A 56,005-nucleotide genomic window follows, 5' to 3' on the forward strand; every position below is an offset into this window, starting at 1 on the left:
TTACGACGCGGCGTCGACGGTGCTGCAACAGAAGCTGATGCAGACAACCGGCGTGGGCAACGTGGTGGTGGGCGGCGCTTCGCTGCCGGCGGTGCGGGTTGAACTGAATCCAGAGCGGGTGAGCCAACTACGGCATCATCTGAGCAGATCGCAGCACGATCGGGATGCGAATGTCGATTTGCCCAAGGGATCGATGTCGCGAGCGGACAGAACTATTCGTCGCGCGAACGAATGCTGTATTCGCCGGCCGACTACGGACGGCTGATCGTCAGGCGAACCAACGGCAACATCGTGCGTGTGTCGGACCTCGGCTATGTACGGTCAGGATGTCGAGCAGTTGGAGAACTACGGCCTGTCGAACGGCAAGCCGGCCGTGTTGCTGGTCCTCTATAAGGAACCGGGCGCGAACGTGATCGACGCCGGTCGACAACGTGAAGGCGAACTGCCGGCGCTCGAAGCGGCGATCCCGTCGACCATCAAGCTGGCGATTTTCGGTTGACCGTACGAAGACGATCCGTGGCTCGCTGCTCGACGTCGAAATCACCCTGCTTGTATCCATCGTGCTCGTACGGCCGTGACGTTCGCGTTCTTCCGCAGCTGGCGCGCGACGCTCATTCCGGCGATCGTCGTACCGCGTCGCTGCTGGGTACGTTCGGGGTTCATGTATTTCCTTGCTACAGCTTGAACAACCTCTCCGCTGATGGCCTTGACCATTTCGAACCGGTTTCGTGGTCGACGACGCAATCGTTGTCGTCGAAAACCATCATGCGGCATCTGGCGCGCGGCAAGAAGCCCATCGAGGCGGCACTCGCAGGGGCGCAGGAAGTGGGCTTCACGGTGTTTTCGAGTCAGCGTTTCGCTGATCGCGGTATTCGTCCCGCTTGCTGTTCATGGGTGGCCTGATGGGCCGGCTGCTGCGTGAATTCTCGGTGTCGCTTTCCGTCGGCGATCGTGATGTCGATGCTGATTTCGCTCACCGTCACGCCGATTGCTGGCGAGCATTTTCCTGCGCGGAGGACAGCAAGCCGGGAACGGCGACGGACCATCACGAGAGCGGATTTTCTCGCCTGACGGCACGTCGTTGCGCTGGGTCATGCGGCCATCCGCTATGATGGGTGGCGTGACGGTGCTGGTGTTCGTGCCTGAACCTCTGGCTGTTCGCCCGTGGTTCCGAAAGGCTTCTTCCCGGAGGAAGACACGGGGCTGCTGCTTTGGCACGCTGCAGGCGTCGCAAAGCATCTCCTGGCACGAGATGCAGCATCAGTTCCAGATGGTCAACAAGGCGGTGCAGGAGATCCGAACGTCGCCGTTCGTGGGTGGCTTCGTGGGGGGAGCGAACGCGCTCAACAACGCACTGCTGTTCGTCACGCTCAAGCCCCTGGTGAGGCGTCGCGCGACGGGCTGATCAGGTGATCGCTCAGGTGCGGCCGACGGCTTGCCGATATGCGGGGACCACAGCTCTATCTGCAGTCGTTGCAGGACTCGCGGCGGTGGCCAACAGTAGTGCCGCGCAGTACCAGTACACTCTTACCGCGGACGACCAGGCGACACTCGATCAATGGGTGCCGAAGTTAGTCGCGCAGATGCACAAGATGCCGGCGCTGGCCGACATCAACACCGACCAGCAGGACAAGAGCATGCAGGTCGGCATCGAGTCGACCGCGACTCCGCCGCGCGAATGGGCGTGAAATTCAAAGATATCGACGAGGCGCTTTATGACGCGTTCGGCGAACGGCAGGTCTCGGCCATCTACGAGAGCGCGAATCAATATCACGTCGTGATGGAGGTGGCACCGAGTACTGACAAGTCCATCGGTACTGAAGGACATCCATGTTCCGGCGAGCCCGGCGCTCGCCACGAGCGGCGCGTCAACGACCGCCGCCGCGGGGCAAACCGGGGCAAGCGCGCTACGCCGTCGGCCGCGGCCCAGGCGAACGGTTCTGCGCTGGTGCCGCTCGCCGCGATGGCCCGGTTCTCGACCGGCCCCAGCGCCATTTCGATCAATCACCAGGCTACGTTCCCCGCCATTACCGTATCGTTCAACCTGCGCCCCGGCGCATCGATCGGACCCGTGACGCAGCAGATCAGTCAGGCCGTCGCTGCGCTCAGAATGCCGGCGAGTATCTCCGGCGCGTTTCGCCGGCACGGCAGCGGCGTTTCGTGAGTCGATGGCGAGCGAGCCGCTGCTGATCCTCGCCGCGCTGTTGTCGGTGTACGTCGTGCTCGGCATGCTGTACGAGAACCTGGTTCATCCTTTGACGATTCTCTCGACGCTGCCTTCCGCGGGCGTCGGCGCTTTGATCGCGCTGCTGCTCACTCACACGGAGCTGTCGATCATCGCGTTGATCGGCGTGCTGATGCTGATCGGCATCGTGAAGAAGAATGCGATCATGATGATCGACTTCGCGATTGCCGAAGGGCGTCGGCATGCACTGCCGCCGGAGGAGGCGATCGTGCGCGCGGGCCTGATCCGTTTCCGTCCGATCATGATGACGACGGTCGCCGCAATTTTCGGCGCGCTGCCGCTCGTGCTGGCTCGGGCTATGGGTCCGAATTCCGCAAGCCGCTTGGCATCTCGATTATCGGCGGTCTGGTGCTCAGCCAGGTCATCACGCTCTATACCACCCCTGTCATCTATCTCTGGCTCGATCGGGCGTCGCAGCGGTTGCGGCGCCGAAGGAAACACGCATGAAATCGCCCATCGGATACCTGTCGGCCGTGTCGGTCGGCATGCGCTGCTGCGCCTGTGCGCTCGGCGCGACGCTTTGGCTTTCGGGCTGCGCGGTCGGCCCGGACTATCACCAGCCGGCCGTAGCGATTCCAACGCAGTTCAAGGAAGCGGGCACACAGTGGCGACTTGCGGCGCCCAGCCCGCAGGCATCGCTCTCAAGCCGGTGGTGGGACGCCTACGACGATCCCGAGCTGTCCCGGCTCGTCGACGCAGCGCTGCAGTCGAATCAGTCGATTGCAGGCGCGGCGGCCGCCTATCGGCTCGCGCAGGCCACCGTCGCTGCAGACCGGGCGAGCCTGTTTCCGACGCTCGGTGTCGACGCGTCGGCCTCGCACAGTTCAAGCACAACGAACCAATACGCGAAGGCCGAGGCGAGTTGGGAAGTCGATCTGTGGGGCGGTGTGCGCCGGCAGATCGAGTCGGGCAAGGCAAACGCGCAGGGCGCGGATGCGACGCTTGCCGGCGAGCGATTGTCGATTGCCGCGACGCTGGCGACCGACTATTTCGACATCCGCCAGCTTGATATCGACATCGACCTGTTGCGGCAGCAGGAGGCGGTCAATGGGCGCATTCTCGCGATCACGCGCGCAGCGCTGGCACAGGGGACTGCGTCGCAAGTCGATCTGCTGTATGCGCAGGACACGCAGGAGGCGGTTGTCGCGAACCTGCAAATTTCACAGACCTCGCGCGAGCAGGACGAGCACGCAATCGCGGCGCTCACGGGTGTGCCGCCGGCTTCGTTGTCGATTGCACCGCGGCTCGACTATGTGTTTCGCGAGCCCGAGGTGCCATCCGTGCTGCCGTCTGCGTTGCTGGAAAGACGGCCTGACGTGGTCAGCGCGGAACGCACCGCTGCTGCTGCGAACGCGCTCATCGGGGTAGAGAAGGCCGCATTCTTTCCGGACCTCGATCTATCGGCACAGGGTCTCGTGCAACACAACACCTTCGCGACGCTGTTCTCATTGCCGACCCGGATGTGGTCGCTCGGTCCCTCACTTGCCGCCACGCTGTTTGACGGTGGTGCCCGCGTGGCGGCCGTGCACAAGGCGCAGGCGACCTATGACGAAGACGTCGCATCTTATCGCGAAGCCGTGCTCACGGCGTTCCAGAACGTGGAAGACAGCCTATCGTCATTGAACCATCTGCGCCAGCAGGAGCACGCGTTTGCCGACATTTACCAGCGCAACCGGCAGTTGCTGGAGAGTGTCGCCGCGCAACTGACGGCCGGAACCGCGAGCGAGCAGTCCGATTTGAATCAGCAAGTGACGCTACTGACGGCCAGACAGAACCTGAACGACACGCAGGGGGCACTGGCGAAAAGCGACGTTGGGCTGGTGAAGAACCTCGGCGGCGGCTGGACGTCGTCGAAGAGCCAGGCCCCGATCCCATGATGACGGGCGCGCCGTTGTAACGTCGTCTGCTGATCTGCGCGCTCCAGAGTCCAGTCGCGCCCACGATCGTTTTTTCAAAGTCCACGTCTCGACCTGCGTGCAAAGGCCCTGTCACGTCCACTTGTGCGGTATCGCTTCCCCGCGACGTGACTTGACATGACATGCAACACATTTCTAACAACATGTAGCGCACAGGTTCTCTACATTGGCGGCTGTGTCATGCGGGGTTCGCCGGTGGAGCGGATCCATCACATGGAGAGTGTGCAGTGAAATTTCAAATCGTTCCCGTGTCTGCTGCCAGTGCGGCAATTTCTATGGCTGTCGGCACGGCGCCTGCGGGGTCCCTGGCGATTGATACAAGCGTGGGCGTTGCGGTTCGCCCGACAACCATCGATGGATGGGCTTGAACATGCATGACCATCGCTCTGTCGCCGCCGTTTTTAAGCGAGGCCGCGCACGACGGTGGCTGGGCGCGCTCGCTGTCACCGCCAGCGCGTACCTGCCAAACTCACCGGCGTTGGCGCAGTCGTCGCCGGGCAATAGCGTGGGCATCAACGTGACCGCATTGCCCGACTATGAAGGCAGTAAGTCCTATCGTGTGCTGCCGTTGCCCACGCTGTCGCTGTCGAAGGGGGCAATGTTCGTGCAGGGGTTTATCGGCGGCATTGCCTACCCGTTGTGGCCCAGTGTTGCGGTGGGCCTGCTGATCGGTGTTCAGCCGGGCCGCAACCAGGACGATGCGGCGGTGCTCAACGGTACCGGAGATATCCCAACGTCCTTCGACTTCGGTGCGTTCGCTCGCTGGCACTATGGTCCAGCGAGCGCCGGTCTCCGCTTCCTTCAGTCCGCGCATGCCGGCTATGGCAATCGTGTCACGCTGAGCGCGTCCTATGCGCTGGTCCAGAAGCCCGTTGACCGGGTGTCCGTGTCCGCCGACGCCGTGTGGTCGAACGGACCTTCGCAGCAGACGTGGTTCGGTATCGACACCGAGCAGGCTGCGTCCAGCACGGCCGGCCTCTCGGCGTATCACCCCTCAGCTGGCTTTTCGCGAGCCGACCTCAGGATCGACTGGGATCATCGGCTGAACCAGCAGTGGTCACTGCAAAGCGCTTTCGGCGTCGGTTCCTTGCTCGGCGATGCGGCGAACAGTCCGATCGTTGAACGACGCGCGGCTGTATTTGGATCGGTGGGCGCTGCTTACCACTTCTGAGCGCTTACTTCGCGCTGCATCATCGTGAGAGGATTATCAATGAACCAGAATCTGACATCGACTCGTACCGCGCCGTTGCTTGTCTGCCTCGCTGTTGGGTTGGGCATGGCGGGGTGTGCGGTTACGCCACCGAGTGCTCCTACCGTCATGGCGGTCCCAGCGAACGGCAAGACCCTCAATCAGTTCCAGCAGGACGACTATGGTTGCCGCACGTACGCGACGCAGGTCGTGAATCCGGCGGCGGCCTCGCATCAGGCGGCAACGTCCGGACTTGCTGCTACCGCCGTGGGCACGGCTGGAGGCGCTGCGGCCGGGGCTCTGATCGGCGCCGGGGCGGGCAACGCCGGTGCCGGCGCCGCAATCGGTGCGGGTGCCGGACTGCTGCTCGGCAGCATGACGGGCTCGGCGCAGCACAATCAGACCGAAGCGTCGTTGCAGCAGCAGTACGACAACGCGTACGCCCAATGCATCACGGCAAAGGGCGATACGATCGAAACACCTCGTGCGGCAGCGGTTGTCGTGCCCGTACGCCCCATGCCGCCCCGCGCCCTAATCTATGGCGCCCCGCCACCTTACTACTACGCACCGTACTGATTTCGCTTATGTGGTCGTGGCATGGCTTGGTCTGGAATTCTGCCGGCTGAAAATCCTGGGTTGCGCTTCGTCCCTTAGCTATTCCGTGCACGTCATTCATTTTCTTAAAGGAATCTTTGATGAAACGTTTATTCATTCTTCTGGCTGCGATGTTCGCTGTGTCCTCTGCGTTCGCGCAGAGCAGCATGCAGCAGATGCTGGAAGCGCGCTTCATTGCCGCGAACGCAACTCATGACGGCAAGCTCACGAAAGAACAGGCGCAGGCAGGTATGCCGCGCGTCGCAGCCCATTTCGATGAAATCGATACTACGCATCAAGGGTATGTGACGCTTGATCAGATCGAGCAGTTTGTTGCACAGCATCAGCGGTAAGCGCTTGTAAGGCAGGCTTCAATACCCCCGGCTGGTCTAACTGTGCATATGTCGCAGCGGGTTGCCTCGTCAGGTCGAAAGATGGGCCGCTGCGCGCTCCGGTAACCCCGACGCTAGCAACCCGCCATGCGCAAGCCGATAGCTGGAACTTCTGCGCGCCTGGCGCACTGAAATCAATCCCCGCGTGGTCGTCGCACCCAGCTGTAACGCCTGAACGTATCCCTACTGCCAGTCGCTGAATCTCAATTGAAAGGAGTTTAATTAATGCTTAATGCGCGTATTCTTCGTCGTTTTGTGCTTCCTGCCGGTTTTTGCATGAGTGCCGCGGTGCTTAGCGGCTGTGTAGTCGTTCCGGTGGGTCGTCCAGTAATGGCCCGGCCACTGGTTGTAGTCCCTCGACCGCCACTGATCGTCGCTCCCGGGTACTATTGACCTGAGTCTATTCGTGTCCGCCCCATGGGCGGGCGGGATGCATAGCGGCCGTTTTGCATCCCGTCCGAAGCTCGACGCAGGGACGATGCGCGACTGCGTCCAGTTCACGGATAGCGACCAGGATATAACGGCCGCTCAAAAATCGCGTATATCTGCACGGGTCAGTTAGCCGGCGCTCGACGTATTTCAATTACCCTTGCCGTGGCGTTCGCGCCCAGCTCGCCACGTGCCCACTGTTACCGCATAGCAGTTTTGCGACTGGTCGCGCTCGAAAAGCAATCGGCGCATATTCCGCGAAAGGCGCATCAGCAGCAGGAGGGCAACCAGAGACCTCAGTTATGCGAATGGTGCGCCGCTGTGCCGGCAGCATGCTCTTCGAGGTCCGGCACGAAGACGTATCCGCAGCCGCGGACGGTCTGGATGAATCGTGGTGTCGACGGGTCAGTTTCCACGAGGCGGCGCAGACGCCAGACCTGAACGTCGATGTTGCGATCGGGGGTCTCGGACTCCGGGCCATGAAGTGACTTGAGAAGACGCTCGCGGCTGAGTGTGCACATAGGAAAATTAACGAAAATCTGCAGCAGCGCGAACTCACTGGAAGATAGCGTAAGAGACGTCTCTCCCCTGTTCAGCGTGCGCGACTGAAAGTCCAGCGTGAGCGCGCCGAATGCGTAAGGCTGCCTTCGTGGGGGAACGGCCGCATCGGGAACGGCGGCCAGGCGCCGCAGCACCGACTGAATCCGTGCTACCAGCTCACGCGGGTTAAACGGTTTGCCGAGATAGTCATCGGCGCCCAATTCAAGGCCAGCAATGCGGTCATCTTCGTTGGCGCGGGCGGTGAGCATCAGGACGGGAATGTCGTCGCCTGATGCGCGCAACCTGCGCAGTGCCGTCAAGCCATCGACGCCCGGCATCATAAGATCGAGCACTATCAGGTCTGGGCGTTCGTGTTTGAGACGGTATTCGAGCGAACGCGCGTCATATAGCACTGACACGTCGAAACCCCACCTTACCAGGTAGCGGCGAGTCGCATCACACAGTTCGGCGTCGTCGTCGATGAGAAGAATCTGAGCTGACATAGGAAGAAGATAACGTTCACAAACGAGTGATGATCGGGCCGGGACTAACCGCAATGCGAGCGCACCGCAGAAGCTGCAGCAGACGATCGATCGAAGAAATGTAGGCGAATTTCATAACGCCAGGTGTTAGCAAATCGTGTCAAGAAATGTCATCGACGGGGCCTGTTTTTCTGTCCGCAAACGCACGGGTGCACGCGCTTTCTCGCTGACCACGAACGACAGCAGTAATATGAACAGTCAGGATGGCATGCCTGGTACGTACGGTGGTGCCGGGCGGTCGTGGGCTTTCGCCAGTCAGTGTTGTGGCTAGCGCAATCGATGACATCTTTTGACATACCTTTTCAACACATCCAGTGCGGAGATTCTTGTATATTTCGTGACAACCGTAGGCGGGCAGGCCGGCGCAGCCCACTTCGGCGAGATTGTCGCCGCCCACCGTGGTACGCGACGCTGTAGCGGAGCTAAGCGGTTCGCCGCGTAGCATCGGAACCAGGAACTAAAAGACAGGCTTTATTAGAGGTGTCTGCTTAATCATATGTCAGATGATTTGCCAACCGGTCGCATCATCGTGCTTGACGATGATGTTGAAATCCGCAATATGCTGCAACGCTTTCTGACGGCACAAGGTTTCTCGGTGCGCGCGGTGAAGACAGGCATTGAGTTGGACGTATTGATCGAGCGCTACCCGTTCGACCTGTTGATTCTCGATATCATGATGCCAGACGAAGACGGGCTGTCCATCTGCCGTCGCTTGCGCGCTCGGAGAGAGACAATCCCCATCCTCATGCTAACAGCGCGTGGCGATCCCGCGGACAAGGTCGTAGGTTTGGAGATCGGCGCCGACGACTATCTCGCCAAACCGTTTCTGCCGAGCGAGCTGATAGCGCGGGTTCGGGCGATGTTACGTCGGCAGCAGTTTCAGGTGCGCGTGCAAAACGTGCGGGGCGAGATGCTGCTTGCAGGCGAGTCGCAATGCTTGCGGTTCGGCGCCTTCAGGCTGGACGTTCGGCGTAGAGAATTGATGTCGGACGAAGCGGGCATCGTCGAGGTCGGCGCAGCTGAAATGCGTCTCCTGTGTGCGCTTGCGGAGACGCCCAACCGTCCCGTAAGCCGCGCAAATCTGATAGAACGCGCGCGCGGGTCGCAATATGAGGCGAGCGCCCGCAGCGTTGACGTGCAAGTTCTTCGCTTACGACAGGTGATTGAGACAGAGGCAACCTCGCCGCGACATATCCGTACAGTGTGGGGCCTCGGCTACATGCTCGTTGCAACCCCAAGCTAAAGCGTCACCTGTTGGGCGCTCGAAAGTGACATTCAAGCCGCTGTGCGGAAAAGCCGTCGTACGTCTAGACGATGCTGCCCACGTGAATGTTGATCTTCTGGAACATGTTCGTCGGCGTCCGCAATATCGAGAGCGGACCGGCGATAAAGATCTGGCGGACGACAACCGGTAGCGGCCTGGCCGCCACACTCCTGGCTTTATAAGTCGGTTATCTGGCTGGCGGGGGCGGGAGAGGGGGCGAAGGCGGGTGCGCCCGGAATGGGCAGATGAAAAAAGCGTAATGCGTGGGTCAGTGCAGCGACATGTGAAATGACAAGAATGGGAAGCGTGGTTCAAACCACTCACTTCTTTCCCACTTCCCGAGAAACCTTATGAAACTGCTTGCTGCCGTCGCCGTTGCCGCCTTCAGCCTGCCGTTCGGCGCCAGCGCTTTTGCTCAATCCAGCCCGTCGGGATTGACGCATGCCGACGTCATCGCTCACCTGAAGCAGGCGCAGGCCGAAGGACTCGTGCCGACGCGTGACAATGACTATCCGCCGTCTGCTGCCACGATTGCACGCAACCGCGAAACCTACGCAATCCAGCACGGCACGGATGGCGCGCGCGCAGTGGCCACACGCGGCATGCCCGCCTCGCATCCCACCGGGGCATCTGAATGATGCTGTGCCGACGCAGCCCGCCGTATCGTCGCAGCAAGTGCGGCTGCGCGTCTGCTGAAGGTTTTTTCAGCCTGGATCGCTACTATCGCTATGCCGACACGTTGCCGCCGGCTCGCCGGGATCAGGACGCAAGGCGCTGTGGTACCAGCGCGGCGGGCGCCAACCAATCGCAAAGCACGTTAGCGCAATGCCGGTCCGGTACTTAGTCCGGCGAATGGCGCTGGCGCCGCGCATTCGTTAGGTCGGGAGAGGAGGGCATGAAGCCAGTCACCGTCGACATGTTGCGGGCCCATCTGATGGCCGCGTCGCTCACGGCCGTGGGTGTCGAGGTGATGGCGTGCGTCGCGCTGCTAGTGTTTCCGGTGTCGCAGACCTATTTCACCACCACGCCGTTCCGGCTGTTAGCGGGCGCGCTGATCGCCGGCGGCGTAATTGTCATCCGTCAGTTTGCGCGCGCCGCATTCCAGTTCGCGGTGCAAAGCCGCCACGCGACGCCCCACGTGTGGTCGACGCAGTGCGTTTCGCTTTCGGCGTATTGTCCGCATCGCTGGCTTGTCGTGCTTCATCTTCGCTTCATCGGCAGACCGTTTGTGGTCGAGTCGCATTGACGGACCTCGCAATGTCGGCGCGTCGTCGAGAACAGACGGACGTCAAACTGCTGAGGGTCGCCACCTCAGCAGGCGTTGCTCGACGGCCCTCAACAACTAGTCTTCAGCAAACCGGTCACCCCGGTTTCGCACCAAGGAATTTGCCCACCACGGCGCCGCCAGTGCGAAGCCGAAACTCGGATGCCGCCTCGCGGGAACGCAGCAGACCGCGGACGGGATTCACGGAGATCCCGACCTAACGGCGCAATGCGCCAAGGATCTGTGCATTCGCAATCATATAATGGTCCGCCTTCACGCACGCGACGGAACGCATTGGCGAACACGACGAAGAACACCGTCACCACCGCCCAACCCGCATTCGACGTCATGCCCAGCCCCGGCGCAACGACAAACAGCGGGCCCAGCCCCACGCGCTGGAATCGAACTAGCAATCTTGATGTAGAGGCTGAACACGTCAGAGAGCAGCTCGGTACATGTGAGCACGTTGCCGGAGACCACACCCGCCACCGAACCGATGATGAAACCAAGACGGGTCTCCTCCAGCTTGACCGATACGAGCGTCAGTAGCGCACCTTAGGATCTACCGTTGACCAACCGGATCGATAATCTGCTCGAAAATCGCAGTCGGATCGAAAATAAGAAAGGCTCGATCCACTTGAGGCACGCGGACAATTCCACCCGTCGAACGCCTTGACGAATACGCCCTGCTGCCAGCATCTCTTCGTCACGCCCAGGCAGAGCGGGAACCGGTAGTACAGCCACGCAGCTGTAGCTGATAATGTGCGGCTGAAATCAACCCCCGTTGTATGCAATCGGCGCCTCGGCCGACGGCAAAACAGAGACGGAAGCATTTCTTAATTCCCCGTTATATCCGTCGACTCTGGCGCCGACCTGCAATGCCGAAGGACCAAGGTCTTCTCCATGGCATTGACGCGCGAATCCGCGAGGGTGGGGTCAGTTGGTGCGAACGCCGCTCGCGGACACCGCTGTACGGGCGTTCGAAGGACGACCAAGGTCGTTCTCTTGCAGCCAATAGCCAAGGCCAACGAAGATCCCGCCCCCGGCCAGATTGCCTAGCGTGACATAAAGTTCGTTATGCAAAGCACCGGCAAACGTGACATTGGCCGGGTGCTGACCAATTAGCGCGAGCGCAAACACGAACATGTTTGCAACGCTGTGCTCAAAGCCGCTGGCCACAAACGCAAACACCGGCCAAAAGATCAGTCCCAGCTTTGCACCGTCATTGTCCGTGCGAGCTGCCATCCAGATCGCCAGGCAGACAAGCCAGTTGCACAGGAGGCCCTTCGCGAACAGCGGAACCCCTGACGTCGCCATCTTCGTTTCGACCGTCTTGAAAAAAATCTCTGAACCATCGGATAGCAGTACTCCCCCTCCGGCTGCGTGCAGTATCACCGCGAGCACGACAGCGCCGATCAGGTTGCCGATCCAGCATGTCACCCACACCAGGACCATGCCGCCCACGCCTGTCTCGCCCCGGAATACAGCAAGCGGCATATACATCGCCGTGCCGGTAAACAGATCGGAGCCAGCGAATACCACGATGGTGAGAGCACACGCGAAAACCCCCCCATGATCAGGTGCACATAGGCTGGATCGACATGCGAGCCAACTGAAAACATAAGAATGTCGCCGAACCCGATATAGGCGCCAGCCATTGCCGCGCCGATAAGGAAAGAGAGCGGCGAGCGGAGAACGACCGATACTTTTTTCGCACCGGCTTTCGAGAACTTATCAATACTGTCTGCGTACATCACTGCTCCGGAAAAGGATCCCCCGTATCGGCTACCCGGGGGAGTGACAAACTAGCGCACATGATAGGTCGGTATAAGCTCTTCTTCATTACCAAACCGGCCTAAAAAGTTAACATCAGCCACTTCTTGATGCTGTATTCCTGTCGGTGGCCGGCTTCTGTACTCCTTTCGGTTGCGGACGCATCGAAAGGGCGTTCGACCTATAGATCGCTTGCTTAAACGGGGAGGTGTTCTTTGAGTTACTGCCCGGTGGGGCTTACCGGCTGAAACGTGTTTCCTGAAGGCGCTGGAAAGCTCGCGCACCGCATGTTCTATGTGAGAGGGATTCCAGCCCATTCGCGTGCGGCCGCCGGAACCCATGATCGACGCGCCTTTCATCCGGAAAAGCAGGCCGGAAAGGAACCGCAACCGGTTGGTTACGCTCGCCGTCGCCTTCACGTGAATATTTTGATTGTCTGCTTGGGTCTACCCCAAAGGCACAATAGAGACTTGTGCAAACAGGACCTAATTTCAGTGGTTTACCTCCCTAGACTTTGGTTCCGGCTCCGACTGACAGTTCGGAGCCGAAACTTTGACCGGAGGTTCATCATGAAATCGCTCATCGAAGCCATTGCACTTGCCGCAGTATTCGCCGTCCCGGCTGTTTCGTTTGCTCAATCGAACGCGCCTCTTACCAGAGTCGCCGAGCAGAACGCCAATGCGCCCGGCTACGGTGGTGTTGCCGATGGCACATCGGCGTCAGGTTCACATCATCCGCTTCGTTCGATGGAACGGATGGTCCATCGAATCGATCATGAGATCCGTTCGTCGATTCGTCCGGACGGCAATGACGGCACGAAACCGATTTACTTTGGTTCTTGAATACAAGCACAAGCACGAAAGTAGGGGTGGCGCGAGAATTCGGACAGTTCGTTGGGTGGAAAGCTGGGGCGTGAGTCGGTCATAACGGCCGGCGACAAGGAACCGGAAGATGACGAGACGAAACCGACGGACACACTCAGCGGCGTTCAAGGCAAAGGCGGCACTTGCGGCGCTCAAGGGCGACAAGACGCTGGCTGAGCTGGCCCAGCAGTTTGATGTCCATCCGAACCGGATCCCGGACTGGAAGAAGCAACTGCAAGTGCACGTCGATTGACTGGATAGGCGCAGCGTTGCTATCGGTCCTGCTCGCGTCGCTGCAAATGGGCATCGAGCGGTTGCCCCCGGAGGGGCTTGCCTGGTCGACGCTGACGCTCGCCGCGATTGCAATTGGGTCTTGCGTCATGCTGTACAAGTGGGAAAAGCGCCATGCGCAGCCCATTCTGCCGATTGACCTGTTCGCCGAGCGCAATTTCGTACTGCTGCTTCTGCTGTCCTTTACCGCCGGCTTTGCGATGTTTTCGCTGCTGTTCTTTACGCCGCTGCTGCTGCAAGCGCGCTTCGGCATGACGCCGCAGGTGGCCGGCATTGCGGTTACGCCCTTATCGGTGTTCCTTGCGATCGGAAGCCTGGCGAATACGCGCATCGTCACACGTTAGCGCTCGTTGATGATGATCGTCACTGTTGGCTTTGCGCTGATCGACGCGGCAATGCTCGACAGCACAAGCCCACATGCGTTGGGCGCTGCATCAATGGGCGCGGTGGGCATCGGGCTCGGCTTCATCTTCAATAACCTCAACGTGTTTGCGCAGGAATTGAGCGGACTTCAACACTTCGACATCACGACGGCGCAGATCCAGTCGACGCGGATGGCGGGCTGCGTGCTCGGAACGGCGACGACCGGCACGCTCTTCTCGCGCAGCTTGGCGCGAGTCGTTGCGAGCACCGGCGATGCCGCGCTTGCCAGCGCTCAGGCCGTTATCGTGCATCCAATCCATATGGGCTTCGCGATCAACGTCGTGGTGGTATGTGGCGCGGTGGTCTGTACGCGGCGCATTATCGGTTCAGCCTAGCAATGCGAATGACAGAGTCGCACAGGGTCGTGTCGCAATAAGGATGGGTGTATGACTTGGCGAATCATGTTGAAAATATTCTGTGAACCTGACGTGATGACTATGGGTCCGCCAAAATGTGGATGTGTGACACCGTTCGACGCAAAGTGATACACATACGTCACAAGGGCCCGTTCGTCCCGGCGTTGTAGCACGCTCGAAATTTCTGCAGTAGGTCCGCAGCGTTGCCGCTGAGCGCCACGCGGCGCTTACGCTCGGACAGAAGGGCCGCAAGCACAGAGTCAGCTTTTTGCGACCTTCGCAGGGCGCGCCTTTTCTTCGCGGCCAGCGCGCGACGTACGCTCCCCTCTCTTCAGATCGGGGGCCGCCGTAAGGGGTGTCGTATCCGCGAGCGCAAGCCGGTATCCAGCGCCATAGCGCGCCTCGATGAACTCGTTCCCGAGCTTCTTTCGCAGGTTGCGTATGTGCACTTGGATAGTGTTACTCTGCACCTCGTCACCCCACCCGTAAACCTTCGCTTCCAGTTCAGCCGCCGAAAAGAAGCGTGTCGGCTCCGAGAGCATGATATGCACCAGCGCGTACTCCCTCGCAGCCAACGTCACGAGTTCGCCGTCGTACCACGTATGGCAGGAAGCGTCGTCAAGTGTGAGTGCGCCGTGCGACGAGACCGAACTCAGTTGTCCGGCACGCCGCCTCAGGAGCGCACGAATTCTTGCCTGCAGTTCGTCCAAATCGATGGGCTTTGCCATGCAATCGTCGGCGCCAGCATCAAATGCGGCAGTCCGCTCGGCTACAGAGCCTCGTGAGCTTATAGCCATAACGGTCGTTTTGTGGCCGGCGGCGCGATACGCCTGCAGGATAGAAAGGCTGTCTCGCTGTCCCTCAATGCCCAAGATGATGAGGTCGTAAACCCCCGTTTTGAGCGAGAGCTCGGTATCCCGCCCGCTGCACACACAGTCGACCGCGTAATTTCTCGAGCGCAAGGCTTGTCGAAGGACCTCCAAAAGCGCTTCGTCACATTCATATATCAGAACACGCATTCCTCAACCTGGGTCCGGGTCTCGATGGCCGTGTCAGGGCCTGCCAGCAATCTCGCTGCACGGTCTAACAGCATGGAATCAGGGCCATCGGAGCACGGACAGTGTACTCAAAGCCGAGCAGGCGAGCACGGAACCGGGCAGTGCCTCTCGCGTCCGAACAGCTCCCAGCGGCCGCACCGACGTCGACTTACCTTTTGAAAGGGTGGCGGCCGTTCCGTGACCCGCCTCCAACCGTCCCGCACGAACGGTCAACGGGCAGCATGGACGCCATTGGCATCATGACAACGCCGCCACGCATAGCTGGTGGCCCACCGCCCGATAACTTACTGCAGAGCTTGCCCTGTTGTACTTGTCCTGCGTGCAGATATTCCACCTAGCAGTCCGACGCGACTCGGGCAGTCACTCGGCCCCTCCCCGCTAACACACGCCAACTCGCTCTGCCTTATCCCGATTGCCCAACTTCCCAGGCCCATGCGGCGAAACGACGCACGGGGTTTCGTCCTCATCCTCAAGCGGATAGACAAATCCAGCCTTCATGCACGCGCCAGCGAATGCAATGAACCAACCGCCAATGCTTTCCAGTGCCCGCCCCAGTGCCGTGTGCCTCGACTGCTTCCAGAAACGGCGTTGTCAGGGTAACCAGAGATGCAGGTAGAGTCAGAGGACGAAGAACTCGAAGCCTCTCTATCACCGCAATCGCTTTCCGGGCGTCGTCATCAGTTGCGCAGTGCGCTGGTATTGAGGTTCCAGTTAAGCCTGCGCGAAAAATCATCCCACGCTTCAGCTTCATTTCGTAATTCCAATAACCGAAGTCATTCACCGATTTCCGGACCGCCTCGACCGCGCGATTCTGACCTTTCACGCAATGGGGTAATCGTCCAAATCGTGCGAAATCTGGCGGTAGTCGCGCGGAGCGCCGCTCGCAGTGAGGATCGCCGGCTTTCGGGCTTTCGCATAATCAGCGTCTTCGCAAGCCGTTGATCAATATGGATTTTTAGATGCAGACCGCCAGAATTTGCAAGAAAAGTACGACAACCCCACATCGGTTCGTCCGCCAAGCCGGGTTATCGCGACTTCGCTGTGGCGGCCGCATGACGCACGAATCGTGCGATTCACGATCGCGTGTCGTTCGACGTCAATCCAACCTCGAGGGCGCAGCTCGAACGGCTGGTTCGTGATGGGCACATCGTAAGCCTCCTTCACGCCGGTGCGCGCCTGCACCAGGCGGGCTGCAACGGGTGTATCACCATGGGACAGGCGCCAGCCACGAAAGGGATATCGCTACGCACGGTGCCGCGCAACTTTCCGGGTCGCTCCGGAACTCGCGAGGACCAGGCGTGTCCGGTCAGCCCGGAGACAGCTACCGTCTCGGCTCTCAGCGGCGTGATCACCGATCCACGCACGCTCGACATGCCGTATCCGGAGATTGCCGACCCTGACAACCCGCCCGTCAACCGGGACATGTTCCTGCCTCCGTTGCCTTACGAGCGCGCTCGACGAGAACTTCGACATCGCCCGGATCGACGCCGGCGGCTGACCGGACGGAAAAGACGATCGATTTTCGCCTCAGCGCCAGGCGCGATGTGGCGGCAGCAAAGGCATTCTTCGCGAAGGCGATCGGAACTCAGGGGCGCGCTCCTGGAACGATCACTCTTGACGGCTACGCGGGCATCTCATCGGGCGGTCCGCGAGATGAAGACTGACGGGTCGCTACCCAGGCGAACGAAATTGCGATCCTCGAAGTACCTGAACAACCGGATCGAACAGGATTACCGTCACATCAAATCGCGGGTGAACGTGATGCTCGGGTTCAAGCGGTTCCGGAACGCGGTCGTGACCCTCTCTGGCATCGAGCTGATGCATCGCATTCGCAAAGGCGAGTTTGATCTCACCGGCGTGCACCTCAAAGATACCGCTTCGCCCTCGATCTGGACGGCGGTTCTTTCAGCTCGTTGAGATCCCTGAAAAATGGGCGATTTCTCGCCCACCTGCCGAATTTTCACCACAACCGCGTCAAGCACTGCCGATTGCATTCGGCAGTGGTCGGCTGAAGAGTCATTCGCTTGCACCCGCGCTCAGACATCCGGGTGTCGGTCGATCGGGCGCACTTGTCGCTGTTCCAGCCGTAACTTTTCGATACAACTCCCTACGGTCTTGAGAGGTGGCTCCGGAAATTCGGACAGTTCATTGAGTGGAAAAGCTGGGGCGTGAGTCGGTCATAATGGCCGGCGACAAGGAACCAGAAGATGACGAAACGAAACCGACGGACACACTCACCGGCATTCAAGGCAAAGGTGGCACTAGCGGCGCTCAAGGGCGACAAGACGCTGGCAGAGTTGGCCCAGCAATTTGATGTCCATCCGAACCAGATCACGGACTGGAAGAAGCAGTTGCAGGAGCGGGTTGCCGATGTGTTCGACGCGGGCAACGCGCCCCCAGCTGCACCGCCAATCGACGTGAGGGTGTTGCACGCGAAGATCGGACAGTTGACGTTGGAGAATGATTTTTTAGAAAGCGCGCTCAGCAAGGCGGGACTGCTGGGCGTAAAGCGATGATCGATCGTGATCACGCCCTGCCGGTGACGCAGCAGGCCCGGCTGTTAGGCATAAGCCGCTCGAGTGCCTATTATCAGCCGCGTGAGGTCAGCGAAGCGGATCTGAAATTGATGCGCCGGATTGACGAGCTTCACCTCGACCATCCATTTGCCGGGGCGCGAATGTTGGCACGTCTACTGCGTCGCGAAAGTATCACAGTCGGACGCAGGCACGTTGGCACCTTGATGAAGCGCATGGGCGTCGAGGCGTTGTATCGCAAGCCAAACACGAGCCGCAAGCATGCAGCCCACAGGATCTGGCCGTACCTGCTGCGCAACCGGAAAATCGATCGGGCCAATCAGGTCTGGGCGCTCGATACGAGCTATATCCCGATGGCGCGGGGCTTCGTCTATCTGACGGCCGTCGTGGACTGGGCGAGCCGCCGGGTGTTGGCGCACCGGGTGGCGATCACACTAGAGAGCTGCCATGCTGTCGAGGCGCTGGAGGAAGCGTTTGCGAAATACGGGCCGCCTGAGATCGTCAACACGGATCAAGGAAGCCAGTTCACCGCAACCGAATTCACCGACGCGGTTCTCGGCCGGAAGGTTCTCCTGTCGATGGACGGAAAAGGCGCCTGGCGTGACAACGTGTTCGTCGAACGGGTGTGGCGCAGCGTCAAATATGAAGAGGTTTATTTGAAAGCGTACGACTCGGTAGGCCACGCGCGTCGCTCAATCGGCAATTACCTGAACTGGTATAACCAGAATCGGCCTCATTCGAGGCTGGCCGATCAGACGCCGGATGAAGCATACTTCGCCACGCTGCCAGCGATAAAATCGGCAGCTTGATTGCCCCAACAATTCCACTTAAAAATCTCGGGACCCTGTCCGAACAAGCGGCGCCACCTCTTTGCGCGCCAATGTCGAACAAAGACCTTTCCTCTTCTCTCTAACTAATAGGAGGTGAGAGTCGCGGTCAGACTGTTCGCGCTATTGGCTCTCGGGGCGGGCCTCGCGGGCCGCGGAGCCGGCTTTTTGAGCTGCCTGCAAGATTACCCGGCTTTGCTGGGTGATCCGTGTCGGCCTTGTGTTTGCGCGGAGGTTTGATCAATCCCGCCGTGTCCCGCTTTGATGCTGCGCCTGCAGCATCCCGGCCGGAACAGGCGTCGAACCGCACGTATTGAGCGCCTCCAATATTGGACTATGGAGAGGACAATGACTATGATCAGATGGACGCTGACGGTTGGCCTGGTATGCGGATGCGGCCTGGCCGGTACGGGCAATGCGGAAACAAACAACCAGGCTTTAAAGCTGCTGCAGTTGCAAACCTTAAATCGTATCGCATCGGATAGCGCGCCGACGAAGAAGAACGCTTCGGGCGACAACAGTGCGCGCCAGGATCGTGGGGCGGACCGTCCAGGGGTCCAACCGCAGCCAGACAATCGAGGCGCTCCCGGCAACGTGCCGGCGCGAAGGCCGTAACTTTCGTTGGTGTTACTTCAGAATGGCCATGCGTGGCACCGTCGCCCCCACAACCGTGTGCCGGTTCGCGGGACCATTTCGGGAATGGATCGGCCGGGTACAGCGTTTGCTGCTGGTAGCGCATTCTGCCCATGCTCCCGAGGTTGGCATTCGTCGCCAAGCCGACGGGTGAGGTGGCATGGAGGCAAGCGCCACAGCGCAGCGGACAGCCAGTAGCTGCACAGTCACCGGGACCATCACGCGTAGTAACACCTGTCAGCTTATGCAAGGCGCTAGCCTCCTACCATCCGCGGATGTTCATCCAGTGACGGGGCTTTGCTGCCAGGAATGTACGTTACGGATGCTGTGCGTTTTCGCATAGATCATTGATGCTTCCATCGTTAAATCTTATGGAAAACTGAAGCACGACACTTACCACCTGGGAAAACGATAAGGACCGCTGTTTAACGAAATGCCTAAGCTATAGCAGCGTCCATTATTTCTTCCGGCGCGCGCTTGAGGTAGGTCCATTCCAACGACGATGATGGGAGGTGTACGATGCCGAGATGCATGTGGACGAATGCATTGGCGACTTCTGCGGCTATCGCGATTGCAGGTTGTGGTGGTGGGGATCATCTCAACACTAGCGGACCGCATTACGTATCGGACATCGCCGTCCCAAACGTCACGGCAGGCGTCAACTTCTCATTCGATATCGGCGCCGTTTCGGGTAGCCGATACTATTTCACCGACAGGAATAACGCGTCTCTGGATCAAATCGACATATCGTCGAAGAGCTTCCTCAAGGCCATCCACGGAAGCGGCCCTCTCGCGTTTACGGGGCTTGGCCCCGGGCCGAATTCGCAGGCCGGTCCGGACGGCGCGACCCCTGTCGGCAACCTCATCTACGTGGGCGACGTGAACTCCGTGAAGGTGGTCGATCCCGCTGCTGGCGTGGTGACAAGCAAAATCACGGTTAGCACGACGGGCGTGCGCGCGGATGAAGGTTGTCTTGATCCCACGCACGGCATCTTTATGATCTCGAGCCCGGAAGAGACGCCCCCGTTCGCCACATTCGTCAACACGGCCACGCAGACCGCCGTCGCCAAAGTGACGTTCACCGACAGCGCAGACAAGCCCACCGCGGGCCTCGAAGCCTGCCGGTACGATGCCGCCAGCGACAACTTCTATGTGAACGTCGACGGAAGCACGGCGAATCCCCATGGCGAACTGGTGAAATTGCCAGGGGCGTCCATTCGCGCGATACCGAACGGTGGCACGCAGAACTACACGACCCTTGCGGGCGTCGCGCTGTACTCCGAAGGCAATTGTGATCCTACCGGGCTGGCACTCGGACCCGGAAACGATATCGCGGTTGGATGCAGGGAAGGGACGACTGGCGCGCCCTTGCTCATGCAGATCCTTGATCGTTCGAACGGCGCGCTTCTGGCGTCCCTGAACGCAGGCGGCGGCGATCAACTCGAATATGATGCGCCCACCAATCGCTACTACAACGCGGCGAGCCGGTGGACGTCTTCTGGCAGTGCGTCGACGAACGGTGCCTGCTCGGCGGCATCTCCATGCACGCCTGTGTTGACTATCGTCGACGCGGGCAACCGCAGTGTCGTTACTCGCCTGAACGCGGGCAATAACGCGCATTCGGTTGCGGTCGACCCGGCGAGCGGGCTCATCTTCGTTCCGTACTCTTCAGCGACATCGCCGGCGGGGTGTCCGAGTTGCGCGGCAAACGGGTTCGTCAACGGCGGGGTGTCGGTATTCGCTGCTAACTGAGGCGCGGCGCAACTTGAGGCTTCACTTGCGTGACATCTTGAGGTGCATGTAATAGTAAGCTGGAAGGCGGCGTGCCGACCTGGAGGTACGTGTCGCCGCCCAACCAGTCCGATCAGCACTCGGTTGACGAGCGCCGAAATTGCACCAATGGCCATTTGCGACCGAAGGTGCGTCATGTAGTTGACACCTATTGGAGCTGGCTGAACAGGGCAGGTTGGACTGATTTGCGGAACTTGCGTGAATGTTGTACGTGACGGTCCGGTGACCGAATGCAGTAGCCGAGCGCAGCCGTTTCTTCAATTCATGGCTGCGACGGTTCGCGCCAGATACCCATCAGGCTCAAGCGATTGGCGTAAATCGGTTGCTCGGTACCTACGGCGACCTTTTCAAATGTGAGGGACTTCCCCAACCTGAGGCGACGTTGTAGTCGCACGGGCGCTGATAATCATATAGCCGGCCCCCTCCGTTCGACTCGAACGGCTGGCGCAGAGGCGGAGGTACGAACACCGACGTGACGCACAGGAGGCCGGCATGAACAAGTTTAGTGGAATCGACCTGCACTCGAACAACAGTGCGGTCGCGGTCAGCGATGAAACGGACCGGGTTGTCTACCAGCGGCGGTTACCGAACGATGCGCTCCGGATTCGGGTTGCTCTGGCACCGTACCGGCCCGAACTGGTCGGGGTGGTCATCGAAGCGACGTTCAACTGGGTACTGGCTGGTGGATGAGTTAATGGAGGACGGCCATCAGCTCCATCTGGCGAACCCAGCGGCAATCAGACAGTACGAGGGCCTGAAATACAGCGGCGACTTCACCGACGCAGCCCATCTGGCGCAACTCCTGCGTCTGGGGCTATTGCCAGAAGGCTACATTTATCCAGCAGAAGAGCGGCCAGTACGGGACCTCTTGCGCAAACGAATGCAACTGGTGCGCTGCCGGACCGCACAGATACTCTCAATCGAAACCTGTTTTCCCGACAGACAGGTCAGCGGATGACCGGAGAAGTGATCAAGCATCTGAGCGACGAGCAGGTAAATGCGCTCGGTTTTGCGCCTGATGTGACGCTCGCCATGCAGGCCAATCTGGCGGTGATGCGCACGCTACAGGAGGAAATCGCCATCTTGCAGAAGCGACTCATGGAGCGTGTACAACTGCTATCATCTCCTCCAGATTGCGCAAGCTCAGCGGGTAGGCCACGTACCAACGCACGCACACCAACATTATCTCGAGCGGATAGTGCAACCGCTTCAGCACTTTGGCTACCACCGGACTCAGCGCTTTCATTGTCGCTAACATCATTATGTAAGGTCCCGCAGCATACCAGCCTCCGCTATGCAACAGAACCGCCAGCATCCGCAAGCGAATACCCCATGCCGGGCCTACCTGGCTCCTACGCCCGCCGCCGGCACAATGTTGAGCCGCGGCGCGCTTTTTACTTCGGGGTTCTTCTTTCGCGGGTGGGGCACGGGTTGGGTTTGAGGACCTTGTGGCGGCCCAAGTTTTTTCTCGGGCGATCTACAAACAGCGCGGCTTATGCCGATAACACTCCAACGCGACCCTCCTGCGTTGTGCAGAACTTTAGCACCGCTGTCATCATGCAAGACGATCGAACATTGCACAAAAAATGCAGTTCTAAAACGCGCGCTTTAGCCGAATTCTGCTCCCTACGGAATAGCTGTTTGAACGCGGACTTTTAATGCGTGCGATTGCGGAACCTCTCGATGTCCTAACTGTCCACGTAGGATGTCACCCTTTTTTTAGGGGGTTTCAAATGGCTGCCTCGCAATCAGGGGCGATGCCCCTCTCCGATGAGGAAGCACGGCGCCAGTTGCGCCGTGCTGTCATCGCCAGCACGATTGGTACGACGATCGAATGGTATGACTTCTTCCTGTACAGCACGGTCACCGGTCTGGTATTCGCGAAGCTGTATTTTCCCGAATCGGACCCGCTCGTCGGCACACTACAGGCTTTTCTGATCTATGCCGTCGGCTTTATAGCGCGGCCGATCGGCGCGGCCATTTTTGGCCACTACGGCGACCGCATCGGACGCAAGGCCACATTGATCGTGACGCTGTTGCTGATGGGAGTCGCCACTTTTGCCGTGGCCTTTGTCCCGACCTATGCGGCGATCGGCATCTGGGGCGCCGTCATACTCACGGTGCTGCGCTTCATCCAGGGTGTGGGCGTCGGAGGCGAGTGGGGAGGCTCGGTCCTGATGTCGATGGAATGGGCACGCACCAACGCGCATCGCGGCTTCGTCGCGTCCTGGCCGCAGTTCGGGGTCCCGGCGGGTCTGTTCCTCGCGAACCTTGCGGTGCTGGCCATGAGCCAAATGTTCAGCAGCGCATTTTTGACATGGGGCTGGCGGGTGCCTTTCTTCCTCAGTATCGTACTGGTCGCGATCGGCCTTTACATCCGCTTGAATATTCTTGAGACGCCAATCTTCGCGAAGCTCCTGGCTGAGCGCAGGATCGAGAAGACACCGATGCTCGAAGTATTACGCCGCCAGCCGAAAGACATTCTTCTCTCGGCCTTTGCGCGCATGGCCGAACAGGCGCCTTTCTATATTTTCACGGCCTTCGTATTCACATACGGCGTCACGACACTGGGCACCACGCGCGACCTGTTACTGACGGCGGTGTTGGCGGCTTCCGTGCTGGAATTCGGCACGATCCCGTTCTTCGGCCATCTGTCCGATCGGATCGGACGGCGACGCATGTACATGATCGGGGCCGCTGCTGTCGGCGTATTCGGCTTTATCTATTTTGCAATGGTCGACACCAGGAATCCGATGTGGATCTTCGCGGCCATTGTGCTCTCGCTGGTACCGCATTCGATGATGTACGGTCCGCAAGCCGCCTTGATCGCGGAGTCGTTTACGGGGCGGTTGCGTTACAGCGGCGCATCGCTCGGCTACCAGTTGGCTTCCGTCATTGCCGGCGGCCCTGCACCGCTGATTGCCACCGCGCTTTTCGCTTACTTCCATTCGGGCTATGCAATCGCGGTCTACATCCTCGCATGCGCGGTGCTCAGCCTGTTCGCCGCTTCGCGACTGGGCGATTACACGAACAAGGACATTTCACAGGAATACGACGACCCGCGACCGATGGGCGACAGCCGACATGCTACCCCGCACGCGTGATCAGGCAAGCCGGCGATATCGAGCAGTACATTGGCGCCTGCGCGGCTTTCGCTGCCGGGTAACTGCGCAACTGGTCGGTAACGATCCTGCGCGGCACCGGGTTCGAACGCAGCAACAAGCCAGAAAGAAACGCTGCCAACATGCCTTGCTTAGGCCATGCACCGCGTCGAAGCCGGTGAAGTCAACAAGCCGGCCAGAATCGAAGGGCCTCCTTGAAAAGCCGAGCAGCGCAGACCATTGCCGCGCTGACAATCCTGCAATCCACGAAAAGGCATGAAGTGTGTGATTCGCACATTTGAGGAACGCAGCGATCACTCTCTCAGGTATCGAATTGGTACATCGTATTCGCAAAAGCCAATTCAGCCTCGCGAATCCTCGGTTTTCCCCACGCCACACTGCAGGGCCTCCTTGGTACCTTGTTCGCACCGCTGGCTGTGGTCGCTTGCGGCGAAGCATTGGTCACCTGAGTCGCAGAACTGGTGCGCTGGTACAACCACGAACACCGCCACAGTGCGATCCGTTTCGTGACACCGGCCCAGCGTCATGCAAATCTTGATCAAAACATTCTCGAGCGCCGCGAGATGCTCTACGAGGGGCTGCCCGCGGGCGTCATCCGCTCCGGTGGAAAGGCGCCACGCGGGACTGGTAGCGCATTCATGTGGTTCATCTGAATCCCGATCGGGCTGACCCAAACATCGCGGCCTCGCAACTCCGAAATTAGGAGTTAAAAGCAGCCTGAATTGCAATCGTCGAGGCGACAACTACCTTGAAAACTTCCGACACTGTCCATGCGCTTCTTGCCATGTAGTCGATCGGCTATGTTGAATCCACTCATCTCCATGACCACGCCAAGCTTACTTTCGATCCGTTGCGACTCGTGAGAACGTGGAGGTTAGCGCGTCGGATGTTCTGCACCTCAGCGCTGTCGCTCAAAGCCAGCGGTTGCTGTTGGGGTGTTTTAGGAGACGTCTTGTATTTCGAAGGCGAAGCTTTGAGCGGCGCGTGAGGCTTAGTCTCTCCGGCCATTTCGCTTCGACTGTTCTTGACCGCTCTGGGTGACACGCCAGTTGCTTTCTTTGGCATTTGCGCTTCCTCGGACAAACTATCTTTAAGAAAGAAACGATTGCTGATCGACGTTCAGGGCAGAAGCCCGCGTGGTTGCTTCAGGCACGTTTGATTCGTCGTCCGTTTGAATGAAGATTGCTTGAACGCCAGCTTGTCGCACTGGAGCGACTTGCGGGCTGGGCAGTACGCCCTCGCATCATGGAGGACGGGGAGTCTCTTCTCCCTAACCTTGCTTTTATCAATTGATGAGAGAAAACCGTCGGGTGCCTCTCAGGATTTTCCACCGGCCGACTCGCAGGCGGTACTGCCTCAACGCAGCGCTTCCAGGCGACGTTGGCAACGTTTGTCGTCTCCACCGCGTCGATAGCTCCGGATGGCCTTTGTGCGGTCCGGGGCAACGCTCCTGTCTTCTGCGCCCCACACGCCTTCCCAGAAAAGACCGAGATTGTGTGCCGAGGCTTTATGTCCCAGTTCAATGGCCTGCTCGTAAAGCGAGCGCGCGCGGCTCACGTCCACCTGCATGCCTCTTCCGAGGCGCGCGCTATCGGCCAGCGCGGCGGCGGCCATGCCGCGCAGACGACCTTCGGCGGTCTCATCCTTCATCACATCCTCGAGAATCGCGTTACCTCTTCCCAGGTCCGGCTCCGCTCCAGTCGGGGTGACCAGAGAAATGGCCATTGCCAGTCGCCAGGCTGGATGTCGGTTCGCCCCAAGGCGCTCGAGTAACCAGCGTCCCAGATCGGGTGCGCGGTTTAACGTGCTGGTGAGCAGCGCATTAGCGATGGCAGCGAGCGACTCCGGTGACAGGAATCCAGTCTTGTTTGCCGCAATGACATGACGGGAGAACTTTTCGACATCAAGTGTCGGGTCGGCGCGGCGCAACTGATGCCATTCACGCTCGATCGTCCCAACCCAGCTTTCTATTTGCACGGTGAGCAATCCGTTGGTGAAGTATGCACCTTATTCTAGCTCACCTTTTGTCGATTGCAACCTGCGGATCAGATAGAGATTGCACGAAGACCCTGGCAGTGCGATTTTTCTACATAAGTGGTACCGCGATGAGGACCGATGGCTGCAGCGCGGTGCCCGTCATCGGAAGAGCGCGTTGAAAATACCTGGGCAGTCAACGGGTGGTTGACTACAACGTGAAGGTCCGCGTGAAGTCGGTCAACACGGGCGTCGACATTTTGAGTGTGAAGGTGTCGATGAGCCCGTTCGACGAAATCGCCGTTGGAGAGGCGGTACATCTGAAGGAAGCCGGCGCGGCGACGGAGGCGGCCGCCGTGTCGGCGGGCGGTCGCCCAATGTCAGGAAACGCTGCGCACGGCGCTGGCGATCGGCGCGTACCGCGCGATTCTGATCGAATCGAATGAAGGCCTGCAGTCGCGAAGCTGCTGAAGGCGCTGGTTGACGAGGAGCAACCGCAACCGGTGAACCTCCGCAAGCAGGCCATCGACGACGATTCGAACCAGACGGCGGGAACGTTGTCGCTGAAGTTGCCCGCTATGCCGCAGTCCGGACGATAATATTGACTTCATCGCAATGGTGGCTGTTTTATCCCATCCATAAATTGGACGGTCTCGTAGTCACGCACGAGTTTTTCGAAACCGCGGACGACGTCGGCCTCCATCGCGTGAAAACCTTTTTCGCCTTGAAAGTTGCATCTGAAGGCTTGATTGAACCGGTTGTTCAAGTAGGAACTGACTGCCCCAATCTTTTCGGGACTCCCTGAGTTCGTGAAGAGAACTGACCTGGGTGAAGCAGCGTCATAGAAAAGGTTGTGCGGCCACTTGGGTACAAAGTTCGCGGGCCTCTCGTCGGTAATCCACATGGAACCGATAAGCTTAAGTTTCCCCTTCATGCCCTTGGGCGTTATGAACGTCCACACCTTGCGCGGCAGCCGCTCCTGAAGTTCAGCCAGCTTGTGAGTATCGGCGCCAAGTGTACCTATCCGCCCTTCGCTTACGTCCGATACGAAGTCTTTCCAGTAGTAGAAGATGTCCAAATCTACTCCGTTCTCAAATTGACGATTTCGGGTCAAACGTCGGGACGGTCGACTGGAGGCCGACGCTTGGCAATTCAGTTCCCAAAGGCGCCTCTAACCTTTGACCGGCGTAGCGGACCTGCAGACGGTGGAAGCGGCTCGCGACACCTGGTACCTCTACCGCTTGCACCGTATCCGGTCGAAGCCATCCGGGCGTACCTGAAGGAACATGAGATTGCACAACCGGTGCCCTACGCATCTTCCCGAAGTCAATGACTTCGCGCACCGACGGCTGAAGCCGATGCAGCGTCGCCCGAGTGCGCGGCGACACCCATTAGAGCGAGCCGGTGTCAAGCAAACAGGCGAAGTCAGGCTTGCAGCATCAGGGTGGGGTGATAGCGCCACACCTTCAGGTCGGCGCTCAGCAGGGGCATCCCCTCGTGCAGCGCCTGGGCGATCATGAGGCGGTCGAACGGATCCGCGTGATCCGCATGGAAAGGAAGCATCGAGACTGCCTCCGTATGTTCACCCGTGATCGGCAGTTCCACGAAACCGGACAGGCGGAACGCCGAGCGGGCATCGCGCGGATGCACGCGCAGGTTGCCTTTCGCATGCTTGATGGCAATCTCCCAGATCGCGGCTGCGCTGACCAGCAACGTATTGGCCGGATCCTCGATCAGGCTGGCGGCCTGCGGTGACAGCTGTGGCGCACCTTCGGCGGCCCACAGCGCGATATGCGTATCGAGCAGCACTTTCACCGAGTGAGTCCCTGCTGCGCGCTTGCCTCGAAGTCGGCGGCGATCGCGTCATCAGCGGCGTTGAACGCCTCGACGGTGGCGGGCACGGCCAGGCCGGCCAGCAGATGCCGCGCGGCGCCGATGCGCCGCGGCGCCGCGAACGGCAGCAGCCGCGCGACGGGCGTCCCGTTTCGGGCGATGATGACCTCGTTTTCCTGGCCGACCTCCAGCCGCTCGACTAGGCTTGATAGTTTCGACTTGGCGTCGTGCATGTTGATCGTGAGCATGGCACCACCTACGTATTAGCTAATCAATGTTAGCTAGTATGCAGGCATGGGCCGCCAAAGGCAAGCACCAGCATTACGGACAGGTCGCAGCATCGCATGGTTCACCAGGCATAATTTGACATAATTAAAGTGATCACTTTTCGTGAACGTTTTAGTTCAGATTGTGAATTTTTGGGTAGTCCCACATAGCATCTCCGGCTCGATGAACGAGCGTTCGTCTTTGACGATCGGATGGCCGGTTACGGGCGGAGCCGACGCCTGTACGTCCGAGCGACGACGCATGTGAACAGCGGTTCGCTGCCTCACAAGTCAGTGAGCCGTCCAGTTGCAGCGTACTTCAGCCGGACGTCAGGGACTCGCGCAAAGGGCGTCAGAAGTCAAATTTCGCCGCTAGTTGGCACCTTTGCACCAACGCCTAAAGCCCAAATCTGACGGTTTTCGCCGTTAGCGTACGCAAACGGCCGAATCTTGACGGCAACCCCGTATTGCCGGGTACTGCCGTTCGGCGAGCAGGGCGGGGCAGTGCGCTTGCGAAATTATACCCATATAGATATAATTTCATGCATGGAGAAAAAGCCAAAAACGCTGCACTGGGTCGGATCCGCCAAGAAGGATTTGATGGCGATGCCCGAGGCCGTCAAGGACACATTTGGATATGCGCTGCATCTGGCGCAGGCAGGATCAAAACACGCGGCCGCGAAGCCGCTATCGGGCTTTGGATCGGCGGGCGTGATCGAGGTTGTGGAATCGGCCGAAGGCGGCACATACCGCGCGGTGTACACGGTGAAGTTGGCGGGAAGCGTCTATGTGCTGCATTGTTTCCAGAAGAAGTCCGCGCACGGCATCGCAACGCCGAAGCCGGACATGGACGTCATTCGGAGCCGATTGAAGGCGGCCGAGGATCATGCGAAAGGAGTCGCAAAATGATCGAGATCGAAGAAAGCAGCGGTAATGTGTATGCCGATTTAGGCGTGCCTGATGCTGACGAAATGCTGGTAAAGGCGCAACTCGCAACGAAGATTGCGGAAATCATCAAGGCTCGGAAATGGACGCAGATGCGGGCCGCCGAAGTACTCGGAATGACGCAGCCGAAACTATCGAACATGCTGCGTGGTCAGTTTCGCGGAATCAGCGAGGCAAAGATGCTTGAGTGCCTTGCGAAGCTCGGACGCAACGTGCAAATCGTCGTCGGGCCAGCACGCCGCTCCACGAAAGCCGGACGCGTCGAAGTCGTATTCGAGTCGCATGCGTGACCCGCAGGCGCGGGCTGGGTGCGCGCGCCGACCAGGTGAGGTTTGGCGATGCTCTCCGGGATCCACCCGGCTACGTTGCGCTTCATGCGCGGCATCTAGCGCGAGTGGTACTGTCCACGTCCGGAGCGCACGCTCACCGACTGGCTAGCTGACATGCGCCACGCCGCGCTGCCCGGCGAGGGCATCCGGATCGATCGGATGCTTGCGGAGTCGATCACGGCTCTGGAATACATCGTTATTGCGCGCGGCGGCCGGTTGCCGCCTGAGTTGATGCAACGGTAAGTCGTTCGGGTGTAGTTACCTGACCCTGCGCGGTTCGCCCTGTACAAGCTCATCGTCAGCACGCTTCGGCCCTCACGTTGCGACCCCGGCCTGGATCTGTCGGAACGCCCACGTGACTTTCCCGCAAATCCGGGGCGTTAGACATTTTGGGTTTCAGTGCAACAAGCCGAGGTAATCCGACGGTGCAAATGGTCGTTGATGCTCCTGAAAGAGCTCACCGTATCGAGGAGCCTTTATCTTCCAATACGCAACTAACTGTCTGTTCCAGCTGCGCAAACGTCAAACCCAAAACCGCCTGCAGGGTTGGTCCCGATGAGGTCTGGTCTGGCACTCAATTCCCACTGGCGATCGTCGTTCAAGGGCGCCGGTGCAGCTGGATCGTTCGTCCGTCGACGATTACGCAGCAGTGACTTCTGGTAGATTGTTGCGCGGCGCAGTACAAATAAAGAAGACCGCGAACGATTCTGTCGAGGCACGTTAAGGAAGTTTCTGATCACGCAGCCGCCGTCTCGCCGGATGGACGCGCCGAGGTTTTCACGCTGTCGGTTTGCGGCCGCAAGGTCGAAGGCGCCGTTGCACGTGACGCACTCGAGCAGCACTTCTGGCTACCGCGTGGCGCTGACGCGGCGCGCACACTCAGGACCTTTGAAAACGGTCGCAGCCGCATCGTGGCGCTCGCACAAAGAAAGCTGCTTGCGCGGCCCCACGAGTCGCTGTGGCTGGGCCTCAACGACTTCCTCACCCGGTAGCCGGAAGTTAAGTGACGAAGGCTCCCGCGTCCCGGATGCGGCATCTGGACGACACATAAAAAAGCACGATCGTTCAAATGTTGATATATTTCGTATTCCTACATATTGTAGATTGAAGTGGTGCCAGCCTCGGAGCTCGTGACAGGTAGCGCGTCTGCATGGAAGCGACTGACGCGATGGAGCGGGCAACGAAGGATCTTTTTCGTGTACGGAAGTCAAGCGGGAGTGACCTCATCGATCGCGTCGATCATGGATGTCCTGTCGCTTTCCCGGTCACGCGGCGGAAGACGCTTGACGCCAGTCGTGCGCTGCTCGTCCCCGAAGCCCGGCAGGCGCTCCCAGTCTCTGTCAAAATAGCAGCATTGGTTCCACCAGTTCCCGTGCACACCATTGCGGGTTCGTCGGGCTGCATGTCGCCGCCAACAGCGACGTACATTGCCGAAGACGGCAACCGGAATCTATCCTCCCTGCGATCGCGGGAAGAACCGTTACTGCAGGCACGACATGGCACACGAGCGTTGCGAACAATGCGGCAACCAGACGCCACCCTGGGACACCATACACTGCGGATCTGGCGATGGCCGCTATGAGTTGCTCTGCACTCTGTGCTTCAATGCCAGGATTGCCGAGTCCACTGGATTCACCGATTTCGAGAACGTCCGCCTTGACCCCATCCGGATGATCGACTGCCACGGGGAGCCGCACCAGTTCCATTTCCGGCTTCGGCTTTTGGGCAACCGGATGGCACTGGATGCGTTTGAGCTTCGGGGAGAACTTCGCGCGGGCTACCGGTTCCAGTTGATCGGCGAAGCTGACGAAGATGTGTTCGTGTTGCTCGGGCGCCTCGTTGAGAAGGTGCGTCGCGCGCTGTCGGTCAGGCACATCGATTTTCATGAGCGCCGGATCATTGACAGTACGGTGCGCGGGCATATCGAATGGGATGAGACGCAGGCGGGGCGCTTGCCACTCGTGGTGATCGACGGCAAGGAGGTCTCGTGGGAGGATCTTGGGCAAATGCTCATGAGCATGGAAGGATGGCAGTTCCGGCTCGATATCGCTGACCCGAGCGAAGAGCTTTGAGTCGCGTTGCAGACGCGGCGAAACGGGCGACAAACCCTATCCCCGGACCGGTTTGCCGACCTGACATGTACAACCTGCTGGGTGCAGCCATGGTCGCAGTCAAGCACGATGATCTTTCTTTGGCCTTTGACTTCGTCAGCTACGCGGCGCCAACGGAGCATAACGCGTATGTCTCGCTCGATACAGGCAAGATCTATTGGACTTCTGATTCCAGCGACGCGCTCGACGAGGAGATTCCTGACGACCTTGAAACTTCCGATCGCTACCTTGCGATACCGCACAGGAACGAGCTCGATCTCGGAAGACGTCTCGCCTTGCGCTTTGTCGCACAGGAGTTGCCTGCGCGTTATGACCAGGTCGAAGGACTATTCCGGCGGCAAGGAGCTTATGCGCGTTTCAAGGATTTGCTGGACCGTGAGGGCGTTCTCGAGCGCTGGTATTCGTTTGAAACCGATGCTGTCGAAAGCGCGCTGAGGCAATGGTGTGCCGAAAACGGGCTTGAGCTTCTTGAGATGTGACGGATGCTGCTGGCTCTCGCAACGCCAGGTGTGCTGCTTCCGGAGATCAAACGCAGACGCGTGCTCGCACTGCTCGGTGAGCGCACGCCCATCCGGGAACAGGAAACCATCGGCTCGATCCTGATGGAAGATGCCGCGCTAGCGCCGCCGGTCGACGCAATCCTGTGCCGGAAGAATGTCACGGCGATCTGGGCAGTTCGCCGCGGCACTCGAGGCGGGACATCGACCTGCGATCCGGATGAGTCCGGCCGAGATTCTCGCATACGCTGACGGCGCGGACCGCTTGCTGGCCGGCCAGCGGGCATTCCGCCCGGCGGCGGAGCGATGCGCAGGCGTTTGCGCGCAGCGCATTTGGTCAGGACCTGCTGCCGGTTGTGCGCATCGTCGACGAACTCGGTACTGGCTATCTGCAAGCCTTGGCGCCGCGCCCGGCGACGGAAGGCGCCGCAAACTATGGGATCTCAACCGTACACCGTGCCAAGGGGCTCGAATGGAAGCGGGTCAAGGTGGCGAACGATTTTCGCCTGCGCGGTGCCGACGGCCGCCCGATGCCGGACGAGGATGAGCTTCGGCTGCTCTACGTGGCCGTGACTCGCGCGCAGCATGCACTCGATATCTCCGCATGGCGCGACGAGCGCACCGGCTTTTTAGTCTCCTGCACCAGGCCCGGCCGGCATAGCGGATGAAATCCAGCGTCGACCCAGTTCCGGCACCGCGGCGATGTTCACGCAGACCACGCCCACCTGCCGCCCGCGGCACGCGACAGAAACCGGGGCTCACATGGACGTCCGGAACCGGGGTAGAACGGCATTGCAGGGCTGGATGCCCATGAATTCAAGGAGATCTAATACGATGGCAGCACCGAGTTTTGTCTATACGATCTCCTGTGTCGCGAAGATGCTCGGAGAGCCGGTGGATTGGCTGGACGAACTGGCGACTCTGAACCTGGAGCCAGAGGACGGGTGTCTCGGGATCATCGACGATCTGGACGTCCCCGCCGAGCAGTTGGTCTCCGTAACCGCCTTCACGGATGCTGGAATCGAGGCACTCAAGGAGCTGGTTGCTGAAGCAAAGCGGCAGTCTGGCGGGACGGGCAGCGCAGGTAGATAGGCGCGGTTCAGGACCACGCATGCACGCCCTGGCAGACCAGGGCGTCATCGCCGTCCCCACGATCGGGCAATCGTCCAGTCATCCGGGCTGATCACTGCCGCTGTGCATTGGGCAAATCGGGCCGGAGTTCCGCCTCGATCTGATCGATTGATGGCAGACCGCTTTCCAGCGATTCAGGCACATGGCGCAAAAGCTGATATTCGGCAACGCCCATTGGGTTGGCCACGCCGCGCAGCGCATATTCCGCCACGAGCCGGTTCTTTTCCTTGCACAGCAGCAGGCCAATTGTCGGCTGGTCCTCGCCCGCCTTGACCTGCGCGTCGATCGCGGACAGGTAGAAGTTCAACTGGCCTGCATATTCGGGCTTGAACGGTGTTGTTTTCAGTTCGACGACGACGTAGCAACGCAGCTTGAGATGGTAGAAAAGCAGATCGACAAAAAACTCGTCGCCGCCTACCTCCAGCCGGTACTGGCGTCCCACGAATGCGAAGCCGGCGCCCAGTTCGAGCAGGAAGCGGGTGATGTGTTGGGTGAGCGCGCGCTCGATGTCGCGCTCCTGGGCGTTCTCGGCCAGACCGAGGAAGTCAAGGATATACGGATCCTTAAGCGCGTCGCGCGCGAGATCGGACTGCGGTGGCGGCAACCGGTCGGCGAAATTCGTGACTGCGTTGCCGGCACGCCCATGGGCGGCCGTCTCGATCTGCATGGTCAGCACGCTGCGCGACCAGCCGTGCTCGAGCGACTTTTCCGCATACCACAACCGTTGGGCGTCGTCGTTGAGCTTGTCCAGCAGTGTCACGACGTGCGACCACGGTAATTGTGCAACGGGCTGTTGCACAAATTCCGGCTGCGGGAAGGCTTGTGCCAGCGCGCGCATGTACTTGAGGTTGCGAGGCGAGAATCCGCGCATGTCGGGAAACGCTGCCTTGAGGTCGCGCGCGAGCCGGTCGACAACGCCGGCCCCCCAGCCTTGTCGCTGCTGCCTGTCGAGAATGTCGCGGCCAATCTGCCAGTACAGTGTGACCAGTTCGCGATTCGCGCTGGCCACGGCGCGCTGCCGCGCGCGCTCGACGCGCTGCTTGAGTTCGGCAAACCAGTGGTGATAATCCTCAGCCCATGCGGGCGTACCCAGATCTTTGTTCATGCGCTTTGGTAGTCGGGGCACCGGTTGTCGCGCCCGGAAGGAAATTATCGTGGGGGAACCGGCAGTCGACAAGCGGAGCCAGCGTGGAGTCGCCGCGATGATACCATCGCACCCCGTTAAAAATGTTGATAAATTATGTTATGTCAAGTTAGCGGGCGCTCAGTCAAAGTTCTCTCGAAACCTCACCTGCCTCCAGTACGGACCGCCCTCGCGCCAGCTTCGGCCTCGAAAACTGAGCTGAAACTTGGCCATCTCACTGCGGGCGTGGCTCCGAACGTGTCGTGTGAGGCAGTGCGCGTGATAAATCACGACTACGAGCTCCATGGGACGGATTGCGGGAGGATAAAGATTCAACTAAACTAAGTTTGATAAACTAAGTTCATATGGTGCTGCCATGCATATCTACAACATCCACGAGGCCAAGACCAATCTGTCGCGGCTGATCGAGGAAACCGTCAACGGCGGCGAGCCGTTCGTCATAGCCAAGGCCGGCAAGCCATTGGTCAAGGTAATGCGCGTGGATGCCGAAGCCTCAAAGCCGCTGCGGCGCATCGGGTTCCTTAAAGGGCAGATCAAAGTACCGGCAGATTTTGACACTATGGCAGCGGACGAGATCTGCGAGATGTTTCAGGGCAAGACAACGTGAGGCTGTTGCTCGATACTCATCTGTTGCTCTGGGCTGCGGCTGACGACCCTGCCTTGTCGAACGAAGCGCGCGCTGCCATCGAGGACGCCGACAACACCCTCTGCTTCAGCGTCGCCAGCATCTGGGAAGTTGTCATCAAAAGCGCACTGGGCCGAGAGGACTTTCAGCTCGATGCACGTGTTCTTCGCAGGCACCTGCTTGATGCTGGTTATGAAGAGCTGTCGATTGAAGCACAGCATGCACTCGAAGTCGGAGCCCTCCCGCCTCTTCACAAGGACCCCTTCGACCGGCTCCTCGTCGGTCAAGCGATAGCAGAAGGAATTGTGTTGCTGACCCACGATGAGCAGATAAAGCGGTACGATTTCGCGCCGGTACGGTACGTCTAGATCTTTTTCCGCATCTGTAGGCCCTCTTCGTCCGCTGCCGGCGCAAACCCAACATCGAGAAACTCGAGGACGAACGGGTCGCGAATCGCTTCCTCCGGCGTCATGATGTCACCCGGCTGGACACCGGCGGCTTTCCTGAGCAGCGCCGCCTTGTTGCGCGACAGCGCCAGCCGCTCGTAGAAGTGGCTGCCGATCTGGCGGTCGAGCTGGCGCACCGACCAGCCTTCGCGCAACGCTTCCGTCTCGTAAAAGGCACGGCGGCCGCCGTCTTCACGGAAAGCAGGCGCACATACGCGGACCATGGCAACGTAAAACGGGTGGCTCGCGCCATGTAATCCGGCGCCGTTGCCGTGGCGTCGACGACGTCTTTCGCCGGCAGCGATTTTCCAGACGGCGTCTGGACATTTTCGGGGGCGGCCGATTTTCCAGACACTGTCTTGAAAACCTCTGTCTCGGGCCAGGCGCCATAAAAGGCGCGCATGCTGGCCAGATTCGCCTTGCCGAACCCGCCTCCGAAACGGCGCGTCAGGTCGTCCGCGAGCCGGGCGATCAGCGCCTGTCCGTAGCCAGCACGCGCCTGCCCGCCCTGCTCACGGGCGACGATCCGCCGCCCGATCTCCCAGTAGGCGGCGGTCATCACGGCATTGACGTTGCGTGCCGCCGTGCCTCGCGCCGATTCGACGACACTGACCACCTCCTTGTGCAGCCCGGCGTAGCCGCCAGGCGCGACTGCCACCTTCGTCATGACGCGTTGACGGCATCCTTGAGCGCCTTGCCCGCCGTGAACTTGACGGTCTTCGCCGCGGGGATCTGGATCTCGGCGCCGGTCGCCGGATTGCGGCCGACCCGTGCGGCGCGCGCACCCGCGGAAAACGAGCCGAAGCCGATCAGCTGGACGGTATCGCCCTTCGTCACCGCGCCGGTGATCGCAGCGATCACTGCGTCGATCATCTCGCCGGTCGCGGTCCTGCTTTCATCGGTTAGCGCCGCGACCGCATCCACCAGTTCCTGTTTGTTCATTGTTGATTCCTCGTCGTGGTTGGGATGTCGCCACCCTGCCCGATCGGCCTGCCTTCACGCAATCACGACCAGAGGGCGGTCCGGTTCTGCAGCAACCGGATCAACTCAACGTATATTGACTTCGCAATGCGCCGTCAGGGTCGGTCGGAAGCGCCACGGCACGGCAGATCAATCACGAATTTATCGCTCGTCAACGGGCGACGACCGGGAAGCGGCATGAAGACAAATCGCCACATCTGATAACCGGCGTCATCGCGACCAATCAGGATGTCGCCGCAGATCGCCACCCGATTCATCAGAAATACAGATTATCGCAACGGGCGATTGTTCAGGTGCTTGACCAATATGGATTTTTAGGACCGAACCGCCAGTTTTGCAGGGAAAGTACGACTACCCTGACAAATGGTGAGTCGCTTTCACAACAGGTGCGCAAGGGCACATAGAAGCTGCCCCGATGTTGGTAGTCTTTCCTGCACCAGACGCCGGAGGCATCGTGGTGAAGGCGCCGGTATGTCGTTGACCTGAGACCAGTAGAAGAACATGCAAAAAAAAAACAGGAGGGCTTCACCATGCTGAGGTGGATCACAAACTGGGCTTCACATCACGCTCCTACCCCGAGAAACGGTCGGAACGGGCGCTAAACGAGTTGCGTATGGAGCTGTTCCAGGCCGAGCAGCGTGTCCTCGATGCGCAGATGCATGCGGATTATTACCGCTCACGCATCGCATTTTGCGAAGCAGTTTTTAAACAAGGCATCGAACAGGTGTCCGATCAGCGCAAGCGCCAGGAAGACGCTGTTCATGAACTGCGCCCGGGACTCAGGCTCACGGCAACGCAATAGCAGGTGCGCAGTCAAAGTTCAATGCATCCACCGGTTATCAGATGTTGGAAGCCGGCGTCCGGCAGTTTACTGCGTGGGGCAATACTGGCGAGGGCCGCCACGTTCTCATTGCGATCGTCCGCTATCGCGCCGCCCATTCACCGACGAAACGCGCGACGCTGCAAACGGCCGGTATCGCCCGCCGCTTGATGCAAGGTGGCGAGTTGCATCAGGAGGCTGCGCCATCGTGACGGCGCGTGACGGGCGAACCCATTTTACTGACGAACCGTTCGATGTCCTCAAGCTGGTATCGCGCTGGGCGAGCTGCACCCGGTAGTTCATGGGATGCCAGAGCGCTTCTTTCGCTAGGTGAGCGCGCACCTGCTCGGGCGTGGGCGCGCGCGGGAGCCGCGCGCAGCGCTTCGGTCGCAGGCACCACCTTGTCACGCAGCCACACCTCAATGGCCCTGTCGCGGGCCGCCAGGGGACGTAGCCCATCGCGGATCACTTCGCTTTCAGAAGCGTATTCGCCGCTGGCGACCCTTGTGCGAATGAGTTCGGCCAGCTCAATGGGCAGCGTAATGCCGAACCGCTGTGTGGTGCGCATGGTGCTCTCCGGGCTAACAGGATTTAATCCTGCTCCGCCGACGGGGGTGCCGGCAAGGCGCGCCGGGCTTACGCAGATGACCTGTGATGGCTGCGCGCGACGGGTCGGTGCACAGCTTCGCGGTTCTTCCGGCGCCGATCCGCTTCGAAGGAAAACCGGATGTGTCCGTCATGGGCGCCTGTTATCCGCTTGCCAGGGCCAGCATCGAACCGGTGCACCGCTTCGTCCCTCCTTCCCAAGCTCTTGCTGCGCCGAATCCAGGCCGGCCTGCGAGCGATCCGTCACAGAACGCGCGGGCGTGTCATGCGCTCACAGAATTGGAAGACACAGTCCGGTTGCGCTTACCGGTTACTCCGGTAAGAAGTTGCGCGGCGTGTTATCGCGTTGCGCTGCTCGCAAGCCGGGATTGGATTAGCTTTGAAGGCCTTGCTTCAACACATAAACAACCACAAAAGACAGACAGCCCCAGACGAGAAAACGCCTTTCGTCTGAACCAAGAGTCCGCGCCAACTTCGGAGCAAGGAAGCTGCCGCCCCGAATGTGCGCGCCATTTGCATGCTCCCTGTGTATGCGGGATTTCATATCCATGCTCCCTGTAAGCGAACCTTCGCGGCGCCTGAATCTTGTTTGCTACAGTCTGTGCGGAGCTGCGTACTTAGCCTTTTCGAGCGCGAACCGGACCGTCATGCCCCCTTGGTCTCTAGCCGTGTAGCGCCTCGTGCTCGCGCTGCTTTCGATGCTCGTGGCGAATATCAGTGCCCCGAACAACGTAGACGACAGACTCGGCAATGTTGGTCGCATGGTCGCCGATACGTTCGATGGCCTTCGCGATAAACAGGTACTCGAGCCCCGTCGAGATTGTCCGTGGGTCTTCCATCATGTATGTCACCAGATTGCGCACGAATGCCCGGAACTCCTTATCGACGGCTTCGTCCTCCCGAACAATCTGTGCAGCTCCAACCGCATCCATTCGCGCAAATGCATCCAGCGCTTTGTGCAGAATCTTTAAGGCCATTTCACCGGAGATTTTGATTTCAGCGATGTTGAACGCTCGGGGAGCACCATGCCTGTGAATTCGGCGCATGCGTTTTACCAACTTTCGAGCTTCGTCGCCCGCGCGCTCCAGGTTGGTAATGCACTTTGAAGTGGCCAGCAGGAATCGCAGATCACGCGCGGCGGGCTGTCGACGCGCAATGATATGGCTGACTTCCTCATCGATTGCGATTTCCATCGCATTGAGCTGATGTTCACCCTCAAGGACGGTTGCCACCAGCGCCCCATCGAATTCGTTCAGAACCGCCAGCGCAAGCGCGGTTTGAGATTCCACGAGCCCACCCATTTCGAGCAGTCTCGATGAAAGAAGGTTGAGGTCCGCCTCAAAACTGCTGGAAAGGTGCTTTTCTGACATGTTGACTTCTCCGCGCAACGCCCGGGACGCAGTTATGAGTGCCGCTGCGTCCATTTCACCAGAAACCATTCCGTTGTCCCGGCCCCAGAGCGCCCCTGCAATCAGAGCCCACATCGTCACGACCTAGAAAACCGTATATACCGTATCATCGTACGCTTCGCGTTCGATGTTCACAACAACAAATGTTGCGGGTCGCCGGGAGTACCGAAACCGGGGTGCATACGGAAATATCAATGGGCACTCCATTCTCTTCGCGCTCTGATGTGCGTAGCCATGGCGGCATTCGCGGAGCGGAGCAGAGTTCGGTTTTCCAGTGGTCGCGCCTTCGTATCTGGATACGGACACTTGCACGAAATTCCGCCAGCTGTCACGGAGTGACAGGTACCGGTACCGTTGCGATGGTTATCGCCGCTGCACCTGGTTTCGGCCCGCCCGTTTCGCTGCGTATCGTGCGCGGTCCGCTCGCGACAGTGCGCCGCGCGCATCGTCAGAAGGCAGGACCTCGCACACCCCGGCAGAAAACGCGTAGCGAATTCTCCGTCCCGCGCTTGTCCAGACTGTACGTCCAGACATCTCACGTCGCACTCGCTCGATGGCGGCCGACGCTTCGTCCAGCGATGCACCTGGAAGAACCATGAGAAGCTCGTCGCCGCCAATGCGGCCAACAATATCCGACCCGCGCACAGCACCAAGGATGGTCTGCGCAAAGTCTGCAAAATATCATCGCCCACGAGATGGCCGTGATGGTCGTTGATGTGCTTGTAACGGTCAAGGTCAAGTAGTGCAATGGAAAGTGGCGTCGCCGTCCGAATCGACGCTGGGATTGCGGCGTCGAAGAGCGCGAGGGCGTAGCGTCGGTTGGCGAGTCGGGTTAGCGCATCGCTACGCGCCTCAGCCTGGGCTGCATCTCTCGCGCGTTTCAACTCCTCCTCGCTCTGCTTCAGCTCGGAGATATCCGAGCCGATTACGGTGACCCAGCCAGCGTCTCCTGACGAAGCACGGTGGAACCATGTTGTCCCGTTCGACGCGGGCCCAGCGCAGTCACCGAAAATGTCATCCGGCCGTTCTTTTGTCTAAGGGATAACCAAAAGAAGAGTCATGAAAAGTGTGCGCGCGACCTGGACTGCCCGATGCATGGAACGCAATCGCGGACGAAGATGTCGCTGCGTGACGGAATCATCTTTCGCTCGCAGGAACGGGCACGCCGATCATTTCCATCACAGCGAGCGACGAAATCGCTGCGCGCCAAACGGTGTTGACCGCAGGCGCAAGCGCCCACTTCCTAAAGTCCTATGACGGGATGCGCTGGTCAGAGCCGTGCAGGGTGCGCAGGGCGTGACAACGCACCGGGGCGCGTCGCCCGAGGCGCACACCGGGCAATGAGAAAGGCGGCGCCCCTGAAGCAATGGCGTGCTGTCGAAGGGGGCTCTGGTGCAAACAGTGCGCGTGCGAATCGGTTAAGATGTGGGACTGACAAACTGACAGCCGACGATGGGCAAACTCAAGAGCCTGGACGAACTGTTCGCAGGCCGTCACTTTGACCGTGAAGTGATCATTCTGTGTGTTCGCTGGTATTTGCGCTACAAGCTTAGCCTGCGCGATCTGGTCGAAATGATGGCGGAACGAGGTCTGCCGCTGGCGCACACGACGATCCTGCGCTGGGTGCGGCGGTATGCACCGGAGTTCGTTAAACGGTGGAACCGCTTTGGCAGGCCCACTGGCCAGTCGTGCCGCGTCGACGAGACTTACCTCAAACTGCGCGGCAAGTGGGTCTATCTTTATCGGGCGGTGGATCGGGCAGGCCAGACGGTAGACCTCATGCTCAGCGCCAGGCGCGGCGTGAAGGCGGCAACAGCCTTTTTCAAAAAGGCAATCAAGCATCGGGGGCAGCCACCGAAGACCATCACGCTCGATGGTTATGCGGCCTCGCATCGCGCCGTGCGCGAAATGCAGGTCGATTGCTTGCTGCCTGAGGACACGAAGGTCCGATCCTCGAAATATCTTAATAATCTGGTCGAGCAGGACCACCGCAATATCAAGTCCCGGACGAAAGTCAGCTCGGTTTCAAACGTTTCAGGAACGCAGCGATCACTCTCTCAGGTATCGAATTGGTACATCGTATTCGCAAAGTCCAATTCAGCCTCGCGAAGCTCGACCTCAAAGATACCGCTGCGCCCGCAGTTTGGAAGGCCGTGCTGTTTGCTTGATGTGGTCTCTGTTCTACAGAAATATCGTCCAGACCGTCTATTTGCACCAGAGCCCAACAAGGTACTCAAGAGAGCACTCTTCCTCTCCGCCTTTGCCGCCTTGCGGGACCCGGTTTCGAGGGACTACTACGCCCGCAAGGTCCAGCAGGGCAAGCGCCACAATCAGGCGCTCATCGCTCTTGCCAGACGACGCTGTGATGTACTGTTTGCCATGCGGCGCGACGGCACCCTTTACCAACCCAGCTTGTGTGAAAACGCATACTGATCGCCTAAACTGAAGTAACGCCTTCAGATCGGGCGGCCACATGAAGCGATTCGTTGAAGGCGAAGACCGTAAGCAGGCTGTCCTGCTACCCGAGTATCTCGAAGACTATGTCTCCGAGGACAATCCGGTGCGCGTAGTCGACGTCTTTGTCGATGAGCTTGATCTCCATGATCTCGGCTTCGACGGAACCGCGCCCGCAGTAACGGGGCGGCCCTCGTATCATCCATCTGTACTGCTAAAGATTTATATCTACGGTTATCTGAATCGAATTCAGTCCAGTCGGCGTCTGGAGCGTGAGACTCAACGCAATATTGAGCTTATGTGGCTAACGGGCCGCCTTTCGCCGGACTTCAAGACCATCGCCGACTTCCGCCGCAGCAACGGCAAGGCAATTCGCAATGTCTGCAGCCAGTTCATCGTGCTATGCCGTAACCTGGACCTCTTCTCAAAGTCGATAGTGGCCATCGACGGCAGCAAGTTCAAAGCCGTCAACAATCGCGATCGCAACTTTACGAGCGCGAAGGTCAAGGCTCGCCTGCAGCAGATCGATGAGAGCATCGCCCGATATCTTTCCGCGATGGAGACTGCAGACCGGACTCAATCCGATGTTGCCGAGGCGAAGACGAGTCGGATCAGCGACAAGATCAGCAAGCTCAGGCAGCAGATGCAGGACCTCAAGGCGATGGAGCAGCGATTGCGCGAGTCGCCAGATGGACAGGTTTCCCTAACCGATCCAGACGCGCGCTCAATGGCTACCAGCGGTCGGGGAACGGGAATGGTTGGCTATAACGTTCAGACGGCCGTTGATGACACGCATCATCTGATCGTCGCACACGAGGTCACCAACGTTGGCAACGATCGCAGCCAGCTGACGAATATGGCCGGCCAGGCACGGCGGGCACCGGCATCAAGGATCTGACTGTCGTTGCCGACAGGGGCTACTTCAGGAGCGAAGAAGTCCTGCAATGCTATGAGGCGGGCATTACGACCTTCGTTCCTAAACCGTTGACTTCGGGCAAGAACGCTGACGGCTATTTCGGCAAGCAGGATTTTATCTACATTGCCAGGGATGACGAGTATCTTTGCCCGGCCCGGCAGCAGCTCAACTGGCGCTTCACAAACATCGAGCATGGCATGACGCTGCATTGCTATTCGAGCTCGGCCTGTTCTACCTGCGCCATCAGAAAACAATGCACATCAGGCAAGCAGGCTCGCCGGATAAAGCGCTGGGAACATGAGGCCGTCGTCGAAGCGATGCAGCAACGGCTCGACCATAAGCCGGAAATGATGCGCGTACGCCGTCAGACCGTCGAGCACCCGTTTGGCACGCTGAAATTCTGGATGGGAGCAGCACACTTCCTTATGAAAACACGCGAGCATGTCAGCACCGAGATGAGCCTTCATGTCCTCGCATACAACCTGAGGCGCGTCATGGCGATCCTCGGCGCGGAGGCGATGATGCAAAAGATGCGAGCGTGAGGATAGGCTCGCACCACGGCGGTCGCGCCGGCGCGCATTACGGCGCCTGGGCACCCCTTCCTCTCACAAAGAGCTCAAAGCGCCAATAACCACCAAACGGGCCAAATTGGGCCGTTGACGCCTGCGGATGATCGCGTGAAATCGTCATTGCGCCCGCGTTGCGTTTTTACACGACCTGAACCCAAATCCGCCCCTAATGCTTGACGAAATACATAGGGGTACCCCTCGAGCTTTCCCCATAACGCCGTCAAGTAGGCGCGCGACGCTGAGCGTTGCGTCCCGTCGCTCAACCCCGTGTCGGCGATCACGGGCACGCCCCCTCACCGCGCTTAATGGTCATAAGCCGTTTATTGCAGCGCAAATCGATGCCGCCCCGCCTTTTCGCCACGGGTGTCCGATCCAACAAACGATCTCCCGAAAACACTCACCTATCGTCACGGCAAGGCCACGTGCCGGAGTTCCGGCGTATGGGCGCTGACGCAATCGTCATAGTCCTTGCTCCGCATCCAACAGGAAGCGTGGCAAGCCAGTAAGCCGCGCCTCGGCTAACCCGGCCTCGGCGGGACGTCATTGACCGCGCTGCGTGGCCGATTTGTCGCCAAATGAAGGGGTACATAGCCACAAATTATGTACCCCTTCACTTTTGGTGTCCAAACCGGTACATTTTGTTCCGCGTCACCGGGAACGCCCGCCAGCAGAGGCCATCAGGCGCTTGCAGGCGGTCTCGCTGGCCCCGGTACTGACGCGAGCACGTCCGACGAAGGAAAAGTAAGAGCGTCTTCGAACCAAAAGTTGTAGCGGCCACCGCCAAAGCGGCGACCGCTCGCCCGGTTGGACGCCAAACCACCACGCCAGCGGTTGAGGGAGCGCCCCATTTCGCCACCGTGCTGAAACACAGCGTGTCCGCGCCGTCTCGATTGACCGGTGAAGTTTGGCCTGCAACGTCTCACGCGACGGCAGCGCGGGTGGATACCGGAGCGGGCGCTGGACGGCACACCGGATGCAACTTCCGTGTCGCCGCCAATTCCCACCGCAGCGCGGAGACAATCTTCACGTCGTTTCAGAGAAGGCGCTTCTAGTTTCAAAACCAGCCACGCGGGCAGGCTCGCGGGAGAGCCCGATTCACACTGCTAGCGCTGGATTCTCCTGCGTCTGGCGCAAGTCGTTTTATCCGCTCGTTAGGTCCAGCATCGAACCGGTACACCTCTTCGCCCCGCAGCGACACACATAGTCGGCGGCCAACTCGGGAGTTATCGCCTCTCCAACGGTCAGTCCATAGGCGATAAAGAGCTCGTCGCCCGCCTTCACGTTTCTGATCGTTTCGATGAAAACGCGCGCCCGCCCGTCCTCGACCGCTTCGCAGTTCGGCCGGCACGAATGGTTCAGCCAGCGGGCGCCATTGCCTCCGACGCTGCCGTCAATCACGCGACCGTCAGCCAGTCCGAAGATGAACGTGTGGCCCGGCCTGCCGGATCGCCGATGCCGGGCTGATGCCTGCCGCCACGACGTGACCTCCCCGCGATATTCGAAGATCCGCTGGCCGACGGGAATCGCCCTTAGCGCGAAGACGCCGCGGCCATGTACCGATGATTTCCTGACTGTCACGCGCCGCACTTCTCACTCCGGGTCTATGTTGGAGGGTGGGAGCATATCGACCAGCCGCTTGCGCGGCAACCGGTACCGACGCCTCAGAACAGGCTGATCTGCCGGGAGTCTCGCGGCGGAGGTCGGGACACGTCGGTCCGGCCGCTTTGCCGATGTACATTGCTCCTTTTCCCGATTCGCTGTAGCCGCGCCAGCAGCAGGCATTCGCCTGCGCCATCGCTCAAGCGCAACTCGAACACGCCAGTTTCGCCAGATGGGCATGGCGCCGTCGCGCGGAGCGACAGGCGCAGACCGCGCCGTTTCGCGCGGCCCATCATCGGCGTGCGGCTCCTGCCTGGCCAGCAATCCGAAACGAAACGCGTCACTGTCCCGGGCAGGGACTCATGCGCGACGCCCTGTGGAAGCGTCCGTCCCGTGAGCAGATAGATATCAGCCATGCAGCCCATTTCCCTATGCCTGGCTGGGCTGGCGGTCGGTACGACCCGGGACGAACGGGTCGAACGTGATGTCTTTCGGACTGGAGCCGGGACAGCGGACTGCCTGTCCGCCCGCGCACGCGTTTCCGCTTCCCGCAGCGTCGTCACCTCCGTCTGCAGCCGGGCATTCTCAGCCTGAACCGCTGCCAGGCGCCCCTGCAGTACGCCCGTCTGGTGACGCGCGTCACCCAGCTGTGCCCGCATGGTTTCAGATGCGCGGCGCTGGTCGTCATCCTTCCTGTCCGCGCGACGCGCGGCTTCGCCGGCGGCCGCGCCGAGATCGGCGGGCAGGTCGGGATGGTCAATGCACACCCGGCTTTTCTCGCGCAGTTCGGCCCAGAACTCGCCGAGCACTTGGGTCGGCGTGCTCATGCTGCCCCGCTTCACCAGCTGGTAAAGACGGTTCGCGGTCGGCGGAATGCCGTGGCGAAAGAACAGCAGCGCGCAGACCTCGCGGTACAGCTCGCGCGGCTTCAGACTCAGCAGCATTTCACCGACGTATTTCATCGATATACCGGCGTGACGCCGCGCGCATTCCAACTTGCCCACCGGAACGTCGGTAGCTGATTCATCTGGCGAAGTTGCGAGCAAAACAATGACCGCGGGACTTCCGCGCTCGCGATTTAACAGAGCGACAAGAGTTTCTCGAAGTAGATAGTGCCTCCGGGAGCTGATCAGAACAAGAATTCGTGGACAATAATTCCGACACGTTGACCTTGCCCCCCGTTGACGAATCCCGTAGCTCGGGGAATTATGCGGATTCGCTTTGCTGAGCCGCGAACTTGTCAGTAATCGATGGTGATCCGGTTGTCGACCCGCATCACACCGGGGGCAAGCCATGCGACCCGCTCGGCCTCCTCGCGCTCGGCCCATGAGCGGACCGTGCCGCGCAGGACGACCTCATTGCCTTCGGCCTCCACCGTGATGTGCTGAGCGTCGACTTCCGCGTTGCGCTTGAACGCGTCCTCGATCTTGCGCTTGAGGTCCTCGGGCTTGACCTTCGGCTTGATCTCGATCTCGTTCGTCAGGCCGGTTACGCCACTTGCCCGCAGCGCCGTGTCGGCCGCGCGGCGACGCTGGTAGTCCCATTCGACTTCGCCCTTCAGCGTCACGTGTCCGTCCCTGACGACCGCCTTGATGGTGTCCGCCGCATAAGGCAGCTCGGCCTTCAGTTGGGCAATGATCTCGCGCACGATCTCCGGATCGGGCGGCTTGCTGATCAGAGGCAACCGCACCTCCACATCGTTTGCGACCCCCCTCACGCCCCGCACACGCGTCGCGTCCTCTTCGGCCTTGCGCCTTTGCCGGAAGCTGCGCGCGAAACCGGACAATGTGACCGCACCGTCCTTGACCGCAACCCCGATATCTGATGGATCGATGTCCGGGTCCCACTGCAGTTCGAACTCCACGTCTCGCTTGATGTCTTCGTCGGTTCTCATCGCCGCTCCTCGTCGGTTTGTTGATGGACTAACGTGCGCCCGCAGGGCCACGCCCAGCGCTACACGCATCCGTCCACGATAGGGCAACCCTAGGGCGTGCCGGGCCGATTTTCTTCCGTACGCCTGCGCAGCTTTTGCGGCATGCTGCCGTACGTTTGTTCTGAAAACCGCGCGCAGCCGTGCAGAGATTCGACACGTCTTGCAGGAATGAGGAAGATGTCCAACCGGCAAGAACCTAGTCTTGATGTCGTCGTCATTGCGTCAATGGCCCCGTCAACGTCCCAAGCTGCGCGGCGGTGGGAGGCGCCACAGCTGCTTTGCGGTGAGGTCGACCGGCTCGCGCGTGGCGCTGAGCATGAATTGAACCGTCTTGCCGCGGATGGGCCTGGGCTTATTTCCCAAGGAAAAGGAGCAAATCGATGAGCGATCTAGTTGTTGTAAGCTTCAAAGGCGAAGAGACGGCCGACCAGGTGCTGACCAAACTCCAGCAGATGCAAAGGGAACACCTGATCGACCTTGAGGATGCCTGCATCGTGGTCCGTAGCGCGAAGGGCAACGTACATCTCAAGCAAGCCGTCGATCTAGTCAAGATCGGCGCGCTCAGCGGCGCGGCCTGGGGTGGTCTGTTTGGTGCGCTGGTTGGGCTGATGTTGCTCAATCCGCTCGTCGGGCTGGCAACAGGCATGGCCGTCGGCGCTGGCACGGGCGCGTTGTCGGGCGCGCTCTCGGACTATGGAATCGATGACGACTTCATGCGTTCGACGGGCCGGAACATTGAGCCGGGCTCGTCGGCGCTCTTCATCCTCGTGCGTCGCGTGAATTTCGACAAGGTCCTGCCAGAGCTGAAGCCTTTCGGCGGAAAGGTATTAAAGACGTCTCTCACGAACGATCAGGAGGAACGCCTGAGGAAGGCCCTAGAGAGCCTGAACAGCAGTGGCACGACAGCATGAGCATCCCTGCGCTGCGTCAGTGTTGTGGTCTTGAATTCTGTTGAAGTTTGCGTTTTGGCCGGATCGACACCCCGACAATCTAGGCGGATTATTCCGTGTGGACGTCGATCACATCGACGCGCAGTTCGACATTTGAGACTGCTCACGCCTAAACATCCGAAGACTGATGCGACCGCATCTGAAGGTGCACGCGGGACAAACGGCCGGGCAAGGTCTCTTTCGGCACGTGAGCGACGAAGGTAGCGCAAGGGACTTTTCATCCGTTGGTCACCGCTTCGAATCCGGTACCGCGCGTCCGGTGGAGGACGGTATGCAAGCAGCAAGCACCACTACTGCGGCGCTTGCAGTGGTCGTCCTGTCAGGCCTCGTCTACGTGAATTGCCCGCAGATAAAAAATCGCTATGCGCGCCGAGGGCGTGGCGCTCGACTTAACCGTCTGCGCTGCGGCTAGGATCTAGGTCGCTGGTAAAACAGGGTTCCAACGCAGGCCCGACCTTCGCGAGCAGATTGTTAGGCACGATGCGGTCGAGCACGCGAGACCCGTGGTGTCGAGCATCTCCTGCTTCACGCACGAGCCGATCTCTCGCCAACCCGCAGATCAGTGACGTCGATCTGGATGTCGTCGATGCCGCCATTTTCGATCTGCGTGATGAAGGTGACGACCTCCGCATCCAATGACAGTGATTGCATGCGGGCAACGCCGGTGCGATAGCGAGATTCCGCTGTTTCCCTTATGGAGCGCAACATGAAAAAGGAAAGTCGCGTCGACATCCGGAAGTCGAAAGTCGAGGCGCAGGAAGCGCCGATGACTCTGGACGAACAACTCGACGAAGCGCTCGGAGAGACTTTTCCTGCCAGCGATCCAATCGCCGTTCACCCCGAGCCCGAACAACCCGCGAAGAAGTAAACTCAGTTGACGTCGGTACTGGAAAGCAACAGAGCAAGCTCCTCGACGCGCTGCAAACAGCGTTTCCTGCGTGTAGATTTGTTCGAGGCGCCCGGATAAGACGGAAAGTGTTGCCACCAAAACTTGGAATATACCGCGATCACAGGCGAGGCTGGTTCAGCTGCAGAGTAACTGTCGCGCGCCTCTCATCTAGATCGTCCCGCCATAGGCGGCGACGCCGCGCACTTCGGACTCCACGCTACCTACATCCATCGCCCCGCCAGGTTCGCGACTGCGACCTGCTACGCGCGCAGGGTGACGCGGCCGCCGGTTGCGTCGAGCACTCAAACGCGCGCAGCGGCGCGGACATTCCGTCGCTTGTGGCTGGACGATTGTGAGTCCGAAGCGCCTGATCTGGACGACGTCATTCGCTTCAATGAAGCGATCGATCAGGCATTCGCTGAATCGGTCACCTTCTTCAGTACATAGATGGATCAGAACCGCAACCTCCTGCTTGGCATGCTGGGCCACGACCTGCGCACCCCCCTACAGGCGATCCAGGCAACTGCGTCGTATCTTGCCGCACTCAATGCTGGGGAACGGATATCCGGGGCCGCCGCTCGTCTGATTCGAAGCGGAGCCCGGATGCAGGCGTTGCTTGATGACCTGACTGATTTCAACCGTACCAAACTGGGCTTGGGCATCAATGTGAAGCCCACAAATATCGATCTGGCGGAGGTGCTTGCCGACGAATTGGACGGGTTGCGTGCAATTCACCCTGACCGGCAAATTGACTTGCACGTGAATGGTGATTCGCAGGGGCGCTGGGACGGGCAGCGTCTGCAGCAATAGCTTGGAAATCTGGTAACCAATGCCATCAAGTATGGGGCGCAGAGCACTCCCGTAAGCGTGACGGTGCTCGGCGGCATAACACATGTCCGTATCGAAGTCAGCAATTGCGGGCCTGCCATCAACGGAGCAATGCTGGCATGCATGTTCGACCCCCTGACGCGCGAGACCAGCCGACAAGCTGCAACCGAGGAGGCGGGTAGCCTGGGATTGGGTCTGTATATCGCGAGCGAAATCGCCAAAGCCCATCACGGTACGATTGAAACGCGGTCCGATGAGACGGAGACCTTGTTTTCAGTATCGCTCCCGCGCGCGGACGAATCCCTCTTGACACCCCGTCGCAAGGGAGCAGAGTGACGGCTTCAGCGTCGGTCGTCCCAGACAGATCCATCGTGAAAAGCAGTCGTTCACATGTCGAAGCCCAATGACGCCTTGGGGTCGAAGCCGAAGTTCGCCGCCGTTGGCGGTGCGGCTTGCGACGAACTTCCGGGTTCGGCCAAACCGCGTCGGGCCCGACAGGGGAAGTTAGCGAAAGGCAACGGTGCTGCGGGCAACCTGGAAACCGAAGGAAGCCGGAAGTAAAGCGCTGGTCCGACGAACAGAATCTCGAAACCCTGATTACCCCTCCGGCCTCGTCAGGCGGCGGCCGCGACCGTCACCGCATCGCCGACCGAACAGACGCCGTCGCTCAGCACCTCAAGATAAATGCCGAGATCGGCATGGCCGAAATGCTGCATGATCGCTTTCGGCAGATTGGCGTCGCGTGTGGCGGTCTCCGGGTTGACGTTGATGGCGGCACAGCGCCGCGTCGGTAGGGCCCCGCGAAAACGTACCCCGCCAATCTCGACTTCGCGACCGAGCCAGTTGAGCTCCGCCCAGGCAGGCACGCCGTCGAGATAGATGTTGGCGCGGAAGCGCAGGGGGTGCACGGAAGTCCCGGTCGCCTCCTCAAGCGCCCGCACGGAGGCCAGGTTGATCACCGAGATCGCTTTCATCATGACCGGCGAGACCACGCCGACATCCGTGAATTTGTGGTCTGCGGCCGAGACCAGGCGGGGGCGGCCTTCAGTCGCTTCGCCCAGATAAGCCGCCATGAAATCCTCGATCGCCTCGCGGCCCGCAGCATTCGTCGTCGCCGCCTCAAGCACAAGCTCACCGCGATAGCGAATGGTCAGCGTGCCGGTCTCTGGATCCAGCCGTGTCGCCAGCGCGGCAAGCTTTTCATTCTTGCGCAGCATCAGGAAATAGCCCTTGTCGAGCGGCTCGGGGGCTTCCGGATCAAAACGCGTCGTGCCGAGCGCCAGCGCGAATGCGCGGTCGAAGGACAGTCCTTGCCCGTGGCTGACGGCCATTTCCGTCAAGGGCTCGGGAGAGAGACCCTTGATTGGATAGCGATAGAGATTGATAATTTTCGCCATTATTCCTGTTCCATCACTGATTTTCGCCATCATTCCCGCAGTGCTTAACATAGCACCTGGTGAGGGTGACAAGCCACCAGGAACCGGGGTTGGATTGACAAGCGGCTCGCTCAATATGCGCAGAACAGTCCTTTGTGAGCATGGACAGGCGGGGACACAAATCGGTGACGTCTAGTTGCGTTCGAGCGGCGGGGCAGAACGGTCGCTCTGGAGCGCAGTGGCGGCATTCACAGAAACTAATGGGGACGGGAAGGGACCGACTCCCGCCGAGCGTCGTCGGAAGAATCCGGGAAGCGGCCATTCAATTCAAGATGGTGAACGTTGCTTGATCGGCCATAGCCGACGCGCACTATTCAGCCGCCGTGCGGCTGCAGTACGCCACGTTGCCGTCGTTCGCAATGAAATGCTGCCGAACGTCGACTTCCGGGAACGGCAACGGGTCTCAGCGACCCGACAGAGTCATTTGCGCCTTATCGCTGAACGTTGGTTTTCAGGCAAATAGTCGACGGATATCGCTCCAGGCGATGCGTCAGCGCAGGACGTCGGAACGTGTGGTGCGCGTCGGCTCTGGAAGAAAATTGCGGTACGGCTCCTCATGTAGCCGAATTGTTACCGGTCTACACTACACCGCGACAATTTCGGTAACACTTGCGGGCTTGTATCTGCCGGTCGGGTGTGGGCGCGGCTTCTGCTTCCCTCCCTGTGCCGGCCGGTGTACGCTGAAGTTACCTTGCACCCTCCACGCGCTGACGCCACCCGATTCTTCCTCATTTCCTGGTCTTTTCTCCAATGCCTACTACCCCGTCCTCGGAGTCTGCTCCGCAGCAATCCGGCACCGCGCCTACACCGTCCGCTTCGCCGGTTTTCCCCGTGGTAGGCATCGGCGCGTCGGCGGGCGGCATTCAGGCGCTTCTCCGGCTCTTCGAGCAGATGCCCGCAGACAGCGGTATGGCATTCGTGATCGTATTGCACCTTTCCCCGAAATACGAAAGCCGCGCTGACCAGGTACTACAGCGGGTAACCTCGATGCCTGTCATGCAGGTTCGCGAGCCCACGCACATCGAGAAGAACAGCGTCTATCTGATCTCGCCATCCAATGACCTGTCCATGTTTGACGGCTACCTTCGCGTGACGCCAGCGGAGCGCTCTTCAGGCAGGCCGGTGGCCATCGACCGGTTTTTCCGGAGTCTTGCAGACGCCCATGGCAGCCGGGCCGTCAGCGTAATCCTCTCCGGCACAGGGAGTGACGGTACGGCCGGAATCGGCCGGATCAAGGAATGTGGCGGCGTCACCCTCGCTCAAAATCCGGACGATGCCGAGTACGGCGAGATGCCGCAAAACGCGATCGCGACGGGGCTCATCGATCTGTCGCTGCCAGTCGTGGATCTTCCGCAAAAACTGATTGAACTGTGGAGCAATGCACGGGTGATCCGACTGCCGGCGGTCGAGGGAGAGCCTCCGATAGCAGCAGTGCCTACAAGCGAAAACGCTGCAGCAACGGCCGACAGCGCGTTGCAGGATATCCTGAAGGGACTGCGGATCCACACCGGCCACGACTTCCGGCACTACAAGCGCGCAACGGTATTGCGACGCATCGAACGACGCCTGCAGGTCAACACGCTTCCCGATCTGCCGTCGTACCTCCTGTTTCTGGAACGACATCCTGATGAAAACCAGGCGTTGCTTCGAGACCTGTTGATCGGGGTAACGAATTTCTTTCGCGATCGGGAAGCATTCGAAGCACTGGAACGGGAGGTGATACCCGGCGTATTTGAGGGCAAAGATGATGGAGACCAGGTTCGCGCCTGGGTCGCCGGTTGCTCGACCGGTGAAGAGGCGTATTCGCTTGCCATGCTGTTATGCGAACGGTTGGGCGAAGAGCATACCCAGCCAGGCATTCAGATATTCGCCACGGATATCGACGAACGTGCCATCGAGTCGGCGCGATCCGGCCGATACCTTGAGTCTATCCTGACCGATGTACCGCCCTCCCGGCTTCGGCAGTTTTTCACCCATACCCGCGGCTTCTACCTTGTCAGCAAGGCGCTCAGGGAGAAGGTCCTCTTTGCGGCGCACAACATCCTGCGCGACCCGCCCTTTTCGCAGCTCGATCTCATAACGTGCCGCAACCTGCTCATCTATCTTGATCGCGATGTTCAGCGACAGGTGCTGCAGACTTTCCATTTCGCTTTGCGGACAGGTGGATACCTTTTCCTTGGCAGCTCCGAGTCCGCTGAGATTGCGGGAGACCTGTTTGCACCGGTCGACAAGAAAAATCGCATTTACCGCGCCAAACCCGCCGCGCACCGAGCTTCAGTCCCGCCCCCGTTGGCAACTGCCGGCAAAATCCTTCACGCCTCGCCGATTGAGGCTGCGCGCCCTTTGCCCAGGCCTGCGAGTTTTTCGTTTGCACCGTTGCATCAGCGCGTGATCCAGCACTATTCGCCGCCGAGCATCCTGGTCGACCGCGACGCTGAAATCCTGCACATGTCCGAACATGTCGGGCGCTTTTTGCGGTACGTCGGCGGCGAGCCATCGCATAACCTCCTCACGGTCGTGAATCCTGATCTGCGGCTCGAACTTCGAACCGCACTCTATCAGGCGCTACAGCATGGCAAAAGCATTGAAGTCAAACGGGTGCGGTTCTCACGGGGCGAGGCCTTTTCCTATGTCAATCTTTCTGTCCATCCTTTCCACGACGACATGGCAGGCGGCGACGTTCTCGCCATCTTCTTCAGCGAATCTGACGACGCGGATACAGAGAGCGGCGCGAACGACCCGCACCGCCGCGGGCAGGACCGGGTTGTCGCACAGCTCGAAACAGAACTGATTCGTACGAAAGAACTCCTGCAGTCCAGCATCGAACAATCCAATCTGTCGACCCAGGAACTGAAGGCCTCGAACGAGGAATTGCAGGCCATCAACGAGGAGATGCGCTCGGCCACTGAAGAACTCGAAACCGGCAAGGAAGAGCTCCAATCGGTCAATGAAGAACTGGTCACCGTCAATGCCGAGCTTCAGACGAAGGTCGAAGACGAGGCCAGGGCACATGACGATCTTCAGAATCTGATTGCGTCCAGCGGCATTGCAACGGTCTTTGTCGACCGGGACATGCGCATCAAGCGCTTTACCGCGCCCGCGGTCAGTATTTTCAACCTGATCGAGACCGATATCGGCCGGCCGTTGCTGGACCTCCGGCACCGCCTGAATTATCCGCAACTTGCCGAAGATGCGGCCGCTGCATTCGATACGCTCAAGCTGACAGAGCGCGAAATCAGCACGAACGATGGACAGTGGTTTATTGTGCGACTGCTGCCGTACCGGACACTTGACGATCGCATTGAGGGTGCGGTCCTGACCCTGATCGATATCACGGCGCGGCGACGCGCGGAAGAGGTGGCGCGAACCAGCGAAGAGCGATTGAAGTTTGCCGCACTCACTACTAACGACTACGCGATCATCGTTCAGGACCTGGACGGCGTGATCGTCAGCTGGAACAGGGGCGCGCAGAACGTGTTCGGTTATGACGAGGCAGAAGCTATCGGAAAGCCGATTGATCTGATCTTCTCGCCGGAAGATCGGGAACAGGGCGTGCCACTGGCCGAGAGGGAAAAGGCCAGAAGTGCAGGTCGCGCCGACGATGAAAGGTGGCATGTGCGCAAGGACGGCAGGCGGATCTATTGCAGCGGCGTCGTGACCGCGATCGATACGGAAGCCTTCAGGGGCTACGCCAAAATCGCGCGAGATCTTACGGGCCGGAAAAGTGCTGAAAGCCGCCAGGCTAATCAGCTCGAGCTCGAACGGCGGGTCCGGACCCGCGCGGTTTCGGCGAACCGGCAAAAGGATGAATTCTTTGCGGTGCTATCGCATGAACTGAAGAACCCTCTGAACCTGATACACGTACAGGCGGAAATGCTGATGCGCGCGCCGCAACTGCGTGAAAGTCCACTCGTTCAGGAAGCAACCGATGTGATTCTCCGCTCGGTAGTTGGGCAGGCAAAGATCATTGACGATCTGCTGGACCTGTCGCGGGCGCGAACCGGAAAACTTGCGCTGCATCTGGTGCCCGTTGACATTTCGGCGATCCTGCGTACGGTGATCGACGCCAGTGCAGCGGACGCGGCCGCTGGTGGCATTGCTTTATCCGTGTCGGGCGTTGACGGCCCGGTTCGGATACAGGCCGACCCGGTCCGTCTGGAGCAGATCTTCTGGAACATCATCCGTAACGCTCTGAAGTTCTCCCCGGCGGGCGCTCGAGTCGACGTAACCCTCTTTTCCGACAATGGATTTGTGTGTGTGCAAGTCGAAGATACCGGCCAGGGGATCGCCCCTGATTTCCTTCCCCGCGTCTTCGACATGTTTAGCCAGGCCAAAACCGGAGCCACCCGCGAGCACGGAGGCCTGGGCATCGGGCTTTCGCTGGTAAAGCAACTCGTAGAAATGCATGGCGGAAAGATGGAGGCGAGATCCGATGGCCTCGGGAAGGGTGCAACATTCTCCGTAAGACTGCCAGAAGTTGCGACTCCGCTGTCCTCGGAGGGTCGCCGTGTGAACGTGGATGGGAGCATCCTGAAGGGTTTGCGCGTGCTGCTGGTTGACGATTCGGCCGAGACGCTAGACGCTTTCCGCACACTGCTTGAAATGGAGGGCGCCAAAGTGCGTTCCGAACTCAGCGGGAAGGCGGCACTCGCGGCAGCAGCTGAGGCTCCATTCGATCTCATTCTCTCGGATGTCGGAATGCCAGAAATGAGTGGCTATGAACTGATTGCGGAACTTCGAAAGTTACCCCCGACAGCGACCACTCCGGCAATCGCATTGACCGGATTTGGCCGCAAACAAGACGTGACAGAAGCACTGGAGGCGGGCTTTGATGCACATGTCGGCAAGCCGGTATCGCTGGCTGCCCTGCTTGTCGCGATCGACCAGGCCCGTTCGGCTCGCGACGACGGGTAGGACCGTCCGGGCTGGCCACAACAGCAGCAAGACGCCCACGTCGAGCGGCAAACTTTTGTCGAACCGGGTGACCGGGCTCCGCCAGAGTGCCGTTGAACGGATAGTCGACTTGATGGGATGACAGAGACCTTGAAGCGCCATTCGCAGTGTGCACGTGCGCGCAGAAGGCTGGTTTCATCACAAGAGCCGCCTTTCGTCGGAACCGGGCGACCGTCCCCTTGGGCCGGACCCGGCCGATGCGCCTGCCCCGCTGCGCTACCAAACACACGTGCCCCGAACGAAAGCCCACCATCCGGCTCAGTGCAGCTTATTTTTAGCTAGCGCAGGGGTGCTAGCGCTGGAGTGGTTGACGAC

General features: G+C 59.8%; 54 protein-coding genes and 13 pseudogenes. 45 read left to right on the forward strand and 22 right to left on the reverse strand.

Features of this window, described 5'->3' with window-relative positions; all coding sequences use genetic code 11:
* The 11 genes and pseudogenes from B0G80_RS45955 to B0G80_RS22475 form a co-directional block, all read left to right on the forward strand.
* Nucleotides 1-265 (forward strand): hypothetical protein (locus B0G80_RS45955; protein WP_181920029.1); only part of this gene is annotated, 265 nt, incomplete at its 5' end.
* Between the two features lie 48 nt (nt 266-313).
* Nucleotides 314-499, forward strand: coding sequence for a hypothetical protein (locus B0G80_RS22445; RefSeq protein WP_116119841.1), 186 nt, complete (start codon nt 314-316; stop codon nt 497-499).
* A 182-nt stretch (nt 500-681) separates the two neighbouring features.
* A complete protein-coding gene (locus tag B0G80_RS45330) occupies nt 682-903 on the forward strand; it encodes a hypothetical protein (protein WP_147309890.1) in 222 nt (73 codons plus the stop codon).
* 85 nt (nt 904-988) lie between these two features.
* On the forward strand, nt 989-1,405 hold the full coding sequence (locus B0G80_RS45335) for a hypothetical protein (RefSeq protein WP_220377480.1): 417 nt from the start codon (nt 989-991) through the stop codon (nt 1,403-1,405).
* 85 nt (nt 1,406-1,490) lie between these two features.
* Nucleotides 1,491-1,688 (forward strand): hypothetical protein, encoded by a 198-nt coding sequence (locus tag B0G80_RS47000; RefSeq protein WP_258878980.1) that lies wholly within the window; start codon nt 1,491-1,493, stop codon nt 1,686-1,688.
* Nucleotides 1,679-2,164 carry an efflux RND transporter permease subunit gene (locus B0G80_RS48105; protein ID WP_408968069.1) on the forward strand — a complete coding sequence of 162 codons (486 nt, stop codon included), beginning with the start codon at nt 1,679-1,681 and terminating at the stop codon, nt 2,162-2,164. The genes B0G80_RS47000 and B0G80_RS48105 overlap by 10 nt, the downstream gene beginning before the upstream one ends.
* 4 nt (nt 2,165-2,168) lie before the next feature.
* A pseudogene (locus B0G80_RS48110) lies at nt 2,169-2,692 on the forward strand (efflux RND transporter permease subunit).
* Nucleotides 2,689-4,122 carry an efflux transporter outer membrane subunit gene (locus B0G80_RS22460; RefSeq protein WP_116119845.1) on the forward strand — a complete coding sequence of 478 codons (1,434 nt, stop codon included), beginning with the start codon at nt 2,689-2,691 and terminating at the stop codon, nt 4,120-4,122. The pseudogene B0G80_RS48110 and the gene B0G80_RS22460 overlap by 4 nt, the downstream one beginning before the upstream one ends.
* Before the next feature lie 409 nt (nt 4,123-4,531).
* Nucleotides 4,532-5,332 carry a MipA/OmpV family protein gene (locus B0G80_RS22465; protein WP_181920031.1) on the forward strand — a complete coding sequence of 267 codons (801 nt, stop codon included), beginning with the start codon at nt 4,532-4,534 and terminating at the stop codon, nt 5,330-5,332.
* Nucleotides 5,333-5,371: 39 nt separating this feature from the next.
* Nucleotides 5,372-5,926 carry a glycine zipper domain-containing protein gene (locus B0G80_RS22470; RefSeq protein WP_258878981.1) on the forward strand — a complete coding sequence of 185 codons (555 nt, stop codon included), beginning with the start codon at nt 5,372-5,374 and terminating at the stop codon, nt 5,924-5,926.
* A 119-nt stretch (nt 5,927-6,045) separates the two neighbouring features.
* Nucleotides 6,046-6,297, forward strand: a complete 252-nt coding sequence (locus B0G80_RS22475) for an EF-hand domain-containing protein (protein ID WP_116119851.1) — start codon at nt 6,046-6,048, stop codon at nt 6,295-6,297.
* 764 nt (nt 6,298-7,061) lie between these two features.
* On the opposite strand, the gene B0G80_RS22480 is transcribed toward B0G80_RS22475, so the two are convergent.
* Nucleotides 7,062-7,808, reverse strand: a complete 747-nt coding sequence (locus B0G80_RS22480; protein ID WP_116119852.1) for a response regulator — start codon at nt 7,806-7,808, stop codon at nt 7,062-7,064.
* A 535-nt stretch (nt 7,809-8,343) separates the two neighbouring features.
* Here B0G80_RS22480 and B0G80_RS22485 point away from each other — a divergent pair.
* From B0G80_RS22485 to B0G80_RS22495, 3 genes are all read left to right on the forward strand, one after another.
* Complete coding sequence (locus tag B0G80_RS22485; RefSeq protein ID WP_116119854.1) at nt 8,344-9,090, forward strand: response regulator; 747 nt, start codon at nt 8,344-8,346, stop codon at nt 9,088-9,090.
* Nucleotides 9,091-9,461: 371 nt separating this feature from the next.
* Entirely contained in the window at nt 9,462-9,749 is a 288-nt protein-coding gene (locus B0G80_RS22490; RefSeq protein ID WP_116119856.1) for a DUF4148 domain-containing protein, read from the forward strand.
* Nucleotides 9,750-10,006: 257 nt separating this feature from the next.
* Nucleotides 10,007-10,357 (forward strand): hypothetical protein, encoded by a 351-nt coding sequence (locus tag B0G80_RS22495; protein ID WP_116119858.1) that lies wholly within the window; start codon nt 10,007-10,009, stop codon nt 10,355-10,357.
* Nucleotides 10,358-10,475: 118 nt separating this feature from the next.
* Here the strand turns inward: B0G80_RS22495 and B0G80_RS47005 are convergent.
* Together B0G80_RS47005 and B0G80_RS22505 are read right to left on the reverse strand one after the other, a co-directional pair.
* Nucleotides 10,476-11,032 (reverse strand): annotated as a pseudogene (locus B0G80_RS47005) (ABC transporter permease); the annotation flags it as partial.
* A 279-nt stretch (nt 11,033-11,311) separates the two neighbouring features.
* A complete protein-coding gene (locus B0G80_RS22505) occupies nt 11,312-11,917 on the reverse strand; it encodes a formate/nitrite transporter family protein (protein WP_220377481.1) in 606 nt (201 codons plus the stop codon).
* Nucleotides 11,918-12,717: 800 nt separating this feature from the next.
* Here B0G80_RS22505 and B0G80_RS22510 point away from each other — a divergent pair.
* The 4 genes and pseudogenes from B0G80_RS22510 (at nt 12,718) to B0G80_RS22525 (ending at nt 14,060) form a co-directional block, all read left to right on the forward strand.
* Nucleotides 12,718-12,990: a DUF4148 domain-containing protein gene (locus tag B0G80_RS22510; protein ID WP_116119860.1), complete on the forward strand. Its 273-nt coding sequence runs from the start codon at nt 12,718-12,720 to the stop codon at nt 12,988-12,990.
* A 109-nt stretch (nt 12,991-13,099) separates the two neighbouring features.
* Nucleotides 13,100-13,246, forward strand: a pseudogene (locus B0G80_RS22515) (transposase); the annotation flags it as partial.
* Nucleotides 13,247-13,280: 34 nt separating this feature from the next.
* Nucleotides 13,281-13,646: a hypothetical protein gene (locus B0G80_RS22520; RefSeq protein ID WP_116119862.1), complete on the forward strand. Its 366-nt coding sequence runs from the start codon at nt 13,281-13,283 to the stop codon at nt 13,644-13,646.
* Nucleotides 13,647-13,655: 9 nt separating this feature from the next.
* The gene (locus B0G80_RS22525) at nt 13,656-14,060 is read left to right on the forward strand and encodes a hypothetical protein (RefSeq protein WP_116119864.1); all 405 of its coding nucleotides are present in this window, start codon (nt 13,656-13,658) and stop codon (nt 14,058-14,060) included.
* A 281-nt stretch (nt 14,061-14,341) separates the two neighbouring features.
* Here B0G80_RS22525 and B0G80_RS22530 read toward each other — a convergent pair whose 3' ends face one another.
* On the reverse strand, nt 14,342-15,100 hold the full coding sequence (locus B0G80_RS22530; protein WP_116119866.1) for a response regulator transcription factor: 759 nt from the start codon (nt 15,098-15,100) through the stop codon (nt 14,342-14,344).
* Nucleotides 15,101-16,210: 1,110 nt separating this feature from the next.
* Between B0G80_RS22530 and B0G80_RS46425 the strand changes: the two are divergent.
* The 7 genes and pseudogenes from B0G80_RS46425 to B0G80_RS22565 all read left to right on the forward strand — a co-directional run.
* A pseudogene (locus tag B0G80_RS46425) lies at nt 16,211-16,471 on the forward strand (aconitase family protein); the annotation flags it as partial.
* Nucleotides 16,472-16,683: 212 nt separating this feature from the next.
* On the forward strand, nt 16,684-16,803 hold the full coding sequence (locus B0G80_RS48115) for a hypothetical protein (protein ID WP_408968075.1): 120 nt from the start codon (nt 16,684-16,686) through the stop codon (nt 16,801-16,803).
* Complete coding sequence (locus B0G80_RS48120) at nt 16,793-17,056, forward strand: DDE-type integrase/transposase/recombinase (protein ID WP_408968077.1); 264 nt, start codon at nt 16,793-16,795, stop codon at nt 17,054-17,056. The genes B0G80_RS48115 and B0G80_RS48120 overlap by 11 nt, the downstream gene beginning before the upstream one ends.
* 290 nt (nt 17,057-17,346) lie before the next feature.
* Nucleotides 17,347-18,482, forward strand: a protein-coding gene (locus tag B0G80_RS22545) for an IS3 family transposase (RefSeq protein WP_408967691.1) whose coding sequence is annotated in 2 segments (ribosomal slippage) — nt 17,347-17,611 and nt 17,611-18,482 — 1,137 coding nt in all. Because the reading frame shifts where the segments join, the coding sequence is not laid out codon by codon here.
* A 1,170-nt stretch (nt 18,483-19,652) separates the two neighbouring features.
* Entirely contained in the window at nt 19,653-20,885 is a 1,233-nt protein-coding gene (locus B0G80_RS22555; protein WP_116119870.1) for a hypothetical protein, read from the forward strand.
* A gap of 531 nt (nt 20,886-21,416) precedes the next feature.
* Entirely contained in the window at nt 21,417-21,614 is a 198-nt protein-coding gene (locus tag B0G80_RS22560) for a hypothetical protein (protein WP_116119872.1), read from the forward strand.
* A gap of 4 nt (nt 21,615-21,618) precedes the next feature.
* Nucleotides 21,619-21,882: a hypothetical protein gene (locus B0G80_RS22565; RefSeq protein WP_147309892.1), complete on the forward strand. Its 264-nt coding sequence runs from the start codon at nt 21,619-21,621 to the stop codon at nt 21,880-21,882.
* 156 nt (nt 21,883-22,038) lie between these two features.
* Here B0G80_RS22565 and B0G80_RS22570 read toward each other — a convergent pair.
* Nucleotides 22,039-22,170, reverse strand: a pseudogene (locus tag B0G80_RS22570) (IS6 family transposase); the annotation flags it as partial.
* Nucleotides 22,171-22,657: 487 nt separating this feature from the next.
* On the opposite strand from B0G80_RS22570, the gene B0G80_RS22575 reads away from it, so the two are divergent.
* Nucleotides 22,658-24,028 (forward strand): MFS transporter, encoded by a 1,371-nt coding sequence (locus tag B0G80_RS22575; protein ID WP_116119876.1) that lies wholly within the window; start codon nt 22,658-22,660, stop codon nt 24,026-24,028.
* 43 nt (nt 24,029-24,071) lie between these two features.
* On the opposite strand, the pseudogene B0G80_RS48125 reads toward B0G80_RS22575, so the two are convergent.
* The 3 genes and pseudogenes from B0G80_RS48125 to B0G80_RS22580 form a co-directional block, all read right to left on the reverse strand.
* A pseudogene (locus tag B0G80_RS48125) lies at nt 24,072-24,143 on the reverse strand (IS6 family transposase); the annotation flags it as partial.
* Between the two features lie 663 nt (nt 24,144-24,806).
* Nucleotides 24,807-25,226: pseudogene (locus B0G80_RS47010) on the reverse strand (hypothetical protein); the annotation flags it as partial.
* 176 nt (nt 25,227-25,402) lie between these two features.
* Nucleotides 25,403-26,023, reverse strand: a complete 621-nt coding sequence (locus B0G80_RS22580; protein ID WP_116119878.1) for a sel1 repeat family protein — start codon at nt 26,021-26,023, stop codon at nt 25,403-25,405.
* 227 nt (nt 26,024-26,250) lie between these two features.
* Between B0G80_RS22580 and B0G80_RS22585 the strand changes: the two are divergent.
* A pseudogene (locus B0G80_RS22585) lies at nt 26,251-26,610 on the forward strand (electron transfer flavoprotein subunit beta/FixA family protein); the annotation flags it as partial.
* Nucleotides 26,611-26,627: 17 nt separating this feature from the next.
* Here the strand turns inward: B0G80_RS22585 and B0G80_RS22590 are convergent.
* From B0G80_RS22590 to B0G80_RS22600, 3 genes are all read right to left on the reverse strand, one after another.
* Nucleotides 26,628-27,098 (reverse strand): hypothetical protein, encoded by a 471-nt coding sequence (locus B0G80_RS22590; RefSeq protein WP_116119880.1) that lies wholly within the window; start codon nt 27,096-27,098, stop codon nt 26,628-26,630.
* Nucleotides 27,099-27,445: 347 nt separating this feature from the next.
* Nucleotides 27,446-27,835: a type II toxin-antitoxin system VapC family toxin gene (locus B0G80_RS22595; RefSeq protein WP_116119882.1), complete on the reverse strand. Its 390-nt coding sequence runs from the start codon at nt 27,833-27,835 to the stop codon at nt 27,446-27,448.
* On the reverse strand, nt 27,832-28,101 hold the full coding sequence (locus B0G80_RS22600; RefSeq protein WP_116119884.1) for a type II toxin-antitoxin system Phd/YefM family antitoxin: 270 nt from the start codon (nt 28,099-28,101) through the stop codon (nt 27,832-27,834). Before B0G80_RS22600 ends, B0G80_RS22595 begins: the two co-directional genes overlap by 4 nt.
* A gap of 564 nt (nt 28,102-28,665) precedes the next feature.
* On the opposite strand from B0G80_RS22600, the gene B0G80_RS22605 reads away from it, so the two are divergent.
* The 9 genes from B0G80_RS22605 to B0G80_RS22635 all read left to right on the forward strand — a co-directional run bounded on the left by B0G80_RS22605 (nt 28,666) and on the right by B0G80_RS22635 (nt 33,093).
* Complete coding sequence (locus tag B0G80_RS22605) at nt 28,666-29,028, forward strand: type II toxin-antitoxin system RelE/ParE family toxin (RefSeq protein ID WP_116119886.1); 363 nt, start codon at nt 28,666-28,668, stop codon at nt 29,026-29,028.
* Entirely contained in the window at nt 29,025-29,354 is a 330-nt protein-coding gene (locus B0G80_RS22610) for a helix-turn-helix domain-containing protein (protein ID WP_116119888.1), read from the forward strand. Before B0G80_RS22605 ends, B0G80_RS22610 begins: the two co-directional genes overlap by 4 nt.
* Nucleotides 29,355-29,507: 153 nt before the next feature.
* A complete protein-coding gene (locus tag B0G80_RS47015; RefSeq protein ID WP_258878982.1) occupies nt 29,508-29,636 on the forward strand; it encodes a hypothetical protein in 129 nt (42 codons plus the stop codon).
* Between the two features lie 464 nt (nt 29,637-30,100).
* Nucleotides 30,101-30,385, forward strand: coding sequence for a DUF1488 family protein (locus B0G80_RS22615; protein WP_116119889.1), 285 nt, complete (start codon nt 30,101-30,103; stop codon nt 30,383-30,385).
* A gap of 504 nt (nt 30,386-30,889) precedes the next feature.
* Nucleotides 30,890-31,465 (forward strand): hypothetical protein, encoded by a 576-nt coding sequence (locus tag B0G80_RS22620; protein ID WP_116119891.1) that lies wholly within the window; start codon nt 30,890-30,892, stop codon nt 31,463-31,465.
* Between the two features lie 65 nt (nt 31,466-31,530).
* On the forward strand, nt 31,531-31,983 hold the full coding sequence (locus tag B0G80_RS22625; protein ID WP_258878983.1) for a hypothetical protein: 453 nt from the start codon (nt 31,531-31,533) through the stop codon (nt 31,981-31,983).
* Nucleotides 31,984-31,986: 3 nt separating this feature from the next.
* Entirely contained in the window at nt 31,987-32,253 is a 267-nt protein-coding gene (locus tag B0G80_RS47020) for a hypothetical protein (RefSeq protein WP_258878984.1), read from the forward strand.
* Between the two features lie 104 nt (nt 32,254-32,357).
* Nucleotides 32,358-32,669 (forward strand): ATP-binding domain-containing protein, encoded by a 312-nt coding sequence (locus tag B0G80_RS47025; protein ID WP_258878985.1) that lies wholly within the window; start codon nt 32,358-32,360, stop codon nt 32,667-32,669.
* 166 nt (nt 32,670-32,835) lie between these two features.
* Nucleotides 32,836-33,093 (forward strand): hypothetical protein, encoded by a 258-nt coding sequence (locus B0G80_RS22635; RefSeq protein WP_116119893.1) that lies wholly within the window; start codon nt 32,836-32,838, stop codon nt 33,091-33,093.
* A gap of 91 nt (nt 33,094-33,184) precedes the next feature.
* Here B0G80_RS22635 and B0G80_RS22640 read toward each other — a convergent pair whose 3' ends face one another.
* Complete coding sequence (locus tag B0G80_RS22640; RefSeq protein WP_116119895.1) at nt 33,185-34,237, reverse strand: YhcG family protein; 1,053 nt, start codon at nt 34,235-34,237, stop codon at nt 33,185-33,187.
* A 394-nt stretch (nt 34,238-34,631) separates the two neighbouring features.
* Between B0G80_RS22640 and B0G80_RS22645 the strand changes: the two genes are divergently transcribed.
* Nucleotides 34,632-34,883 carry a type II toxin-antitoxin system Phd/YefM family antitoxin gene (locus B0G80_RS22645; protein WP_116119897.1) on the forward strand — a complete coding sequence of 84 codons (252 nt, stop codon included), beginning with the start codon at nt 34,632-34,634 and terminating at the stop codon, nt 34,881-34,883.
* Nucleotides 34,880-35,269 carry a type II toxin-antitoxin system VapC family toxin gene (locus tag B0G80_RS22650; RefSeq protein WP_116119899.1) on the forward strand — a complete coding sequence of 130 codons (390 nt, stop codon included), beginning with the start codon at nt 34,880-34,882 and terminating at the stop codon, nt 35,267-35,269. Before B0G80_RS22645 ends, B0G80_RS22650 begins: the two co-directional genes overlap by 4 nt.
* A 100-nt stretch (nt 35,270-35,369) precedes the next feature.
* On the opposite strand, the gene B0G80_RS22655 is transcribed toward B0G80_RS22650, so the two are convergent.
* The gene (locus tag B0G80_RS22655; protein WP_309568774.1) at nt 35,370-36,014 is read right to left on the reverse strand and encodes a DUF1016 N-terminal domain-containing protein; all 645 of its coding nucleotides are present in this window, start codon (nt 36,012-36,014) and stop codon (nt 35,370-35,372) included.
* Nucleotides 36,011-36,304 (reverse strand): annotated as a pseudogene (locus tag B0G80_RS22660) (HU family DNA-binding protein); the annotation flags it as partial. The gene B0G80_RS22655 and the pseudogene B0G80_RS22660, both read right to left, overlap by 4 nt.
* A 637-nt stretch (nt 36,305-36,941) precedes the next feature.
* Here B0G80_RS22660 and B0G80_RS22665 point away from each other — a divergent pair.
* A complete protein-coding gene (locus B0G80_RS22665; protein WP_258878986.1) occupies nt 36,942-37,130 on the forward strand; it encodes a hypothetical protein in 189 nt (62 codons plus the stop codon).
* 208 nt (nt 37,131-37,338) lie between these two features.
* Here the strand turns inward: B0G80_RS22665 and B0G80_RS48130 are convergent, their stop codons facing one another.
* The 3 genes and pseudogenes from B0G80_RS48130 to B0G80_RS48135 form a co-directional block, all read right to left on the reverse strand.
* A complete protein-coding gene (locus B0G80_RS48130) occupies nt 37,339-37,716 on the reverse strand; it encodes a type II toxin-antitoxin system ParD family antitoxin (protein WP_408968085.1) in 378 nt (125 codons plus the stop codon).
* A 700-nt stretch (nt 37,717-38,416) separates the two neighbouring features.
* A complete protein-coding gene (gene phoU, locus B0G80_RS22680) occupies nt 38,417-39,124 on the reverse strand; it encodes a phosphate signaling complex protein PhoU (RefSeq protein WP_116123663.1) in 708 nt (235 codons plus the stop codon).
* A gap of 402 nt (nt 39,125-39,526) precedes the next feature.
* Nucleotides 39,527-40,047 (reverse strand): annotated as a pseudogene (locus B0G80_RS48135) (GGDEF domain-containing protein).
* Between the two features lie 568 nt (nt 40,048-40,615).
* Here B0G80_RS48135 and B0G80_RS22690 point away from each other — a divergent pair.
* Nucleotides 40,616-41,596, forward strand: coding sequence for an IS6 family transposase (locus tag B0G80_RS22690; protein WP_258878987.1), 981 nt, complete (start codon nt 40,616-40,618; stop codon nt 41,594-41,596).
* A 40-nt stretch (nt 41,597-41,636) separates the two neighbouring features.
* Nucleotides 41,637-43,075: pseudogene (locus tag B0G80_RS22700) on the forward strand (IS1182 family transposase).
* Nucleotides 43,076-44,242: 1,167 nt separating this feature from the next.
* On the opposite strand, the gene B0G80_RS22705 reads toward B0G80_RS22700, so the two are convergent.
* From B0G80_RS22705 to B0G80_RS22725, 3 genes and pseudogenes are all read right to left on the reverse strand, one after another.
* Nucleotides 44,243-44,689 carry an SET domain-containing protein gene (locus tag B0G80_RS22705; protein WP_116119906.1) on the reverse strand — a complete coding sequence of 149 codons (447 nt, stop codon included), beginning with the start codon at nt 44,687-44,689 and terminating at the stop codon, nt 44,243-44,245.
* Nucleotides 44,690-45,213: 524 nt separating this feature from the next.
* Nucleotides 45,214-45,663, reverse strand: a pseudogene (locus B0G80_RS48140) (DNA-binding protein); the annotation flags it as partial.
* Between the two features lie 278 nt (nt 45,664-45,941).
* On the reverse strand, nt 45,942-46,595 hold the full coding sequence (locus B0G80_RS22725; RefSeq protein ID WP_116119907.1) for a BON domain-containing protein: 654 nt from the start codon (nt 46,593-46,595) through the stop codon (nt 45,942-45,944).
* A gap of 419 nt (nt 46,596-47,014) precedes the next feature.
* On the opposite strand from B0G80_RS22725, the gene B0G80_RS22730 reads away from it, so the two are divergent.
* Nucleotides 47,015-47,545, forward strand: coding sequence for a DUF1269 domain-containing protein (locus B0G80_RS22730; protein WP_116119908.1), 531 nt, complete (start codon nt 47,015-47,017; stop codon nt 47,543-47,545).
* Nucleotides 47,546-48,109: 564 nt separating this feature from the next.
* Here the strand turns inward: B0G80_RS22730 and B0G80_RS47035 are convergent.
* Complete coding sequence (locus B0G80_RS47035; protein WP_258878989.1) at nt 48,110-48,235, reverse strand: hypothetical protein; 126 nt, start codon at nt 48,233-48,235, stop codon at nt 48,110-48,112.
* A 55-nt stretch (nt 48,236-48,290) separates the two neighbouring features.
* Between B0G80_RS47035 and B0G80_RS45970 the strand changes: the two genes are divergently transcribed.
* Together B0G80_RS45970 and B0G80_RS22735 are read left to right on the forward strand one after the other, a co-directional pair.
* Nucleotides 48,291-48,452 carry a hypothetical protein gene (locus B0G80_RS45970; protein WP_181920033.1) on the forward strand — a complete coding sequence of 54 codons (162 nt, stop codon included), beginning with the start codon at nt 48,291-48,293 and terminating at the stop codon, nt 48,450-48,452.
* Between the two features lie 318 nt (nt 48,453-48,770).
* Nucleotides 48,771-49,637, forward strand: a pseudogene (locus B0G80_RS22735) (sensor histidine kinase); the annotation flags it as partial.
* Between the two features lie 278 nt (nt 49,638-49,915).
* Here B0G80_RS22735 and B0G80_RS22740 read toward each other — a convergent pair.
* Nucleotides 49,916-50,698, reverse strand: a complete 783-nt coding sequence (locus B0G80_RS22740; protein ID WP_116119910.1) for an MOSC domain-containing protein — start codon at nt 50,696-50,698, stop codon at nt 49,916-49,918.
* A 789-nt stretch (nt 50,699-51,487) separates the two neighbouring features.
* On the opposite strand from B0G80_RS22740, the gene B0G80_RS22745 reads away from it, so the two are divergent.
* Nucleotides 51,488-55,651 (forward strand): CheR family methyltransferase, encoded by a 4,164-nt coding sequence (locus tag B0G80_RS22745; protein ID WP_116119912.1) that lies wholly within the window; start codon nt 51,488-51,490, stop codon nt 55,649-55,651.
* Nucleotides 55,652-56,005 lie beyond the last annotated feature (354 nt).

Origin of the sequence: Paraburkholderia sp. BL6669N2 (assembly GCF_003387275.1) — a bacterium.
Classification (GTDB): Bacteria; Pseudomonadota; Gammaproteobacteria; order Burkholderiales; family Burkholderiaceae; genus Paraburkholderia.

What these genes read in the sequence shown, in the direction of transcription:
- B0G80_RS47015 (WP_258878982.1), top strand. Translation starts at nt 29,508, where the DNA reads ATGCGCCACGCCGCGCTGCCCGGCGAGGGCATCCGGATCGATCGGATG.
- B0G80_RS22485 (WP_116119854.1), top strand. Translation starts at nt 8,344, where the DNA reads ATGTCAGATGATTTGCCAACCGGTCGCATCATCGTGCTTGACGATGAT.
- B0G80_RS22640 (WP_116119895.1), bottom strand. Translation starts at nt 34,237, where the DNA reads ATGAACAAAGATCTGGGTACGCCCGCATGGGCTGAGGATTATCACCAC.
- B0G80_RS22530 (WP_116119866.1), bottom strand. Translation starts at nt 15,100, where the DNA reads ATGCGTGTTCTGATATATGAATGTGACGAAGCGCTTTTGGAGGTCCTT.
- B0G80_RS22480 (WP_116119852.1), bottom strand. Translation starts at nt 7,808, where the DNA reads ATGTCAGCTCAGATTCTTCTCATCGACGACGACGCCGAACTGTGTGAT.
- B0G80_RS47020 (WP_258878984.1), top strand. Translation starts at nt 31,987, where the DNA reads ATGCTGCTGGCTCTCGCAACGCCAGGTGTGCTGCTTCCGGAGATCAAA.
- B0G80_RS48120 (WP_408968077.1), top strand. Translation starts at nt 16,793, where the DNA reads ATGAAGACTGACGGGTCGCTACCCAGGCGAACGAAATTGCGATCCTCG.
- B0G80_RS22575 (WP_116119876.1), top strand. Translation starts at nt 22,658, where the DNA reads ATGGCTGCCTCGCAATCAGGGGCGATGCCCCTCTCCGATGAGGAAGCA.
- B0G80_RS22490 (WP_116119856.1), top strand. Translation starts at nt 9,462, where the DNA reads ATGAAACTGCTTGCTGCCGTCGCCGTTGCCGCCTTCAGCCTGCCGTTC.
- B0G80_RS22495 (WP_116119858.1), top strand. Translation starts at nt 10,007, where the DNA reads ATGAAGCCAGTCACCGTCGACATGTTGCGGGCCCATCTGATGGCCGCG.
- B0G80_RS22690 (WP_258878987.1), top strand. Translation starts at nt 40,616, where the DNA reads ATGGGCAAACTCAAGAGCCTGGACGAACTGTTCGCAGGCCGTCACTTT.
- B0G80_RS22655 (WP_309568774.1), bottom strand. Translation starts at nt 36,014, where the DNA reads ATGACGAAGGTGGCAGTCGCGCCTGGCGGCTACGCCGGGCTGCACAAG.
- B0G80_RS22625 (WP_258878983.1), top strand. Translation starts at nt 31,531, where the DNA reads ATGTACAACCTGCTGGGTGCAGCCATGGTCGCAGTCAAGCACGATGAT.
- B0G80_RS45970 (WP_181920033.1), top strand. Translation starts at nt 48,291, where the DNA reads ATGAAAAAGGAAAGTCGCGTCGACATCCGGAAGTCGAAAGTCGAGGCG.
- B0G80_RS22740 (WP_116119910.1), bottom strand. Translation starts at nt 50,698, where the DNA reads ATGGCGAAAATTATCAATCTCTATCGCTATCCAATCAAGGGTCTCTCT.
- B0G80_RS22465 (WP_181920031.1), top strand. Translation starts at nt 4,532, where the DNA reads ATGCATGACCATCGCTCTGTCGCCGCCGTTTTTAAGCGAGGCCGCGCA.
- B0G80_RS47035 (WP_258878989.1), bottom strand. Translation starts at nt 48,235, where the DNA reads ATGCAATCACTGTCATTGGATGCGGAGGTCGTCACCTTCATCACGCAG.
- B0G80_RS22635 (WP_116119893.1), top strand. Translation starts at nt 32,836, where the DNA reads ATGGCAGCACCGAGTTTTGTCTATACGATCTCCTGTGTCGCGAAGATG.
- B0G80_RS48105 (WP_408968069.1), top strand. Translation starts at nt 1,679, where the DNA reads ATGGGCGTGAAATTCAAAGATATCGACGAGGCGCTTTATGACGCGTTC.
- B0G80_RS22600 (WP_116119884.1), bottom strand. Translation starts at nt 28,101, where the DNA reads ATGCTCACGATCAACATGCACGACGCCAAGTCGAAACTATCAAGCCTA.
- B0G80_RS22665 (WP_258878986.1), top strand. Translation starts at nt 36,942, where the DNA reads ATGGAGCTGTTCCAGGCCGAGCAGCGTGTCCTCGATGCGCAGATGCAT.
- B0G80_RS48130 (WP_408968085.1), bottom strand. Translation starts at nt 37,716, where the DNA reads ATGCGCACCACACAGCGGTTCGGCATTACGCTGCCCATTGAGCTGGCC.
- B0G80_RS22460 (WP_116119845.1), top strand. Translation starts at nt 2,689, where the DNA reads ATGAAATCGCCCATCGGATACCTGTCGGCCGTGTCGGTCGGCATGCGC.
- B0G80_RS22525 (WP_116119864.1), top strand. Translation starts at nt 13,656, where the DNA reads ATGATGATCGTCACTGTTGGCTTTGCGCTGATCGACGCGGCAATGCTC.
- B0G80_RS22560 (WP_116119872.1), top strand. Translation starts at nt 21,417, where the DNA reads ATGAACAAGTTTAGTGGAATCGACCTGCACTCGAACAACAGTGCGGTC.
- B0G80_RS22605 (WP_116119886.1), top strand. Translation starts at nt 28,666, where the DNA reads ATGGAGAAAAAGCCAAAAACGCTGCACTGGGTCGGATCCGCCAAGAAG.
- B0G80_RS22610 (WP_116119888.1), top strand. Translation starts at nt 29,025, where the DNA reads ATGATCGAGATCGAAGAAAGCAGCGGTAATGTGTATGCCGATTTAGGC.
- B0G80_RS22565 (WP_147309892.1), top strand. Translation starts at nt 21,619, where the DNA reads ATGGAGGACGGCCATCAGCTCCATCTGGCGAACCCAGCGGCAATCAGA.
- B0G80_RS22745 (WP_116119912.1), top strand. Translation starts at nt 51,488, where the DNA reads ATGCCTACTACCCCGTCCTCGGAGTCTGCTCCGCAGCAATCCGGCACC.
- B0G80_RS22510 (WP_116119860.1), top strand. Translation starts at nt 12,718, where the DNA reads ATGAAATCGCTCATCGAAGCCATTGCACTTGCCGCAGTATTCGCCGTC.
- B0G80_RS22475 (WP_116119851.1), top strand. Translation starts at nt 6,046, where the DNA reads ATGAAACGTTTATTCATTCTTCTGGCTGCGATGTTCGCTGTGTCCTCT.
- B0G80_RS22620 (WP_116119891.1), top strand. Translation starts at nt 30,890, where the DNA reads ATGGCACACGAGCGTTGCGAACAATGCGGCAACCAGACGCCACCCTGG.
- phoU (WP_116123663.1), bottom strand. Translation starts at nt 39,124, where the DNA reads ATGTCAGAAAAGCACCTTTCCAGCAGTTTTGAGGCGGACCTCAACCTT.
- B0G80_RS22445 (WP_116119841.1), top strand. Translation starts at nt 314, where the DNA reads ATGTACGGTCAGGATGTCGAGCAGTTGGAGAACTACGGCCTGTCGAAC.
- B0G80_RS22725 (WP_116119907.1), bottom strand. Translation starts at nt 46,595, where the DNA reads ATGAGAACCGACGAAGACATCAAGCGAGACGTGGAGTTCGAACTGCAG.
- B0G80_RS22730 (WP_116119908.1), top strand. Translation starts at nt 47,015, where the DNA reads ATGAGCGATCTAGTTGTTGTAAGCTTCAAAGGCGAAGAGACGGCCGAC.
- B0G80_RS22470 (WP_258878981.1), top strand. Translation starts at nt 5,372, where the DNA reads ATGAACCAGAATCTGACATCGACTCGTACCGCGCCGTTGCTTGTCTGC.
- B0G80_RS22645 (WP_116119897.1), top strand. Translation starts at nt 34,632, where the DNA reads ATGCATATCTACAACATCCACGAGGCCAAGACCAATCTGTCGCGGCTG.
- B0G80_RS22555 (WP_116119870.1), top strand. Translation starts at nt 19,653, where the DNA reads ATGCCGAGATGCATGTGGACGAATGCATTGGCGACTTCTGCGGCTATC.